48 protein-coding genes and 2 pseudogenes (1 of these 50 only partly in view) are annotated in these 57,671 nt (G+C 71.0%); 28 read left to right on the top strand and 22 right to left on the bottom strand.

From position 1 onward, the window contains the following. The first annotated feature begins 288 nt into the window (after positions 1-288). Positions 289-2,427 carry a tetratricopeptide repeat protein gene (locus ACFVWW_RS05285; RefSeq protein ID WP_386876033.1) on the top strand — a complete coding sequence of 713 codons (2,139 nt, stop codon included), beginning with the start codon at positions 289-291 and terminating at the stop codon, positions 2,425-2,427. On the opposite strand, the gene ACFVWW_RS05280 is transcribed toward ACFVWW_RS05285, so the two are convergent. From ACFVWW_RS05280 to ACFVWW_RS05270, 3 genes are all read right to left on the bottom strand, one after another. Beyond that, positions 2,402-4,189: a hypothetical protein gene (locus tag ACFVWW_RS05280; protein ID WP_386876031.1), complete on the bottom strand. Its 1,788-nt coding sequence runs from the start codon at positions 4,187-4,189 to the stop codon at positions 2,402-2,404. The two genes, ACFVWW_RS05285 and ACFVWW_RS05280, sit on opposite strands and share 26 nt — an antisense overlap. A 106-nt stretch (positions 4,190-4,295) precedes the next feature. Then, positions 4,296-5,378, bottom strand: a complete 1,083-nt coding sequence (locus ACFVWW_RS05275) for a hypothetical protein (RefSeq protein WP_386876029.1) — start codon at positions 5,376-5,378, stop codon at positions 4,296-4,298. 275 nt (positions 5,379-5,653) lie between these two features. Next, a complete protein-coding gene (locus tag ACFVWW_RS05270; protein WP_384333360.1) occupies positions 5,654-6,250 on the bottom strand; it encodes a TetR/AcrR family transcriptional regulator in 597 nt (198 codons plus the stop codon). Between the two features lie 223 nt (positions 6,251-6,473). Between ACFVWW_RS05270 and ACFVWW_RS05265 the strand changes: the two are divergent. The 4 genes and pseudogenes from ACFVWW_RS05265 to ACFVWW_RS05250 all read left to right on the top strand — a co-directional run. Continuing rightward, positions 6,474-7,385, top strand: a pseudogene (locus ACFVWW_RS05265) (DMT family transporter); the annotation flags it as partial. A 384-nt stretch (positions 7,386-7,769) separates the two neighbouring features. Further along, on the top strand, positions 7,770-8,798 hold the full coding sequence (gene tdh, locus ACFVWW_RS05260; protein ID WP_384186518.1) for an L-threonine 3-dehydrogenase: 1,029 nt from the start codon (positions 7,770-7,772) through the stop codon (positions 8,796-8,798). A 74-nt stretch (positions 8,799-8,872) separates the two neighbouring features. Beyond that, positions 8,873-10,072 (top strand): glycine C-acetyltransferase, encoded by a 1,200-nt coding sequence (locus tag ACFVWW_RS05255; protein ID WP_384186521.1) that lies wholly within the window; start codon positions 8,873-8,875, stop codon positions 10,070-10,072. 99 nt (positions 10,073-10,171) lie between these two features. Then, a complete protein-coding gene (locus tag ACFVWW_RS05250) occupies positions 10,172-11,086 on the top strand; it encodes a LysR family transcriptional regulator (protein ID WP_384186524.1) in 915 nt (304 codons plus the stop codon). Positions 11,087-11,171: 85 nt separating this feature from the next. On the opposite strand, the gene xylB is transcribed toward ACFVWW_RS05250, so the two are convergent. Continuing rightward, a complete protein-coding gene (gene xylB, locus ACFVWW_RS05245; protein ID WP_384333403.1) occupies positions 11,172-12,647 on the bottom strand; it encodes a xylulokinase in 1,476 nt (491 codons plus the stop codon). Between the two features lie 306 nt (positions 12,648-12,953). Between xylB and xylA the strand changes: the two genes are divergently transcribed. Continuing rightward, on the top strand, positions 12,954-14,123 hold the full coding sequence (xylA, locus tag ACFVWW_RS05240; protein WP_384186527.1) for a xylose isomerase: 1,170 nt from the start codon (positions 12,954-12,956) through the stop codon (positions 14,121-14,123). A 37-nt stretch (positions 14,124-14,160) separates the two neighbouring features. Here the strand turns inward: xylA and ACFVWW_RS05235 are convergent, their stop codons facing one another. Continuing rightward, complete coding sequence (locus ACFVWW_RS05235) at positions 14,161-15,399, bottom strand: ROK family protein (RefSeq protein ID WP_384186529.1); 1,239 nt, start codon at positions 15,397-15,399, stop codon at positions 14,161-14,163. A gap of 224 nt (positions 15,400-15,623) precedes the next feature. Here ACFVWW_RS05235 and ACFVWW_RS05230 point away from each other — a divergent pair, with 224 nt between their 5' ends. The 12 genes from ACFVWW_RS05230 (at position 15,624) to ACFVWW_RS05175 (ending at position 29,456) form a co-directional block, all read left to right on the top strand. Further along, complete coding sequence (locus ACFVWW_RS05230) at positions 15,624-17,738, top strand: glycoside hydrolase family 27 protein (protein ID WP_386876025.1); 2,115 nt, start codon at positions 15,624-15,626, stop codon at positions 17,736-17,738. Between the two features lie 164 nt (positions 17,739-17,902). Continuing rightward, entirely contained in the window at positions 17,903-19,189 is a 1,287-nt protein-coding gene (locus ACFVWW_RS05225; protein ID WP_386876023.1) for an ABC transporter substrate-binding protein, read from the top strand. 1 nt (position 19,190) lies between these two features. Then, positions 19,191-20,108, top strand: coding sequence for a carbohydrate ABC transporter permease (locus ACFVWW_RS05220; RefSeq protein ID WP_384186537.1), 918 nt, complete (start codon positions 19,191-19,193; stop codon positions 20,106-20,108). Continuing rightward, entirely contained in the window at positions 20,108-21,013 is a 906-nt protein-coding gene (locus ACFVWW_RS05215) for a carbohydrate ABC transporter permease (RefSeq protein ID WP_384333348.1), read from the top strand. The genes ACFVWW_RS05220 and ACFVWW_RS05215 overlap by 1 nt, the downstream gene beginning before the upstream one ends. Then, the gene (locus ACFVWW_RS05210) at positions 21,010-23,112 is read left to right on the top strand and encodes an alpha-galactosidase (RefSeq protein WP_386876021.1); all 2,103 of its coding nucleotides are present in this window, start codon (positions 21,010-21,012) and stop codon (positions 23,110-23,112) included. Before ACFVWW_RS05215 ends, ACFVWW_RS05210 begins: the two co-directional genes overlap by 4 nt. Before the next feature lie 96 nt (positions 23,113-23,208). Continuing rightward, complete coding sequence (locus ACFVWW_RS05205) at positions 23,209-23,967, top strand: SDR family NAD(P)-dependent oxidoreductase (RefSeq protein ID WP_384186544.1); 759 nt, start codon at positions 23,209-23,211, stop codon at positions 23,965-23,967. An 89-nt stretch (positions 23,968-24,056) separates the two neighbouring features. Then, positions 24,057-24,794: a FadR/GntR family transcriptional regulator gene (locus tag ACFVWW_RS05200; RefSeq protein ID WP_386876018.1), complete on the top strand. Its 738-nt coding sequence runs from the start codon at positions 24,057-24,059 to the stop codon at positions 24,792-24,794. Next, a complete protein-coding gene (gene dgoD / locus ACFVWW_RS05195; RefSeq protein WP_386876016.1) occupies positions 24,791-25,936 on the top strand; it encodes a galactonate dehydratase in 1,146 nt (381 codons plus the stop codon). Before ACFVWW_RS05200 ends, dgoD begins: the two co-directional genes overlap by 4 nt. Positions 25,937-25,944: 8 nt before the next feature. After that, entirely contained in the window at positions 25,945-26,787 is an 843-nt protein-coding gene (locus ACFVWW_RS05190; protein WP_386876014.1) for a hypothetical protein, read from the top strand. A gap of 61 nt (positions 26,788-26,848) precedes the next feature. Continuing rightward, positions 26,849-27,490, top strand: a complete 642-nt coding sequence (locus tag ACFVWW_RS05185) for a bifunctional 4-hydroxy-2-oxoglutarate aldolase/2-dehydro-3-deoxy-phosphogluconate aldolase (protein ID WP_386876013.1) — start codon at positions 26,849-26,851, stop codon at positions 27,488-27,490. Then, entirely contained in the window at positions 27,487-28,476 is a 990-nt protein-coding gene (locus ACFVWW_RS05180) for an SMP-30/gluconolactonase/LRE family protein (protein WP_386876011.1), read from the top strand. The genes ACFVWW_RS05185 and ACFVWW_RS05180 overlap by 4 nt, the downstream gene beginning before the upstream one ends. Then, complete coding sequence (locus tag ACFVWW_RS05175) at positions 28,473-29,456, top strand: sugar kinase (protein ID WP_386876010.1); 984 nt, start codon at positions 28,473-28,475, stop codon at positions 29,454-29,456. Before ACFVWW_RS05180 ends, ACFVWW_RS05175 begins: the two co-directional genes overlap by 4 nt. Positions 29,457-29,632: 176 nt before the next feature. Here ACFVWW_RS05175 and ACFVWW_RS05170 read toward each other — a convergent pair. Both ACFVWW_RS05170 and ACFVWW_RS05165 read right to left on the bottom strand, forming a co-directional pair. Beyond that, positions 29,633-30,028 (bottom strand): annotated as a pseudogene (locus ACFVWW_RS05170) (hypothetical protein); the annotation flags it as partial. Continuing rightward, positions 30,022-30,483 (bottom strand): ATP-binding protein, encoded by a 462-nt coding sequence (locus ACFVWW_RS05165; protein WP_384333330.1) that lies wholly within the window; start codon positions 30,481-30,483, stop codon positions 30,022-30,024. The gene ACFVWW_RS05165 and the pseudogene ACFVWW_RS05170, both read right to left, overlap by 7 nt. Before the next feature lie 208 nt (positions 30,484-30,691). Between ACFVWW_RS05165 and ACFVWW_RS05160 the strand changes: the two genes are divergently transcribed. The 3 genes from ACFVWW_RS05160 (at position 30,692) to ACFVWW_RS05150 (ending at position 32,734) form a co-directional block, all read left to right on the top strand. Next, positions 30,692-31,555, top strand: coding sequence for a helix-turn-helix domain-containing protein (locus ACFVWW_RS05160; protein WP_384333327.1), 864 nt, complete (start codon positions 30,692-30,694; stop codon positions 31,553-31,555). Further along, a complete protein-coding gene (locus ACFVWW_RS05155; protein WP_384186569.1) occupies positions 31,556-31,792 on the top strand; it encodes a DUF397 domain-containing protein in 237 nt (78 codons plus the stop codon). Between the two features lie 141 nt (positions 31,793-31,933). Further along, a complete protein-coding gene (locus ACFVWW_RS05150; RefSeq protein WP_386876008.1) occupies positions 31,934-32,734 on the top strand; it encodes an SAM-dependent methyltransferase in 801 nt (266 codons plus the stop codon). 74 nt (positions 32,735-32,808) lie between these two features. Here the strand turns inward: ACFVWW_RS05150 and mmsB are convergent, their stop codons facing one another. The 6 genes from mmsB to ACFVWW_RS05120 form a co-directional block, all read right to left on the bottom strand. Beyond that, positions 32,809-34,059 carry a multiple monosaccharide ABC transporter permease gene (mmsB, locus tag ACFVWW_RS05145; protein ID WP_384186573.1) on the bottom strand — a complete coding sequence of 417 codons (1,251 nt, stop codon included), beginning with the start codon at positions 34,057-34,059 and terminating at the stop codon, positions 32,809-32,811. Between the two features lie 5 nt (positions 34,060-34,064). Beyond that, positions 34,065-35,606 (bottom strand): multiple monosaccharide ABC transporter ATP-binding protein, encoded by a 1,542-nt coding sequence (gene mmsA / locus ACFVWW_RS05140; protein WP_384333319.1) that lies wholly within the window; start codon positions 35,604-35,606, stop codon positions 34,065-34,067. Further along, positions 35,603-36,709, bottom strand: coding sequence for a multiple monosaccharide ABC transporter substrate-binding protein (gene chvE / locus ACFVWW_RS05135; protein WP_384186579.1), 1,107 nt, complete (start codon positions 36,707-36,709; stop codon positions 35,603-35,605). The genes mmsA and chvE overlap by 4 nt, the downstream gene beginning before the upstream one ends. Positions 36,710-36,715: 6 nt before the next feature. Then, on the bottom strand, positions 36,716-37,693 hold the full coding sequence (locus ACFVWW_RS05130; RefSeq protein WP_386876005.1) for a hypothetical protein: 978 nt from the start codon (positions 37,691-37,693) through the stop codon (positions 36,716-36,718). Between the two features lie 103 nt (positions 37,694-37,796). Continuing rightward, a complete protein-coding gene (locus ACFVWW_RS05125) occupies positions 37,797-38,810 on the bottom strand; it encodes a zinc-binding dehydrogenase (protein ID WP_386876003.1) in 1,014 nt (337 codons plus the stop codon). Beyond that, positions 38,807-39,970 carry a mandelate racemase/muconate lactonizing enzyme family protein gene (locus ACFVWW_RS05120; RefSeq protein WP_386876002.1) on the bottom strand — a complete coding sequence of 388 codons (1,164 nt, stop codon included), beginning with the start codon at positions 39,968-39,970 and terminating at the stop codon, positions 38,807-38,809. Before ACFVWW_RS05120 ends, ACFVWW_RS05125 begins: the two co-directional genes overlap by 4 nt. Before the next feature lie 165 nt (positions 39,971-40,135). Here ACFVWW_RS05120 and ACFVWW_RS05115 point away from each other — a divergent pair, with 165 nt between their 5' ends. Further along, complete coding sequence (locus tag ACFVWW_RS05115) at positions 40,136-40,906, top strand: IclR family transcriptional regulator (RefSeq protein WP_384186589.1); 771 nt, start codon at positions 40,136-40,138, stop codon at positions 40,904-40,906. Next, a complete protein-coding gene (locus tag ACFVWW_RS05110) occupies positions 40,903-41,745 on the top strand; it encodes an SMP-30/gluconolactonase/LRE family protein (protein WP_386876000.1) in 843 nt (280 codons plus the stop codon). The genes ACFVWW_RS05115 and ACFVWW_RS05110 overlap by 4 nt, the downstream gene beginning before the upstream one ends. Before the next feature lie 42 nt (positions 41,746-41,787). Here ACFVWW_RS05110 and ACFVWW_RS05105 read toward each other — a convergent pair whose 3' ends face one another. Continuing rightward, positions 41,788-42,204 (bottom strand): cupin domain-containing protein, encoded by a 417-nt coding sequence (locus ACFVWW_RS05105; RefSeq protein WP_386875998.1) that lies wholly within the window; start codon positions 42,202-42,204, stop codon positions 41,788-41,790. Positions 42,205-42,252: 48 nt separating this feature from the next. Here ACFVWW_RS05105 and ACFVWW_RS05100 point away from each other — a divergent pair, with 48 nt between their 5' ends. Next, positions 42,253-42,696: a YchJ family protein gene (locus ACFVWW_RS05100; protein ID WP_386875996.1), complete on the top strand. Its 444-nt coding sequence runs from the start codon at positions 42,253-42,255 to the stop codon at positions 42,694-42,696. A gap of 46 nt (positions 42,697-42,742) precedes the next feature. Here the strand turns inward: ACFVWW_RS05100 and ACFVWW_RS05095 are convergent, their stop codons facing one another. Beyond that, the gene (locus tag ACFVWW_RS05095) at positions 42,743-43,813 is read right to left on the bottom strand and encodes an ATP-dependent DNA ligase (protein WP_384333302.1); all 1,071 of its coding nucleotides are present in this window, start codon (positions 43,811-43,813) and stop codon (positions 42,743-42,745) included. Between the two features lie 74 nt (positions 43,814-43,887). Here ACFVWW_RS05095 and ligD point away from each other — a divergent pair, with 74 nt between their 5' ends. Further along, the gene (gene ligD, locus ACFVWW_RS05090) at positions 43,888-44,901 is read left to right on the top strand and encodes a non-homologous end-joining DNA ligase (protein ID WP_384333300.1); all 1,014 of its coding nucleotides are present in this window, start codon (positions 43,888-43,890) and stop codon (positions 44,899-44,901) included. A 70-nt stretch (positions 44,902-44,971) separates the two neighbouring features. On the opposite strand, the gene ACFVWW_RS05085 is transcribed toward ligD, so the two are convergent. Next, a complete protein-coding gene (locus ACFVWW_RS05085; protein WP_386876753.1) occupies positions 44,972-47,134 on the bottom strand; it encodes an OmpL47-type beta-barrel domain-containing protein in 2,163 nt (720 codons plus the stop codon). A 47-nt stretch (positions 47,135-47,181) separates the two neighbouring features. Then, on the bottom strand, positions 47,182-49,662 hold the full coding sequence (locus ACFVWW_RS05080; protein ID WP_384186682.1) for a ThuA domain-containing protein: 2,481 nt from the start codon (positions 49,660-49,662) through the stop codon (positions 47,182-47,184). A gap of 204 nt (positions 49,663-49,866) precedes the next feature. Between ACFVWW_RS05080 and ACFVWW_RS05075 the strand changes: the two genes are divergently transcribed. Next, positions 49,867-50,916, top strand: a complete 1,050-nt coding sequence (locus ACFVWW_RS05075) for a multicopper oxidase domain-containing protein (protein WP_386876750.1) — start codon at positions 49,867-49,869, stop codon at positions 50,914-50,916. Positions 50,917-51,000: 84 nt separating this feature from the next. Here the strand turns inward: ACFVWW_RS05075 and ACFVWW_RS05070 are convergent, their stop codons facing one another. Then, positions 51,001-53,193 (bottom strand): DEAD/DEAH box helicase, encoded by a 2,193-nt coding sequence (locus tag ACFVWW_RS05070; RefSeq protein WP_386875994.1) that lies wholly within the window; start codon positions 53,191-53,193, stop codon positions 51,001-51,003. 217 nt (positions 53,194-53,410) lie between these two features. Here ACFVWW_RS05070 and ACFVWW_RS05065 point away from each other — a divergent pair, with 217 nt between their 5' ends. Together ACFVWW_RS05065 and ACFVWW_RS05060 are read left to right on the top strand one after the other, a co-directional pair. After that, positions 53,411-54,208: a VOC family protein gene (locus ACFVWW_RS05065; protein WP_386876748.1), complete on the top strand. Its 798-nt coding sequence runs from the start codon at positions 53,411-53,413 to the stop codon at positions 54,206-54,208. Between the two features lie 114 nt (positions 54,209-54,322). After that, a complete protein-coding gene (locus tag ACFVWW_RS05060) occupies positions 54,323-54,595 on the top strand; it encodes a WhiB family transcriptional regulator (protein ID WP_384186610.1) in 273 nt (90 codons plus the stop codon). Positions 54,596-54,637: 42 nt separating this feature from the next. On the opposite strand, the gene ACFVWW_RS05055 is transcribed toward ACFVWW_RS05060, so the two are convergent. The 4 genes from ACFVWW_RS05055 to ACFVWW_RS05040 form a co-directional block, all read right to left on the bottom strand. Then, positions 54,638-55,558, bottom strand: coding sequence for a chitosanase (locus tag ACFVWW_RS05055; protein ID WP_386875992.1), 921 nt, complete (start codon positions 55,556-55,558; stop codon positions 54,638-54,640). Between the two features lie 115 nt (positions 55,559-55,673). After that, positions 55,674-56,648 (bottom strand): acyl-ACP desaturase, encoded by a 975-nt coding sequence (locus ACFVWW_RS05050; RefSeq protein ID WP_384186615.1) that lies wholly within the window; start codon positions 56,646-56,648, stop codon positions 55,674-55,676. A gap of 140 nt (positions 56,649-56,788) precedes the next feature. Continuing rightward, entirely contained in the window at positions 56,789-57,565 is a 777-nt protein-coding gene (gene ddaH / locus ACFVWW_RS05045) for a dimethylargininase (RefSeq protein ID WP_384333294.1), read from the bottom strand. A gap of 73 nt (positions 57,566-57,638) precedes the next feature. Continuing rightward, positions 57,639-57,671, bottom strand: the 3' end of a protein-coding gene (locus tag ACFVWW_RS05040) for an ABC-F family ATP-binding cassette domain-containing protein (RefSeq protein WP_386875989.1). Its footprint extends 1,611 nt past the window's final position; 33 of the gene's 1,644 nt are visible here — the last part of the coding sequence; its start codon lies beyond the right edge, outside the window; its stop codon occupies positions 57,639-57,641.

Raw genomic sequence — 57,671 nt, 5'->3', positions numbered from 1 at the left:
AGTCAGTATCAGCGCGTACGGCGACCACCGCTTGGTGCTGCTTGTCCAGGGAAAGAGGCGGGCTCTCCCGCCCCGCCCTCCACACTGCCGCCGCCGGGGCCACGGCGGGAACCGGCAAGCACGGCCGGAACCGGCAGCACGGGCGGCTCCCCCCGCGCGACGGGGCTCCTGCCCAGGTGAACACCGCTTTCGGCACGGGACATTGCGAGTCGACGCCAACCACACCCCTCCCGCCGTGATCCGGATTAACGTTGATCCCCACAGGTCGGGGAGCGGGGGGAGCGGGGCATGCTGGATCCCATTTCATTGACGGCGATCACCGCGGTGCTGGGCGCCGTAGGGACGGGGATGGCCAACGAGGCCGGGAAGTGGGCCTGGGAATCGGCCGGCGGCCTGGTGCGGCGCATCGTGGGGCAGGAGGTGACCGCGCCGGCCGGGCGGGCCCAGCTGGAGGCAGTGGCGGAGCGGGTCCACGAGGCCGTGCGGACCGATCCGGCGCTCGCCCGTGCCTGGGCGGCGTTCGCCCGCACCGCGCCCGGCCCCGCGAGGGCGGACGGCATACCGGCTCTGCCCCCCTCCATACGGTTCTTCACGGACCGTCAGGGACCGATGAGGCTGCTGGAGAAGGAGGCCCTGCGCAAGGCGGACGGACGGCCCAGGGTCGCGCTGGTCCATGGGCCCGAGGGCATCGGCACCAGCGCCCTCGCCGTGCACTGGGGGTGCCGCGAAGCGGCTCGCTTCCCGGAGGGGCAGGTGTACGTCGATCTGCGGGGTGCCTCGGCGGGGACCGCCCTCGACACCGCCACTGTGTTGCGGAGTCTCCTTGTCCAGCTGGGGATGCGGCAGGACGAGATACCGCAGAGCGCGGCGGAGCGGCGCGAAGACTTCCGGCGCTGTGTCATGGACCGGCGGCTCCTCGTCGTGCTCGACCACGCCCACTCGTCCGCGCAGGTCCAGCCGCTGCTCACCGCCGCACCCGGGGTGTTCACCGTCGTGGTCGCCCGGCGTCCGCTGCCCGGTCTGGACGCCGTACCGGTCCCGGTCGGACCGCTGTCCGACAAGGACGCGCGACGGCTGCTCACCGACCTCGCGGGGCGGCCGGTCCTGGACGCGGCCCGTGCCGTACTGCCGCGCGTCCTGGAGCGGTGCGCCGGATCGCCGTACGCCCTGCGGGCCGCCGCGCCGCGACTGTCCGAGCCGCACCGGCTGGAGGAGGCACCCACCGTGTCCGGGAGCGACCCCGTCCGTACCGCCGCCGAGGGCGTGTACCGAGAGCTGGAGCCGGCCGTCGCCCGGGTCTACCGGCTGATGTCGCTGCGCGAGTGGCCCGCCTTCGGTGCCGCGGTCGTCGCGCACACCGCGCGCATACCGGAGGCCGAGGCCGTCCGCTCGCTCGGCGAACTCGCCGACCGGCAGCTGCTGGAGCGCACGGACACCGACCGCTACCGCTACCGTCCCGCGGTCCGCGGCCACGCCGAGGAGGCCGCCTTCCGCGAGGACGGCATCGCGGCCTGCGCGGCGGCCACGACCGGCACGGTGCGGTGGTACCTGCGCTTCGCGGTCCTGGCGCGGCTCGCCGCCCTCCCGCAGAGCTGGGGGATCGGCCCGCTCTACGACGAGTTGGCGCAGAGCCCCGGCCCGTTCGGGAACGCGGGCGAGGCGCTGGCCGCCCTGCGGGCCGAGCTGGGCAACCTGGTCCAAGCGGTGTACGCGGCAGAGGAGTTCGGCCAGCCGGACTCCGTCTATCAGCTGTGCCAGGCCCTGTGGCCGCTCCAGCTCAAGGCGGGGCATCACGACGAACTCCTCCCGGCCCTCCGGGCGGGCACACGCGTCGCCGACGCCCACCACCCGGGATCCAGGATGGCCGGCCGGATGCACTCACTGCTGGCTCTGGACCTGATCGAGCTGCGCCGGTGGGAGGAAGCCGAGTCCGAACTGACCGCCGCCGCACGGGCCGAGGAGCTGTCCGAGCATCTGCGCGGCCATGCCTCGGCCGTCGAGTCGCTCGGCCTGCTGCGGCTGCGGCAGTGGCGCTTCCAGGAGGCGTACGAGTGCTTCGACCGGGCATTCGCCATCCTCGGCGGGATCGGCCCGGGGGACGAGGGCGAGCGTGATCTGCCCCGCGCCCATGCCCTGCTGGAACGGCACCGGGGGCGGGCGCTGCGCGGCCTCGGCCGCTTCCCCGAGGCCCGGGAGCGGCTGGAGACCGCGCTGCGGTTCTTCCGCGCCAGTGCGGAGTCGTACAACACGGCCAGGACGCTCACCGACCTCGCGGAAACGCGTCTCGACGCGGGGGACACGGGCGGTGCGCTGCCGCTGATCGACGAGGCGACGGCCGCGCTCGACCAGGAGAAAGCCGCGTATCACCTCGCTCATCTGCGGGGCCTGCGCGAGCGCTGCCTCAGCGCGTCGGGGGGACCGGAGTGACCGACACCCGGTGTGCGCAGGCGCCGGTCCGTACGGTCATCCCGGCCGCTGACAGATCCTCCGGGGCCTTGCCCGCGGCCAGCCAGGCGTGCAGGGCGGAGGCGTACGCGGCGGGGTCGGCCGGGTCGGCGGCCGCGGGATCGCCGGCGAGCCGCAGGAGCGCGCCGTTCCTGGTGCGTACGGTGCAGCTGCCGGCACCCGTGACATGGGCGGCGAGGGCACAGTGCGGATGGCGGGCCAGCACCTCGGCCGTCCACTGCTCCGGGGTGCCGAACCGGACGTCGTCCGCTGGGCCGTCCCGGTGGATCACATCGGCCAGGGCGAGCCGGCCCGGGTCCAAGGTGTCCTCGTGGACGGCCATATGCGCGTCCCCGTCTCCCGCCGGCTCGGACCGCGGGTCCGCGTAACGGCTCAGCTCGATCTCGCCGTTCCCCAGCAGCCGGGTCACCACCCGCATCGGGGCTGTCCGTGACACCGGTCCATGGGGAGGGAGCGGCAGCGGGTCCAGCAGGGCGGGTTCCGCCGGCTCGGGGATACCGATCAGCTGGTAGAAGTGGCGGCGCAGCAGCGCCGCCGCCGCGCCCGGAGCCGACGAGACCAGCTCCGCCGGATCCGGCAGTGGGCGGTGCCCGGCCAGGAGCGTGTCCAGTTGGGCCCGGAGCGGGACGTACGGCGAGAGCCGCGGCGCCTGCCGTACGAACGCGGCGACCGGCGACCCCGCGTCGAGGCCGTCCGACGGCGCCGTCCCCATCAGTACGGGGGTACCGAGCGCGGCCGCGTAGTAGCTGACCGATCCGCCGTCCCCGATGACCACATCGGCCGCGATGAGCGCCTGGCGCCATCCCTCCAGCGGATCCACCAGGGTCAGGCCGCCCCGCCGGGCCCGGTCCAGCCAGGCGCGGATCTGTCCGGGGCCGTGACCGTGCCAGATATTGGGGTGCAGGACGGCCGCCGGCCGGTATTCGTCCGCGGGCAGCTCAGCGGTGAGCTGCGGCAGCAGCGACGGAAGTACGTCCTCTCCGCCACCGTCCCCGAAGAGGGAATCCGGGTTCCAGGTGGAATTCAGCAGGACGAGCCGCTGCCCGCGCCGCACGTCGAGGGCGCGGCGGAAGCGTGCGCGGTACGGCAGGGCCGCCAGCATCCGGTCGAAACAGGGGTCACCGGCGAGGACGGCGGTGGGGGCGGCTTCCGGGCACGCGGCGCGCAGCCGTTCCAACTGTTCCGGGTGGGAAAGGACCAGCGCGTCCGCGACGGGGGAGCCGTCCGCGAGGAGCCACTCGCGGGAGAGCCCGAAGACGGGCGGTGGTGCGGCGCCGGGCGAAAGGCGACCGGTGTCCGGTGTCCGGTGTCCGGTGTCCGGTGTCCGGTGTCCGGTGTCCGGTGTTGCTAGCCTCTTATTGTATCCGGTGCCGTGGGAGAGAACGGTCAACCTGCCGGAAATTCGGTGAAGTTGACCGCCGAAGCTGGCCGAGATCGCCAGATCCACCGGGAGGCCGACCGCCTGCTCCCACGGCAGGACCGGCACCCCGGTCTCCGCCAGCAGCTCGGCCACCCCCGACCGGAAGGGCGAAGAACCGGTGCAGGTGGCGAGGAGCTGCACGCGCAGGTCGTCACGGAACAGCGGCAGCACATCCAGCAGCCGGGTCGCCGAGGTCACGTTGTGCACGACGAACAGCACCCGCCGGCACCGCCCCCGGGTCGCCCACCGCGTCGCGTCGGCCCCCACCGGCACGCGTATGTACCCGCCGTGGCCCCCGTCCACTGTTCGCCCGCCCCCGCTTCACCGCGCCGCCGCCACCTGTGACGGCCACGATAACCACACCGCTGTACGGCGGTGTGAGCGGACCTGAGGGCGGTCCGCCGTGGGGTCAGGGAGCCGACTCCAGCTGGTCCCACCACCACGAGATCGTGGGGATCGGAAGCGGCTCCAGGCTGTCGTCGGCCGGATGGTGCTTCCACCACCCGCCGGGCGCCGCCTCCGGCCCCGACGGTACGGAGTAGCGGGGGCAGACCGACGCCCAGTCGAGATGGCCCCGGACGAAGTGGCTCAGCCCCTCGACGTACTGGCGCAGACCGTCGTCCGCCTCCTTCAGCACCTGCGCGGCGAGCCGGTCGAAGAGCACCATGACGCGGTCCCGCATCGCCACGGCCTGCACGAGGGCGTGGTGCGGATCGCAGCCCTGTTCCTGGCACAGGACGTCGATCAGATTGAGGTTGTCATCGGCCCGCAGCAGTTCCTTGTCCCGGGAGTAGAGGTCGTTGTCCCAGCTGACGAGGGTCCAGGTGATCTCGGTGAGGGCGCGTACCCGGGGATCGTGCAGATCCTCGTCCGCCACGGAGAAGCCGCCGACCACCTCGATCAACGCGATGCACGGCGCCATCCCTATGGACCGCATCCACAGCGTGACGTAGTCGTCGAGCGAGGGCAGCGTGGGGTTGCGGCGCCAGGACGCCTCCCACACCAGCCCCGAGGTGTAGACGCGCATCCCGTCCGTCAGACGGTGCAGCTGGCGCGGCGAGGCGAATCGTTCCAGCTCCAGGCGGAACCCGCGCAGCGCGGCCGTGTGGGGTGAGTCGCCGGAGGGGTCCGAGGTCGGGGCCTCGATGGCGCGCATGAGACGCGAGGTCTCCTGGGCCAGCAGATCCGCCGTGGCCCCCGACTCGTCGCACACTCCGTCGTCGAGCGAGAAGAGCACGGCGAGGAACTTGGTCATCAGGGTGAGCGGTTCGAGCTGTCCGTACGGCATCGCCGAGGCGGCGAGGCCGCCGAAGTCGCAGAGGGTGAGACGTTCGAGCTGGTGCTCGTCGGTGTCGAGCCGCTGGGCGAGCATCCATCGCACGGCCTGGTCGTTCAGGAGGTCGGCGGACGGATGTCTGGCGGGTGGTACGGGGCAGTAGAACGGCACAGCCGGAAGCCGGCGGACCAAGCTCTGTTCCGAGACACAGGTCATGATCGGCCTCCAGGCGCGACAAGGTGCGGTTCCGTTTGGAGCGTATATGCCGGTGACGGTTCGTCAACAACTATGCAAATGGACAATGCCTGGCCGAAATTGACTGATTTTGATCAGAGTTGGTCACCGTACGGGGGCGTGCCGACCTGAGGGCTCCGGCATGCCGGTGGGCCCCTCCCGAAGGAGAGGCCCACCGGCCGGGAAGTGCGCCGCCCCCGTCCCCACGGTGCGGCGCGGACGGGCCGTCGTCATCCGCTCGGACGACGGCCCGCCGGTCATGAGGGCGAGGTGACTCGCAGACCGAGTGCGGGGAAGACCGCGGCCTCCAGGAAGCGGGTGAGGTACGCCTCGTCCGCGTACCGCCCCTCCATCATCGGCCGGGCGCGCATGACGCCGATCAGCTGGGCGGCCACGAACTCCGCGGCGGGATGGCCGGCCGCGAGCTCGCCACGGGCCACGGCGCGGCTGACCATGGCGTCGATGGCCATGATGCCCGGTTCGATGAGGGCCTCGCGCAGCGCCCGCAGCAGCTCCGGATTCTGCAGGGCCGCATGGCCGAGCGCGTGCATCAGTGTGGTGTCGCGCCCCGATTCCGCCGCGGTCGAACAGGCCGCCGCCCGCAGATCCCCGACGAGGGTGCCGGTGTCGACGTCCGCGAGCGTGGCGCACCGGGTGCCGCGGAGCGCGGCCGCGACGAGCTGCGGTTTCGTACCCCACTGACGGTAGAGCGTGGACTTGCCGCAGCGGGTGCGGGCAGCCACGCCCTCCATGGTCAGCGCGTCGTAGCCGACTTCCCGGAGCAGATCCAACGCGGCCTCGTAGAACTCCAGCTCCCGTTCCGGCGTGATCTTGGAGCGGCGCTGCGGCGTCATCGTCTCTCCCTCTCGGTTCCGATACGGCAGTGTACCGATACGCCACTGTACCGATACGGATCCGTATCGGTACAGTGGCGTATCGATAGGGCGTGGTTCCGGCCGCGCCGCCACACCAGCCACGCCGTCGCACCGCGCCGCGTCGTCCATGCAAGGGGGGTCGGGTGACAGACACCCGCGAAGTGCTCCGCATACCGGCGGCCGCCCCGCCAGGGGCTGCCCGGTGAACGGCGCGACAGCGGTGGCCGTCGCGCTGTCGCTGGTCTCGGCCGTCGCGTACGCCTCCGCGGCCGTGGCGCAGGAGCGGCTCGCCGCCCGTACGGGAGCCACGGCCGGGCTGCTCGCGCTGCTGGGCCACGGCGCCTGGTGGTGGGCGGTCGGGCTGAACGCGGCCGGGGCGCTGCTGCATGTGGTGGCGCTGACGTACGGGCCGCTCACCCTGGTCCAGCCGCTGGGCGCGCTCACTCTGGTCGCGGCCGTACCGCTGGGCGCGCGTCGCGCCGGGCGGCAGGTCAGCCGGGGCGAGTGGCGCGGCACGGCGTTCACGCTCGCCGGCCTCGCGGTCATCCTGCTGACGGCCGCGGGTACGGCTCCGAGCGACACGCTCACGCTGCCTCAGGCACTGGGCGTGGCGGGGGTGGCGCTGGCGCTGGTGGCTCTGCTGACCCGGCCGGGGGCCCGTCCCGGCCTCCGGCACGCGGCGGCCTCCGGGATCACGTCGGGGGTTGCCTCGGCCCTCACCCAGACCGTGACGGTCGCCGCGACGGAGCGCGGCGCGGGCGCACGGCCGCTGTGGCAGGTGGCGGCCGTGGCCCTGCTGGTCGCGGCCTTGGCGTCGGCCGGGCTGCTGCTGTCCCAGAGGGCGTATCAGGGCGGCCTGGGGGCGCCTCTCGCGGTCCTGACCCTGGCCAATCCGGTCGCGGCGGCGGCGATAGGACTGACGCTCCTGGGTGAACGCCTCCAGGGAGGGACGGCGGGTATCGCGGCGGCGCTCGTCGGCGCGGTGGTGGCGGCGCGAGGGGTGGTGCTGCTGACGAGGACCTCGGCGACGCCGGAACCGGCCGTACAGCCCACGGTGGCTCTGGCAGCCTTGGTTCCCGTACCCGTACCTGCTCCGCCCTCACACGATGACCCCGCCCTGGGGATGGCGGCCTCCGCCGCGTCCGTCACGTCTGTCGCGTCCGTCACGTCGATCACCTCGGCCACCTCGGCCGTCGCCGTCCCCGTCGCCTCCGTCGCCCGGTTGGCCGTGTCCCGGGTCGCCGTCTGGGGCGTGCCGATTCCGGTGCTGCTTCTGCCCGGCGCGTTCGCCCCGCAGGTGCCCGGTGCCAGGGAATCTCCCGGGCACGCGCCGCGCCACCGGCGGCGCAGGAGGCGGTGCGGCGCCCGGGTGTGAAGCTGCGCTGTTGGGCCGCTTAAGAAATCCTCGATGGACTGAGCGGCCGGCGCTCGGCAGATTGGTGCCTGACCAAAGATCACCGATCACCGATCAGCACCAGCACCCCGGGAGCACACGCCCATGAAGGCACTTGTGAAGCAGAAGGCCGAGCCGGGGCTGTGGCTCATGGACGTGCCGGTACCGGAGGCCGGGGCCGGTGACGTACTGATCAAGGTGCTCCGTACCGGCATCTGCGGTACCGATCTGCATATCCGCGCGTGGGACGGCTGGGCCCAGCAGGCGGTCACGACGCCCCGTGTCCTCGGCCACGAGTTCGTGGGCGAGGTCGTGGACCTCGGCGCCGGCGTCCAGGACATCGCCGTGGGCGATCTCGTCAGCGGCGAGGGCCATCTCGTCTGCGGCAAGTGCCGTAACTGTCTCGCCGGCCGCCGGCACCTCTGCCGCAGCACCGTCGGCCTCGGCGTCGGCCGTGACGGCGCGTTCGCCGAGTACGTCGTCCTGCCCGCCTCGAACGTCTGGGTGCACCGCGCCGAGGTGAACCTCGACGTCGCCGCGATCTTCGACCCCTTCGGCAACGCCGTACACACCGCGCTCTCCTTCCCGCTCGTCGGCGAGGACGTACTGATCACCGGCGCGGGCCCCATCGGGATCATGGCCGCGGCCGTCGCCCGGCACGCGGGCGCGCGCAATGTCGTGATCACCGACGTCAGCCCGCACCGCCTCGAACTCGCCCGCAAGGTCGGCGCCACGCTGGCTCTCGATGTGTCCGGCGCCACCATCGCCGACGCGCAGAGGCAGCTCGGCCTGAAGGAGGGCTTCGACATCGGCCTGGAGATGTCGGGGCGCCCCGAGGCCATGCGCGACATGGTCGACAACATGACGCACGGCGGCCGGATCGCCATGCTCGGCCTGCCCGCCGAGGAGTTCGCCGTCGACTGGTCGAAGATCGTCACCTCCATGATCACGATCAAGGGCATCTACGGCCGCGAGATGTTCGAGACCTGGTACGCGATGACCGTCCTGCTCGAAGGCGGGCTCGACCTCACCCCGGTGATCACCGGCAGCTACGGCCACCAGGACTTCGACGCCGCGTTCGACGAGGCGTCCACGGCCCGCAGCGGCAAGATCATCCTCGACTGGACCCGTTGATCAGTCCGCCTGATCAGTCCGCTTGATCGGTCCGCCTGATCAGCCCTCGGTCCGAAAAATTCAAGGAGCCCCACATGTACGCGTCCGTCCGGGACGACCTGTCCGCCACCCTCGACGAGATCCGCGACGCCGGTCTCTTCAAGCCCGAGCGCGTGATCTCCACCCCGCAGAGCGCCTCCGTCGCCGTCACCGCCGGTGGCGCCCCCGGTGACGTCCTCAACTTCTGCGCCAACAACTACCTCGGCCTGGCCGACCACCCCGAGGTCGTCGCCGCCGCCAAGGACGCGCTCGACCGCTGGGGCTACGGCATGGCCTCCGTACGCTTCATCTGCGGCACCCAGGAGATCCACAAGGAGCTGGAGCAGCGCCTGTCCGCGTTCCTCGGCCAGGAGGACACGGTCCTCTACTCCTCCTGCTTCGACGCCAACGGCGGCGTCTTCGAGACGATCCTCGGCCCCGAGGACGCGGTCATCTCCGACGCCCTCAACCACGCCAGCATCATCGACGGCATCCGGCTGTCCAAGGCCCGCCGCCTGCGGTACGCCAACCGCGACCTCGCCGACCTGGAGACCCGGCTCAAGGAGTCGCAGGACGCCCGCCGCCGGCTGATCGTCACGGACGGCGTCTTCTCCATGGACGGGTACGTCGCCCCGCTCGCGGAGATCTGTGATCTCGCCGACCGCTACGACGCGATGGTCATGGTCGACGACTCGCACGCCGTCGGCTTCGTCGGCGCCGGTGGCCGTGGCACCCCGGAACTGCACGGTGTCATGGACCGCGTCGACATCATCACCGGCACTCTGGGCAAGGCGCTCGGCGGCGCCTCGGGCGGTTATGTCGCGGCCCGCGCGGAGATCGTCGCGCTGCTGCGCCAGCGCTCCCGTCCGTACCTCTTCTCCAACTCCCTCGCCCCGGTGATCGCCGCCGCGTCGATCAAGGTCCTCGACCTGCTGGAGAGCGCGGGCGAGCTGCGGGACCGGCTGAGGGCCAACACCGCGCTCTTCCGTACGAAGATGGCCGAGGCGGGCTTCGAGATCCTGCCCGGCGATCACGCCATCGCGCCGGTGATGATCGGTGACGCCGCCGAAGCGGGCCGGATGGCGGAACTGCTGCTGGAGCGCGGCGTGTACGTGATCGGCTTCTCGTACCCCGTCGTCCCGATGGGCCAGGCGCGGATCAGGGTCCAGCTGTCCGCCGCGCACTCCACGGCGGACGTGGAGCGGGCGGTGGCGGCGTTCATCGACGCCCGCGAGGCGATGAAGCGGGAGAGCTGACGCGCGCGGCCGCCCGGCCTCCGACCCGCCCGGCCCCAGACCCGCCCGCGCACCGGCCGGCCCGCCGCGGTCCGCGTCGCGACCTGGCAAAATGGCAGGGTGATCGACCCTCGGCGGCTGCGGATTCTGCGGGCCGTGGCGGACCACCGTACGGTGACCGCCGCGGCCGCCGCGCTGTATCTCACCCCCTCGGCCGTCTCCCAGCAGCTCGCCGTCCTGGAGCAGGAGACCGGCCACACCCTGCTGACCCGCAGTGGCCGCGGGGTACGGCTGACAGCGGCCGGCGAGATCCTGCTCTCCCACGCGCACGCCGTCCTCGCCCAGCTGGAACGGGCCGAGGCGGAGCTCGCCGCGTACGCGGGCGGCGCGGCCGGGGAGGTCACGGTCGCCGCCTTCGCCACGGGCATCGCGGAGGTACTGGCCCCGGCCCTCCAGCTGCTTTCCGGACCCCATCCCGGCATCCGGGTGCGGGTCCGGGACGCCGAGGGCGACGAGAGCCTGCCGATGGTGCTCGACGGACAGGCGGATCTGGCGGTGGCCGTCGAGTACCGGGGCGCTCCGCGCGAGGACGACCTGCGGCTGTCCCGGGTGGCCCTGTACGCGGAGCCGTTCGACGCGGTCCTGCCGGCCGCGCACCCCCTCGGCCTCGGCGCGGAGGTCGCGCTCGCCGAGCTGGCCGACAGTGACTGGATCGGTCCCTATCCGGGCAATCCCTGCCATGACGTGATGCAGCTCGCCTGCGAACTGGCCGGCTTCCAGCCGCGCCTGGTGCACTCCTCGGACGACTTCCGCGCGGTCGTCGCCCTCGCGGGCGCCGGCGCCGGGGTCGCTCTGGTCCCGCGCTCCGCGCTGCGTGCCATGGAGCTGAAGGGCACTGTCGTACGCCCGGTCGCCGGCCCGGCCGCGACGCGCAGGGTCTTCGCTGCGGTACGCCGGGGCGCGGAGGACCATCCACTGATCCGTCCGGTCCTGGACGCCCTCGTGCGGGCGGCGGCCGGCCTGCCGACGGGCTGAGAGCCTGTCGGAGGACGGGCTCTGAGCCGGACCGGCCGGGCCGAGTCCGGCTTCCCCGGCCGGCCGCAGGACCCTGACCCCGCGCTCAGGTCAGCAGGCTGGGCGCAGCCCTGTCCAGCACCGAGTTCACTCGCTCCCAGGTCTCCATGTCCCGCTCCACCGGGGGCAGTTCCGGCCCGTGGCCCGCCTTCCAGGAGGTCGCCACCGCCACCGGGTCCTCGCCGGTGGCCGCGCCCGCCGCCAGGGCCGCCGCGCCGAGTGCGACCAGTTCGCCGCTCTCGGGGACGATCAACTGGCGCCCGGAGAGCCGCCGTACGGTCTCCACCCACATACGGCCCTGAGCGCCGCCGCCCACCAGCCGCAGCGGCCGGGAGGCGACCTCCGGGTCCGTGGGGTCGAGACCGCAGGCGCGCAGCACCTCGTCCAGCGCCCGCAGCACCGTGACGGCCGCGCCCTCGTAGGCCGCGCCCAGCAGCTGCTGCGGCGTGGTGTCGTGGCGCAGCCCGGTCAGCAGGCCCGAGGCGGTCGGCAGATCCGGGGTGCGTTCGCCGTCGAGGTAGGGCAGCAGGACGGCTTCGCCGCCGGGCACCGCGTCCTCGCGGTCCAGCCGGAGCAGCTCCGCCACCTTGTCGACGGCGAGCGTGCAGTTCAGGGTGCAGCCGAGCGGCAGATACGTACCGTCGGCCGCGGCGAACCCGGAGAGCGCGGCGGAGCCGGGACGCGTGCGGGTCGCGGCGAACACCGTGCCCGAGGTGCCGAGACTGAGCACCGGGTGGTCGAGCAGCCCCGCGCCCCCGAGGCCCAGGCCGACGGCGGCGCTCATGTTGTCACCGGTGCCCGCCGCGACGGCGATGCCCGCCGGGAGGCCGAGCTCCGCCGCCGAGCCCGCGGTGAGCGAGCCGACCCGGGTGGCGCCGGTCGGGGCGACGGCCGGCAGCAGAGCGGCGTCCAGGCCGAGGAGCGCGAGCAGTTCGGGGTCGTACGCACCGGTGGCGGTCGAGTACCAGCAGGTGCCGGAGGCGTCACCGGGGTCGGTGGCGGCGGTGCCCGCGAGCCGTTCGGTGAGAAAGTCGTGGGGGAGCCTGACGGCCGCGGCGGCCTCGGCGATGGCGGGATCGTTCTCCCGCAGCCACTGCCACTTCGAAGCCGTCATCGACGCCACCGGTACGGAGCCGGTCCGCGCCGTCCAGGCGTCCGGGCCGCCGAGCGCCTCCGTGAGCGCGGCGGCCTGCGGGGCGGAGCGGGTGTCGTTCCACAGCAGCGCCGGGCGCAGCGGCCGGCCCGTGCGGTCCAGCACCACCAGTCCGTGCTGCTGACCGGCCACCGCGATACCGGTCACCGCCGAGGGGTCGACGCCGGACTCCTTCAGCCCGGCGGCGACGGCCTCGCGCAGGGCGTTCCACCACACCTCCGGGTCCGTCTCGCGCGCGCCGCCCTCGCCGGTCACCCGGTGCGGGGCGCGGCCCACGGCGAGCAGCCGGCCGGTGGCGGCATCCGTGAAGGCCGCCTTGGTGGACTGGGTGGAGCTGTCCACGCCGATGACGACCGGGTTCTGCGACATGGGCGTGGACATGGCGTACCTCTTTCCCTGACTGACTTCGACTGACATCGCTTGCCGGCTGATGTCACTGGCTTCTGCGGCAGTTTGGACGTCGCGCAAACAAATTACGCGATGGCGCGGCGCACGGGAACCGTCACTACCGATCATCGTCCGTGTGCGGGCGTGCTCACACATGTTCGGTGAGCCGGACACAGATGAGCGCACGCGGGGGGTTTTGCGCACCCACGTGGACGTGCATTATTAGTCATGTCAGGAAACAAAAAGGTCGGCACGTGCCGGACCTGAGGTATCGAAGGCGGCCAGAGAATGACGGAACGCTTCACACCCACCCCCGAGGACAAGTTCAGCTTCGGTCTGTGGACGGTGGGCTGGCAGGGCAGGGATCCGTTCGGGGAAGCGACCCGCCCGGCCCTGGACCCCGTCGAGTCCGTACAGCGCCTCGCCGAGCTCGGCGCCTGGGGCGTGACCTTCCATGACGACGACCTCATCCCGTTCGGCTCGTCCGACGCGGAGCGCGAGGCGCACATCAAGCGGTTCAGGCAGGCGACCGAGGCGAACGGCGTCGTCGTGGAGATGGTCACCACCAACCTCTTCACGCACCCCGTCTTCAAGGACGGCGGCTTCACCGCGAACGACCGCGACGTCCGTCGCTACGCGCTGCGCAAGACCCTCCGCAACATCGACCTCGCCGCTGAGCTCGGCGCCAAGACCTTCGTCGCCTGGGGCGGCAGGGAAGGCGCGGAGTCGGGTGGTGCCAAGGACGTGCGCCTCGCTCTCGACCGGATGAAGGAGGGCTTCGATCTGCTCGGCGAGTATGTCGTCGAGAAGGGCTACGACATCAAGTTCGCCATCGAGCCCAAGCCGAACGAGCCGCGCGGCGACATCCTGCTGCCCACCGTCGGCCACGCCCTGGCGTTCATCGACCGCCTGGAGCGCCCCGAGCTGTACGGCGTCAACCCGGAGGTCGGCCACGAGCAGATGGCCGGGCTGAACTTCCCGCACTCCATCGCCCAGGCGCTCTGGTCGGGCAAGCTCTACCACATCGACCTCAACGGGCAGAACGGCATCAAGTACGACCAGGACCTGCGCTTCGGCGCCGGTGATCTGCGGGCCGCCTTCTGGCTCGTCGACCTGCTGGAGACCGCGGGCTGGGACGGCGCCCGCCACTTCGACTTCAAGCCGCCGCGCACCGAGGACTTCGACGGTGTGTGGGCCTCCGCCGCCGGCTGCATGCGCAACTATCTGATCCTCAAGGAGCGGGCGGCCGCCTTCCGCGCCGACCCGCAGGTCCAGGAGGCGCTGCGTGCCGCGCGCCTGGACGAACTGGCCCTGCCGACCGCCGCGGACGGGGTGGCCGCGCTGCTGGCCGACCGCAGCGCCTACGAGGATTTCGACGTCGACGCGGCCGCCGAGCGCGGCATGGCGTTCGAGCACCTCGACCAGCTCGCCATGGACCATCTCCTCGGCGCCCGCTGACCGTACGGCCTCTCGACAGCGCGGGGCGGGCTGCCCGTCAGTCCGTCTCGCGCTGTACGTACGCCACCGGATCGGCCAGCACCGCCCGTACGACCAGCGCCGCCGCGCCGCGTGCCGCGTCCCCCGCCGAGGAGGACGCGCGTAGCCGGCCGCTGTCGCGCGGCCACAGGCCCGAGACCACGCGGGCCGTCAGCTCCCGGTCGGCCGACGGGGACAGCCAGGGCATCAGCTCCCGGTAGATCCCGCCCAGCACGACCGCGTCGGGATCGAAGAGGTTCACCGCGCCCGACAGCACCCGGCCCAGCATCAGCCCGGCCTGGTCGACGGCCGCCACGGCCTGCGCGTCGCCGGCGCGCGCCCGGCGCGCCAGCTCGGCGACGCCGGGCACCCCGGCGTTCTCGTCGATCCCGGCCGCCCGCAGCAGCGCGGACTGGCCCGCGTACTGCTCCAGACAGCCCCGGGAACCGCAACGGCACAGCGGGCCCGCCGAGTCGACGACCACATGGCCGATCTCGCCGGCGAAGCCGTGCGCCCCGCGCAGCAGTTCGCCGTCCAGCACCAGGGCGCCGCCGACGCCGATCTCGCCGGTCAGATAGAGGAAGGTACGGAGCGGGCCGAGGCCCCCGAACCACAGCTCGGCCAGCGCCGCGAGATTGGCCTCGTTCTCCGAACTCACCGGCAGCGGCGGCACATCGGGCTGCAGCTCCGCCATGGCCTGGGCGAACAGCTCCTCGGCCGGGACGCGGTTCCAGCCGAGGTTCGGCGCCTGCCGGACCGTACCCCCCGACACCAGCCCCGGCAGGGCCAGTTGCACCCCGACCGGCAGCAGGCCCTGTTCTCCGGCCGAATCCAGCGTGCGCGCGGCGATCCGGGCGCCCCGGGCCAGGACTTCGGCGGGCTGGGCGCCGCGGTTGTCGATGTGCTCGGTCAGCCGGACCCGGTCGGTGCCGGACAGATCGACCACACACACCGAGACGTAGTCGATATTGATCTCGACGCCGATGCCGGCGGGGCCGGACCGTGTCACCTTCAGTACGGTGCCGGGGCGCCCGGCCTGCCCGCTGAACGTCTTGCCGGACTCGGAGAGAAAGCCGCTGTCCAGCAACTGTTCGACCAGGGACGACACGGCCGCCCGGGTCAGGCCCACGCGCGCCGCCACACCGGCCCGGGTGGCGTCGCCCTCGTCCCGTACCGCCCTCAGCACAAGGCTCAGATTGTGCCGGCGCACCGTCTCTTTGTCGGCCTTGGGGCCGAGGGATGTGTGGTTGCTGTTCATGTCGCGGCCGAGCCTATGTGATCGGCCCGGGGTGTAGGGGGCGTGGCGGCAAGCCGATCGTCGTACCGTGCGACTTGTTTAAGTTAATTAGTAATTTTCGTTGACAGTGTACGGACACGCAGCCACAGTCTTCGTCGTGGCGCCGCCGCCGTGAGCACGGCTCGGCGGGGGTGCCCCCGAACCCCAACTCTCGGGAGACATCAGTGACTTCGCATCGTGCAGGGATGGTGCGTGCCCGGCGCGCCGCGGCGGCTCTCGGGGCCGCCGCGCTGGTCGGGGTGGCGGCAGTGCCCTCGGCACACGCCGCCGACGACCAGGGCGCACCGCGGTACTACGACAGCGGGCTCGCCCCCACGCCGTACATGGGATGGAACACCTACTACGGCCTCGGCGCCCCGACGGAGGACCAGGTCAGGGGCGTCGCCGACCATCTGGTCAGCAGCGGGCTCAGGGACAGCGGCTACGACATCGTCTGGCTGGACGGCGGCTGGCAGGCCGACACCCCGCGCGACGGCCGGGGACGGCTGACCGCGCACCCCGGCCGGTTCCCCTCCGGTATCCCCGCCCTGGTGGACTACCTCCACCGGCGCGGGCTGAAGGCCGGGATCTACACCGACGCGGGCACCTACGACGGCGGCAAGAGCTGTGGCCTCGGCAGCCGCGGCCACTACGAGGAGGACGCAAAGCAGTTCGCGGGCTGGAAGGTCGACGCCATCAAGGTCGACTTCCTGTGCGGGATCTCCGAAAAGCTCGACCCAGGACCGGCGTTCAAGGAATTCAGTGACGCGGTCGCCACCTCGGGCCGGCGGATGCTGCTCAACCTCTGCAATCCGCTCACCGACGACTGGGGTCTGCCGCACACCCCGGCGCAGGACGCGCACAACGCGTACGTCTACGGGCCGACGTCGGCCGACTCCTGGCGTACCGGCACCGATATCGCCTGGGGCACCCCCACCGCCGGCCAGTGGCCCAACGTCCTGCGCAACATGGACGCCAACGCCTGGCACCCGGAGGCCCAGGGGCCGGGGCGCTACAACGATCCCGACTACCTCATCCCGATGCGGAAGCTGGCGGACGGCTCGTACGAACTGTCCGAGGAGGAGTCCACCACCCAGCTGGTGATGTGGGCGGAGATGGGCTCCCCGCTGGTCATCGGCTCCGACCCGCGCACGCTGCCCCAGTCGATGATCGACACGCTGCGCAACCCCGAGATCATCGCCGTCGACCAGGACCCGCTGGCCATCCAGGGCGTACGGGTCGCCACCGACGCGACGGGTGATGTCTACAGCAAGGTGCTCCAGGGCTCCGGCGAGCGCGCGGTCGTGCTCCTCAACCGCTCGGACCGGGCGGCCGAGCGGACGGTGGACTTCGCGGACGCGGGACTGGGCGGCGAGGTCGCCGTCCGTGACCTGCGGGCCAGGAAGGACGCGGGTGCGCACACCGGCTCGTACACGGTCACGGTCCCCGCGCACGGCACGGCCTTCCTCAAGCTGTCGGGCACGGACGCCGCCCCGGGTGTCCCACTCGGCACGCGCTCCACGGCGAGTCCCGCGCTCGTCAGGGACGGTGACCGGCTGACCGCGTTCCTTCGCGGTACGGACGGATCGCTGCGGCAGCGGACCGGACGCGACGGACACTGGTCCTCCGGCACCACCGCGCTCGGCGGTCCGACCCAGGGCCGGATCCTCGGCCAGCCCGCCGCCTACGCCTCGCCGAACGGCCGCATCGATGTCTTCGTGCGCGGCACGGACGACGCGGCGTACCGGCGGGCCTTCCTCGACGGGCGCTGGGGCCCCTGGCAGAAGCTGGGCGGGACGCTCACCGACGCGCCGGGCGTCGCCTTCGAAGGCCCGGACAGCTGGACGATCTTCGCCCGGGGCGAGGACGGCGCCATCGAGTCGCGCGGGCCCCGGACCGGCTGGACCTCGCTGGGCGCCCCGGAGGACCGTCCGGTGTACGGGCGCCCGTCGGCGGTCATCGATACGGCGGGCCGTGTCCATGTCGCCGTACGCACCGCCGACGACGCGGTGTGGACCCGGGTGCGCGACGCCTCCGGCGGCTGGTCCCCGTGGTCCTCGCTGGGCGGGACGGTCAGCGGCAGCCCGACGCTCGTCGCGTCGGGAAATACCGTGCATCTCTTCGCGCGGGCCGGTGACTACACCCTCTGGCAGCGTTCGTACGGGGTCGGCGGCGCGGACGGCTGGGGCGGCTGGGCCCCGCGTACGGAGTTCGTGAGCGGGGTCTTCGACGGCGCGCTCGGGGCGACGGCCGGCCCGGACGGCACGGTGCTGACGTTGTTCCGCGGGGTGGACGGCCGCGTCCACCAGAGCCGGCTCTGAGCGGGTTCCGGGCGGTTCGGCGACGCGCCGTCCATCCCGTTCGGAAATAAATTAGTAATTAATCTTGACGCTGCTCCACCGCCGCGTCAGTCTGTTCCCGCCGAACGAGAGCCCGGCCGTCAGGGGGCCGGGCTCCGTTCCGTGGGCGTATAGGGAGTTCTTCCATGATCACCTCAGAACCCAGCCGCCGCCGGTTCCTCGCGGGCGCGGGCGCCGTCGGCGCCGCCGCGCTGATGAGCGGCTGTGTCACCTCGACCTCGACCGGCAAGACCACGTCGGGCGGCGCGGTCACCCTGCAGTCCAACCTCTCCTCACCGCAGGCCGAGGCGGCCACCCAGAACGTCGTCGCGGCGTTCAACAAGCGCGGCGGTGCGAAGGCCCAGCTCAACACCGTCGCCTCCGAGACCTTCCGCACCCAGCTCCCGAGGTACCTCACCTCCGCCATCCCGCCGGACCTCTACACCTGGTACCCCGGATCCGTCGCGGACTCGTACGCCAGGAAGGACCTGCTGCTCGACGTCAGCGACATCTGGACCAAGCCGGAACTGGCGGGCTACACCGACGCGTTGAGCAAGCTCTGCACCTCGTCGGCCGGCGCGAAGGTGTTCGTCCCCACTTCCTACTACTGGTGGGGCGTCTTCTACCGGAAGTCGAACTTCGCCAAGTGGGGCGTCAAGGAGCCCAAGACCTGGGACGAGTTCCTCGGCCTGTGCGACACGCTCAAGTCCAAGGGCGTCGCACCGATCGGGATCGGCGCCGGTGGCAACACCGCCTGGGTGGCCTCCTCCTGGTTCGACTACCTCAACATCCGCGTCAACGGTGCGACCTACCACCGCGACCTGCTCGCCGGCAAGCGCCGCTTCGACGACCCGGAGGTCCGCAAGGTCTTCGACCGGTGGAACGAGGCCCTGCCGTACTTCGACCCCAATGGCACGGCCCTCCCCTTCCAGGAGGCCACCACCGCCCTCCTCCAGGGCCGTACCGGCATGATGCTGATCGGTACCTTCTTCGCGGACTCCGCCCCGAAGGGCGCGCTGGACGACATCGACTTCTTCCGCTTCCCGGTCATCGACCCGAAGATCCCGATGGCCGAAGAAGCGCCCACCGACGGCTTCTTCGCCAGCGCCCGCACCAGCCGCAAGGACGAGGTCAAGGAGTTCATGCGCTACCTCGCCACCGCCGAGGCGCAGGAGATATACATCCAGGCCTCCTCCGGCACCGCGCTGCCCACCCACCCCGACGCCAAGGACAGCGGAACCCCGCTGGTCAAGAAGGGCCGCGCGCTGGTCGAGAGCGCCGAGGAGGTCACCCAGTTCTTCAACCGGGACTCCAGCGACGCCCTGCAGCCCGCCGCGGACACCGCGCTCACCCGGTATCTCGCCAGGCCCAAGGAGATCGGCTCGATCCTCACGACCTGGCAGCGGGACGCGCAGAAGATCTGGAGTCAGTGAGATGGCGGTGCTCACCGCGACCCGGCGGCGGCCGGGGGCGAGCCGGAAAAAGGGAGCGACCCGGGTTCCGCCCGTGGTGCTCGCCTTCGTCCTCGTACCGCTGCTGGCCGAGGCGTTCTGGGTGTTCTGGCCGGCCGTCCAGGGCTTCTACCTTTCCCTCACGAAGTGGGACGGTATCTCGGCCCCGCAGTTCATCGGGCTCGGCAACTTCCGCGAACTGCTGGGCGACAGCGTCTTCCGTACGGCCGTCATCGACACCGTGCTGTGGCTGGTCCTCTTCGGCGGGCTCTCCGCGATCCTCGGCCTCGGCGCCGCCCTGCTGCTCCAGCAGGAGCGGCGCGGGGTCGGCTTCTACCGGGCCGCGCTCTTCCTCCCGGTCGTCTTCTCGCTGGTCGCCACGGCGCTGGTGTGGCAGGCGATGTACCAGCCGGACGGTCTGATCAACCAGATACTCGAAGGCATCGGGCTCGGCAGCCTCACCCACGCCTGGCTCGCCGACCAGGACACCGCGCTCTACGCCGTGATCGTGCCCGCCCTGTGGCGCCAGATCGGGTATGTGATGGTGCTCTATCTCGCCGGGCTCAAGGGCATCGACCCGGTGCTCTACGAGGCGGCGAAGGTCGACGGCGCCTCCCGCCGGCAGCAGTTCCGTCACATCACGATGCCGCAGCTGCGCAGCGTCAACGCCGTCGTCCTGTCGGTCATCGTCATCGACTCGCTGCGTTCGTTCGATGTCGTCTGGGCGCTCACCCGCGGCGGCCCCTACCACTCCTCCGAACTGCTCAGTACGTACATGTACTCCACCGCGTTCCAGTCGCTGCGGCTGGGATACGGCTCCGCCCTCGCGGTCGTGATCTTCGTGCTGGCCTTCGGGGTCATCGCCTCCTATCTCGTCCGCGCCTTCCGGGAGGCCGACTGATGACCGTCACCCACGCCTCCGCGCCGGCCGTCGAGCAGCGGGAGCCGGCCCCCGGGCCGCGGCCGCGCGCCGGCCGTCCCGCCCGCCGCCGGCTGGCCACCGCGGGATTCCACCTCAGCGCCGGCCTCCTGTCGCTGCTCTGGCTGGTGCCGATCGCTCTCGTGCTCGTCACCAGCACCCGGTCCTTCGACGACATCGCCGCCAACGGCCTGGGCAGCCTGCCGCACTCCTTCACCCTGGACGGCTTCCGCCAGGCCTGGGTGGACGGCGGCCAGCAGCGCGCACTGATCAACAGCCTGCTGGTCACCGTCCCCGCCGTGCTGCTGTCGCTCGCCCTCGCCTCGATGGCCGCGTTCGGACTCAGCCGCTACGACCTGCCGGGCCGCCGTACGCTGCTGCTCCTGATGCTCGGCGGCAATCTGCTGCCCCCGCAGATCCTGCTGATCCCGGTCTCCAAGCTCAGCGAGATGCTGGGGATCTACGATTCGCTGTACGCGCTCATCGGCGTCCAGGTCGGCTTCGGCGTCGGTTTCTACGTCTTCGTCCTGCACGGTTTCATGCGGTCCATCCCGCCCGAGATCCAGCAGGCCGCGGTCATCGACGGCGCGAGCCCCTGGCAGATCTACCGGCGCATCATCATGCCGCTGGCCACGCCCGCCCTCGCCGCGCTGAGCGCCCTCTCCTTCACCTGGATCTTCAACGATCTGCTGTGGGCGATCACCGTGCTGCGGACGGACAGTCAGATGCCCATCACCGCTTCCCTCATCGGACTCCAGGGCCAGTACGTCTCCATGTGGAACGTCATCGCGGCCGGCTCGGTCATCGCCGCGGCCCCGACCGTTCTCGTCTTCCTCCGGTTCCAGCGCCATTTCGTGGCCGGACTCAATCTGGGAGCAGTCAAGTGACCTCGCACGACCGGTGGATCCTGCGCACCGAGAACACCACCTACGCGGTCGCGCTCGCCGGAGACGGACGGTGGGCCGAGCTGATCGCCTGGGGCCCGCACGGAGTGGAGACCGGTCCCTCGCCGCTCGACTGGTCACGCCGTACGCACTTCATCACCCCGGCCGACGCCGCGCCCGCCGAGTACATCCCGTACGGGCTGCGGCCGTTCACCGGCGCCGACCTGGTCGCCCAGCGCCCCGGCGAGGAGCGCGGCGTGTGGTGGCGGTTCACCGGAGCCACGCATGAGGACGACCGCGCGCTGCGGCTGGTCTTCACCGACGAGACGCTCGGACTGGCGGCGGCGCTCTGCTACGAGAGCGTCCCCGGCACCGATGTGATCCTCCGCTGGACCGAGCTGACCTGCACCGGCGACGACGAACTGCGCCTGGAGCGCTTCGACTCCGCCGCCGTGAACATCCCCGCCGGCGGCGGCGCCCGGCTCACGTATCTCACCGGCCAGTGGTCCCAGGAGTTCCAGCGCACCCAGCTCGAACTGACCCGCGGCCGGTTCGAGATGGCCGCCACCCAGGCCGTCCCCGGCCACGCGTACGCGCCCTGGCTCGCCGTCCAGGACGCCGCGAACCCCGACGGAGCTGCCACGCCCACCTACGGCGTCGCCCTGGAGTGGTCGGGCAGCTGGCACATCACCACCGACGCCGAGCCAGGAGGAGCGGTCCGCGTCCGCGCGGGCCGGCTGCCCCACGAAGGCGCCGTACGGCTCGCGCCGGGCGCCACCCTCACCACCCCCCGGCTCGCCTGCGCCTTCAGCCCGGAAGGACTCGACGGTCTCGCCCGGGTCTGGCACCGCTACGAGCGACGCCTCACCGGCGACCGTATGAACCGCCCACGCAAGGTCCTCTACAACTCGTGGGAGGCCACCGGCTTCGACGTCGAGGCGGCGAGCCAGCTGGAGCTGGCGCGGATCGCCGCAGGACTGGGCGCCGAACTCTTCGTCGTCGACGACGGCTGGTTCCCCGGCAGGGCCGACGACACCGGCGGCCTCGGCGACTGGTACCCGGACCCGGCGTCCTTCCCCGAGGGCTTCGACCACTTCATCGCCCAGGTCCGCGATCTGGGCATGGACTTCGGCCTCTGGGTCGAGCCGGAGGCCATCAGCCCCGCCTCCGCCCTGTACGCGGAACACCCGGAGTGGGTCTACCGCGTCGAGGGCCGCCCCGCCACGCTCGTACGCAACCAGCTGCTGCTCGACCTCGGCCGCGAGGACGTGCAGGACTTCGTCCTCGCCACCCTCGACCGGCTCCTCGGCGACCACGCCATCAGCTATCTCAAGTGGGACATGAACCGCCCGCCGACCGAACGCGGCCGCCCGGGCGGCGGCCCCGTCGAGGAGCAGGACCTCGACGCCGCGCACGTCGCCGGCTATCTGCGGGTCCTCGACCATCTGCGGACCCACCACCCGCGGGTCACCGTGGAGGGCTGCGCGGGCGGCGGCGCCCGGATCGAGCACGCCACGATCGCCCGTACGGATGTGGTGTGGCCCAGCGACAACACGGCGCCGCTCGACCGGCTCTCCATCCAGTACGGCTATCTGCACGCCCACGCCCCGCACACCATGAGTTCCTGGGTCACCGACGCCCCCGGAATCTTCGACCCGCGGCCGCGCTCGCTCGGCTTCCGTTTCGTCAACGCGATGGCCGGAGTGCTCGGTATCGGCGCCGACATCCGTACCTGGTCGCCCGAACAGCGCACCGAGGCGGCGCGGTGGATCGCCCGCTACAAGGAGATCCGCGAGGTCGTCCACCAGGGAGAGGCGCGGCTGCTCAACACCCCGGCGGACGCGACCTGCGGAGTCCAGTACGAGGAGCCGGGCGGCGGCCGGGTCGTGGTCACCGCCCTGAACACCGGCCGCCTCGACGGCGCACCGCTCGTGCCGGGCCGGCCGGCCCGACTGCGCCTGCGGGGGCTGAATCTGACGGGTCGTTATCTGGACACGGCGTCCGGCACCGTCTACAGCGGGGCCCATCTGGTCCATTACGGACTCCCGTTCGCCTGGACCGAGCGGTACGACGCGGAACTGGTCGTCCTGGAAAGGCAGTAGCCCGTCCACGGCTCGCGCGGTCACCGGCCTGCGCAGTCATTAAAGTCGCCAGGACGCCGCGAGGCGCCCTCGAACCCCAAGGAGTCGACCCGCCGCATGAACGGAACCGCCCGCTTCACCGGCCACGTCGCCGTGGTCACCGGAGCCGCCTCGGGCATCGGCGCCGCCACCGCCGGGCGCCTCGCCGCCGAAGGCGCCGCAGTCGTCCTCGCCGATGTCGCCACGGAGCGCGGGGAAGCCGTCGCCGCGCGCGTCCGCGAGGACGGCGGCAGCGCCGTATTCGTCCCGGCGGACGTCGCCGACCAGGGTGACTGGGAGCGGATCGTCGCCGCGGCACACCGCTTCGGACCCGTCGGCGTGCTCGTCAGCAACGCCTACACCGTGGAGGTCGCCGCCGCCCACGAGATGTCCTTGGCCTCCTGGGAGCGGCAGCTCGCCGTCAATCTCACCGGCGGATTCCTCGGCTTCAAGGCCGTCCTGCCCGATCTGCGCGAGCAGCGCGGCGCGGTGGTGCTGACCTCCTCCGTCCACGCGCACAAGGGCATCCCTGGCCACCCCGCCTACGCCGCCTCCAAGGGCGCGCTGCTCTCGCTCTGCGGACAGCTTGCCGTCGAGTACGGCCCCGAGGTACGGGTCAACGCCGTACTGCCGGGGCCGATCCTCACCGCCGCCTGGGACCGGGTGCCCGAGGAGGACCGGGAACGCAGCGTCGCCGAGACCGCGGCACGCCGCTTCGGACGGCCCGAGGAGGTCGCCGCCGCCATCGCCTTCCTCGCGGCCGGGGAAGCCTCGTACATCACCGGATCGAGCCTGCTCGTGGACGGCGGCTGGAGCGTCGTGAAGGCCTCGGCCTGACCGCCGCGCGCCGGCGGACCGCGCACCCGTCCGACCACCGGCCCGTCCGACCGCCGTACCGAACCCGACCAGCAGAAAGGCAGAACGACATGACGCCATACGCGCGCCGCGGAGTGCACGGCCAGACCGTGGAGACTCTTGCGCGCCGGGTGCTCAGCGGGGAGATTCCCGAGGGGGCGACACTCGATCTCGTGGCGTTGCAGAGTGAGTTGGACGTCAGTCTGACCGCGCTGCGCGAATCGCTGAAGGTGCTCGCGGCCAAGGGGATGGTCGACGCACGGCAGAAGCGCGGCACGTTCGTCAGAGCCCGCGCCGACTGGAACCTCCTGGACGCGGACGTGCTGCGCTGGCAGTTCGCCGGCGGCTCCAGCGCCGACGCCGACCTCGGGCTGCTGCGCAACCTCGGCGAGGTCCGCGGGATCATCGAGCCGGCCGCCGTGCGGCTGGCCGCCGAGCGCCGTACCGACGCCGACCTGGCGGAGCTGGAAGCGGCGCTGACGGCGATGGGGGAGGGGGACGGCGGAGCCGCCCACGCCGTCGAGGCCGACCTCGCCTTCCACCGCGCGCTCCTCGCCGCCACCCACAACGAACTGCTGGAACGCATGGAGATGGTCATCGAGTCGGGACTCGCCCACCGCGACCAGATCGTGCACAGCTCTCCGCACGGCGAGGATCCCGTGCCCAGCCACCGGGCCGTCCTGGACGCCGTACGGGCGAGGGACCAGGACGCGGCGGAACAGGCCATGCGCGCCCTGCTCGACCAGGCGGTACGCGACCTCGACAAGGTCCATGGCACCCCCCACACGAAAGGCTCCGAGGCGAAGTGAAGATCGTCCGCGTCGAAACGTTCCTCGTTCCGCCCCGCTGGCTGTTCTGCCGGGTGGAGACCGATGAGGGCCTGGTCGGCTGGGGCGAGCCGGTGGTCGAGGGGCGGGCCGAGGTGGTACGCGCGGCGGTCGACGTCCTCGCCGAGTATCTCGTCGGCCAGGACCCCCTGCGGATCCAGGACCACTGGCAGGTACTGAGCAAGGGTGGCTTCTACCGGGGCGGACCCGTGCTGTCCAGCGCCGTCGCCGGGATCGACCAGGCGCTGTGGGACATCGCGGGCAAGGCGTACGGCGCGCCCGTGCACGCCCTGTTCGGCGGGCCCGTACGGGACTCGGTCCGTGTGTACGCGTGGGTCGGCGGCGACGAACCCGACCGGCTCACGGAGGAGATCGCCGCACAGGTCGAGGCGGGTTTCACCGCGGTCAAGATGAACGCGGCGGGGCGCACCTCACCGATCACCACGCCCGCCGAGACAGCGGCCGTGGTGGACCGGGTGGCCGCCGCGCGTGAGGCCCTCGGGCCGCACCGGGACGTGGCCGTCGACTTCCACGGCCGGTTCAGCCCGGCCAGTGCCCGCAGGGTGCTGCACGAAATAGCCCCGCTCCACCCGCTGTTCGCGGAGGAGCCGCTCCTGCCTGAGCAGGGGCATCTGCTACCCGCACTGGTGGCGGCGAGCCCCGTGCCCATCGCGACGGGCGAACGGCTCTACGGGCGGGCCGAGTTCCTGCCCGCCTTGGCCGCGGGCATCGCCGTCGCCCAGCCGGACATCTCGCACGCCGGAGGTATCTCGGAGGTCCACCGGATCGCCTCGCTCGCCGAGACGTACGGGGCGCAGCTCGCCCCGCACTGCCCGCTCGGGCCGATCGCCCTCGCGGCCAGCCTCCAACTGGCCTTCTGCACGCCGAACTTCCTCATCCAGGAGCAGAGCCGCGGCATCCACTACAACAAGGAGGCCGACCTGCTCTCCTACCTCATGGACACCGAGCCGTTCCGCTTCACCGACGGGCAGGCCCGCCGGAGCGATCTGCCGGGGCTCGGCATCACCATCGACGAGCAGGCGGTCCGCGCCGCCGACCGTACGGGCCACGCCTGGCGCAATCCGGTGTGGCGGCACGCGGACGGCTCGTTCGCGGAATGGTGAGGGAGACCGTGTCCGGAGCGACGATCGTCACTGACCCGGCGCACGGCGGGCGCTGGACCTCACTGACCGCGGGTGACGGCGGCTGCCGGGAGTGGCTGTGGCACCGCGACGAGCCGCGCAGGGCGGGCGTCCGGCCCGGAGACGCTTTCGCCGACGCGGGCGGTCTGGAGGAGTGCGTTCCGACCGTGCGCGGGACACCCGACCACGGGGACGCCTGGGCGCGGCCCTGGATCCGGTCCGGCGGGCGGTCCGGAGGGCGGGACGGCGAACGGCCGGGGCGGCCGGCCCGCGGTGAGGAGTCCGTCGACTGCCCGGACTTCCGCCTCACCCGGCGTATCCGTACGGACGTGCCGGACCGGACGGTGGTCGACTACCGGCTCTCCGCCGCGCCCGGCTACCGCTTCCTCTGGGCCGCGCACGCGTTGCTGGACGTCTCGGATCAGGGACGGCTCCAGCTGACGGAGGGGGCGGCCGTCCGGCTGTACCCCGACGGCGGTTCACGTTGGATCCCGGGAACCTGGCCGCTGGTCGACGGTGTGCCGCTCGACCGGCTGGGCCCGGACGACGGTACGGCCGTGGGCGCGGTGGTCGACGTCGCGGAGGCGTCCGTACAGGACGGGGCGGATGTGCTCCATCTGGCGGTCGAGGCCGAGGGACAGCCCGTCTCCGTCGCCCTGTGGCGCAACCTCGGCGGCTTCCCCGAGGACGCGCCGTACCGCTCCATCGGCGTCGAGCCGATGCTCGGCCGGGTCTTCGACCTGGCCGCGGCCGGTGCGGGCGATGCCGCGTGCGTCCCGGCGTCCGGCGAGGTCCGCTGGCGGCTCACCGTGACGGCGACGCGGCGCTCGTAAGTCCACGCGCCGCTCCTATGTACCAAGCCGCCTATGTACCAACAGGAAAGGAACCCCTCCCGTGGATCTGCTGGCCGCCCTGCGCTCCCACCGTCTCGTCGCCATCGTGCGCGGCGACGACCCCGACGCGGCGCTGAAGACCGTACTGACCCTGGTCGAGGAGGGGATCGCCCTGGTCGAGGTCTCCCTCAGCGGCCGGGCCGCGCTGGAGGTGATCGCCCGGGCCAGGGCCGCCCTCGGTCCGGACGCGCCGCTCGGCGCGGGCACCGTCCTCGGCGCCGACGACGCGCGTGCCGCCCACCGGGCCGGCGCGGACTTCATCGTCACGCCGGCGGTCAGCGACGGCATCACGGCGGCCCGTGAGCTAGGACTTCCGGTCCTCGCGGGGGTGATGACCCCGACGGAGATCCTGTCGGCGATCCGGCTGGGCGCCGAGGCACTCAAGATCTTCCCGGCCGCGCAGGCGGGCGGCCCCGGGTATCTGCGCGCGCTGCGGGGACCGTTCCCCGGCCTGCCGTTCGTTCCCGTCGGGGGAGTGGACGCGGCGGCCGGGCGGGAGTATCTGGCCCACGGGGCGGTGGCGGTGGGGGTCGGCTCGCCGCTGATCGGCGACGCGGCCGACGGCGGACGTCTGGACGAACTGCGCACGCGGGCACGTGAGTTCCTCGATGTCGTACGCGAGACGGGGGAGGACGGCCGATGAACGACACCGCACCCGCACCGGTCTCCTGCTGGTCCGACCGGCTGGAACTGGGCGAGGGCATTCGCTGGACCGACGGCAGGATCGTCCTCGTCGACATCCTGGCCGGACGGCTGCTGTCCGCCCCGGCCGGCGACGACGGGGCGCATGGGGCTTCCGCGCCGGCTTCGCTGGACGTCCTCGCCGAACTGGCCGTACCGCTGGGCGCGGTGGCCCCGGTCGCGGGCCGCCCCGGCCATTGGATCGCCGCGGCGGGCACCGGCATCTGCCTGATCGGCCCGGACGGCACGACCGAGTGGCTGGCGCGTCCGGAGGATTCCGCGTCCGTGCCCACGCGGATGAACGACGGGACCGCCGATCCGCTCGGCCGGTTCTGGGCGGGCAGCATGGCGTACGACGCCGTCGACGGGGCGGGGTCGCTGTACCGGGTCGACCGCGACGGGGCGGTGACCCGGGTGCTGGACGGCATCACCGTGCCGAACGGTCCGGCGTTCTCCGCCGACGGCACGACCCTGTTCCTCGCGGACAGCGCCCGCGGGATCATCCGCAGGTATCCGGTCGAGCCGGTGACGGGGGAGCTGGGTGAGCCGTCGCTGTTCGCGACGCTCGGCTCCGGCAGTCCCGACGGTATGGCCGTCGATGCGGAGGGCGGCCTGTGGACCGCCGTCTGGGGCAAGGGCGCCGTCCACCGCTACCGGGCGGACGGCACGCTCGACCGGGTGGTGCCGGTGCCCGCCGAGCAGCCGGCCGGGGTCTGTCTCGGCGGCGAGGACGGCCGCACCCTGTACATCACCAGCGCGCGGACGGGCCTGTCCCGGCCGGGCCCGCTCGACGGCGCGGTCTTCCGTGTACGGGTCGGGGTGCCGGGCCTGCCGACGGCGCCGTACCGCCCGGAAACCGGGCCGGAGCTCGGGCCGGGGCACGGATCGGAACCCGGGCCGGGACAAGGACCTGCATCCGGCTCCGGGCCGCTGGCGGACGCGTCATGAGTGCGGCCCGGCCGACGCGGCCGGGGCCGGTCGTCTGTGTCGGCGAGACGATGGCGGCCCTGGCGCCCGACCCGACCGCCCCGCTCGACACCGCGGATCTGCTCCGCCTCGACATCGCGGGCGCCGAGTCGAACGTCGCGATGTATCTGGCCGACCACGGTGTGCCCGCGCGCTGGGTGTCCGCGCTCGGCGACGATCCGTTCGGGCGGCGGGTACGGGAGCGGGTCGCCGCCTTCGGCGTCGATGTCGCCGGTGTACGGACCGATCCCACCCGCCCGACGGGCCTGCTGATCAAGGACCCCGGTCCGGACGGCACCCGTGTCCTCTACTACCGGCGGGGCTCCGCCGCCTCCGCCCTCACGCCGGAGCTGCTGCACGGAGAAGCCGTACGGGGCGCCGGACTTGTCCATCTCACCGGCATCACCCCGGCCCTGTCGGCGTCCTGCCGCGCCCTGGTGGAGGAGGCGCTGTCGCCGGGCCGGCCGTACCCCGTCAGCTTCGACGTGAACCACCGCCCGGCACTCTGGCGGGACGGGTCGGCGGCCGAGGTACTGCTCTCTCTCGCCGGCCGCGCCGACATCGTCTTCGTCGGTCTCGACGAGGCCCAGGCGCTGTGGGGCGACTGCCTGACGGATGCCGCGGCGGTCCGCGGGCTGCTGCCCGGCCCGGGGACGCTGGTGGTCAAGGACGGCTCCCGCGCGGCCACGGCCTTCGTAGGCCCGACGCCGTACACGGTCCCCGCCCTGGCGGTCGACGTGGTCGAACCGGTGGGCGCGGGGGACGCCTTCGCCGCGGGCTTCCTGGCGGCCTCGCGGCAGTCCGACGACCCGGTACGAGCCCTGCGCCTCGGCCATCTGACGGCGGCGTCGGCACTGCGCGTCACCGCGGACCACGGGCCGTTGCCGCCACCGGCGCGGATGAAGGAGCTACTGGCAGCGGACGAGGCGACCTGGTCGGCGGGTGGCGCGGCCGGTGGCTGAGCCGAGGAAGACACCCTCGGCTCAGACGGGCTAGGACAAGCGACAAGCTCGGACGGCGGCTCGCGGCCCGGCTCAGATCACTCGGACCGCGCGACCCTGCGCGCGTCCTCCCTCTCGACAGCACCGCGCCCCTTCGGCCCGCTCGGCAGTCCCTTCAGCACGGGGACCGTCCCCGCGCCGTCCTGGGTCCAGGCCGGCGCCGTACCGGCGAGCTGGCAGACCATGAGGTAGAACGGGATCGGCGGGGTGTACGGCGTCGGGGCGTCGGGCCAGTGGATCAGCTTCGGATGCACCGCGGGCACGCTCGTCCCGGCGACATAGCGCGCCGGTGACGGCCAGGTCAGATCGAGGTCGGAGCCCGCGGGGACGATCCACCACCACCACTCGGCGTCCGCGAAGACGCAGCCCGTCCTCGGCAGCCGTGCCATGAGCCGGAAGCCGTGCCGGGCCGGGACGCCCACCGCGTCACAGCCCAGCGACGCCGGGAGGGTGGGCGGCAGGGGCAGTTCGACATGGCCGGGGTAATCGCCGCGCAGGCCGCGCGTGATGCGGTGCAGCGCGGTCCTCAGCACGGCTGCCCCGCTCCGTGCGGCAGCTCGGCCCAGACGACGCGGCCGGGGCCGTATCCCGATGTGTCGTGGGCTCCCCAGCCGCTGCACATGGAATCTATGAGGAACAGACCGCGGCCGCCCTCGCCCTCGGAGGTGCGGCGCATCTGCGGCCCCGTCGGACCGTATCCCTGGTCCTCCACGGCGATCCGCAGATGACCCTTGCCTTCGCGTATCTCGCAGACGACATGGTCGCCCGCCGCGTGCACGATCGCGTTGGTGACGAGTTCGGAGACGACCAGCACCACGGTTTCGCAGGCCTCGTCGTCTATGCCCCACCGGGCGAGCCGGTCGTACGCGAGCTTTCTGGCTCGGCCGACCGATTCCGCCCGTGCCGGTAGTTCGAATCCGTAGCGGCGTACGACGTTCTCCGGGCACAGGGTGATGAGCTTTGAGGTGAGCGCGTTACCAGGTGCCACGACCGATCCTAACGGTGGGGGGAGCAGCGGTGATGCGCAATACCTCTCTCTGGGCAGAGCGCGGGAACCGCGTGAACTGGTTCACCGATCCACTCTCCACCCGCCGAGGACACTTGGCAAGTAGCACTCTGAAAAATTCAGAGTGGCGTGTTCTTCGTCGTGGAGGCATGGCAGACTGCTGAACAAACGCGCGTGGGGAGGTCCCAAAGTGAGTGAACCGCGGTCCGCCCCGACCGTGGGTCAGGTCGTACTCGGCAGACGCCTGCAAGATCTGCGTGAGCGGTGCGGCCTGAAACGCGAGGAGGCCGCCAAGCTCCTCCGCGTGGCTCCCGCCACGATACGACGGATGGAGACGGCGGAGGTCGCCCTCAAGATTCCCTATGTACAGGTGCTGCTCAAGGCCTACGGGATTCCTGAGGACGAGGCCGCGGCCTTCGTCGAACTCACCGAGGAGGCCAACAAGCCCGGCTGGTGGCAGCGCTTTCACGACATCCTGCCGGACTGGTTCAGCATGTACGTCAGCCTGGAGGGCGCTGCCGCCCTGCTGAGGACGTACGAGCCGCATTTCGTCCCCGGACTCCTCCAGACCGAGGAGTACGCACGTTCCGTCATGAACGCCGGCGCCGTGGGGCAGGCCCGGCCGGAGGACATCGAACGCCATGTGGCGCTCCGTATGGAGCGTCAGTCCCTCCTCACCCGTACCGACGCGCCCAAATTCTGGGTGATCATGGATGAGACCGTGCTGCGCCGCCCCGTGGGGAGCAGCCCGGACGTCATGCGGGAGCAGATCGACCGGCTCATCGACGCCTCCACCCTGTCCAATGTGACCCTGCAGATCGCGGAATTCTCGAGCGGACACCATCCCGGTACCTACGGGCCGTTCGTGATCTTCCGCTTCGCCGTACCGGAACTGCCGGACATGGTTTACAGCGAGTACCTGACCGGTGCCGTCTATCTCGACGCGCGTCCCGAGGTGGCCACTCATCTGGAGGTCATGGACCGGATGGCGGCCCAGGCCGCAACTGCACAACGCACGAAGGAGATCCTCAAGGATGTCCGCAAGGAGCTGTGAATGGATCCCATATACAACGGCATGCCCGCCGCCGATCTCGGCACCGAAGGCTGGCACAAGCCGTGGAGCGGCGGCAATGGCGGCAACTGCATCGAGGCCATGAAGCTGGCCGACGGCAGAGTCGCCGTACGCCAGTCCGCCGACCCTGACGGCCCCGCACTGATCTACACCACCAGCGAGATCGCCGCCTTCATCCAGGGAGCCAAATCGGGTCAGGCGGATTTCCTCCTCACCTGATCCGGATCCTCACCCGGTCCGGACCCCGATCCGGCTCCGGATCCGGCTGCCGCCGGATCCGCACCAGCTGCGCAGCGCATGGTCCGACACGCTTCATCTGTTCCACAGAGCTTGCTCACCGACCCTGAGACTGGAGCGCACATGGCCGGATATGACCGTATCGACACCACTAAGCCGCACCCGGCCCGGGTGTACGACTGGCTCCTGGGTGGCAAGGACAACTACCCGGTGGACGAGGAAATGGCGCAGCAGCTTCTCGCGCTGGATGCCAGGGGTCCTGACATGGCCCGGGTCAACCGCGCGTTCATGCACCGCGCCACCCGCTGGCTGGGCACCGAGGGCGGTGTGCGCCAGTACCTGGACATCGGTACGGGCATCCCGACCGAGCCCAATCTCCACCAGATCGCCCAGCAGGTGGCCCCGGACTCCCGGATCGTCTACACCGACAACGACCCGATAGTCCTGCGGCACGCCGAGGCCCTGTTACGCAGTACCCCGGAGGGCCTCACGGAGTACGTCCAGGCCGACGCGCGCGAGCCGGAGACCATCATCGAGGCAGCGGGAAAGATCCTGGATCTCAGCCGCCCGGTGGCGCTCTCCCTCGTCGCGCTGCTCCACTTCATCTCGGACGCGGACGGCGCGCATGAACTGGTGCGCCGGCTGCTGGATCCGCTGCCGTCCGGCAGCTATCTGGTCCTCTCCCATGTCACCGGGGACTTCGACCCGCTGAGCGCGGACCAGGCCACGGAGCTGTACGAGCGGCGGGGTCTCACCCTGGCCCCGCGGTCACGCGACGAGTTCGCCGCGTTCTTCAAGGGCCTGGATCTGATCGAGCCGGGTGTCTCACTGGCCGCCGACTGGCGTCCCGAGCTGGGTGAGGTCGTGCCGGTCCCCGGTGACGAGCCGATCCCCGGGTACGCGGGCGTGGCACGCAAGCCGTAGTGGCGCAGGGGCGCGCGGCGTCGCAGCACTTTCAGGTGTGCTGCGGCGCCGCGCGCGGTTCCGCCGGGGCCGGGTCAGGCCCCCACCCTGCGTTTGTTCCACACGTCGAAGCCCACCGCGGCCAGCAGCACCAGCCCCTTGATGACCTGCTGGTAGTCGGTGCCGATGCCGACCAGCGACATGCCGTTGTTGAGCACGCCCAGGACCAGCCCGCCGATGATCGCGCCGAATACCGTGCCGACACCGCCGCTCATGGACGCGCCGCCGATGAACGCCGCCGCGATGGCCTCCAGCTCGAAGTTGATCCCGGCCTGCGGTACGCCCGCGTTGAGCCGGGCCGCGTAGACGATTCCGGCGAGGGCGGCGAGCACGCCCATGTTGACGAAGACCAGGAACGTGACGCGCTTGTCCTTGACCCCGGAGAGCTTCGCCGCGGCCCGGTTGCCGCCCAGTGCGTAGACATGACGGCCGACGACGGCGTTGCGCATGACGTAGCCGAAGCCGATGAGCAGCGCCGCGAGCAGCAGCAGGACGATCGGCACCCCGCGGTAGCTGGCCAGCGTCATCGTGAAGGCGAGGACGGCCGCGGCCAGCGCCGCGCACTTGAGGAGGAAGAGATTGCGGGGGAGGACTTCCAGGTCGTACGCCTGCTGCCGGCGCCGGTCCCTGACCTCCTGGAACAGCGCGAAGGCCAGCAGCGCGAGACCCAGCAGCAGCGTCAGATTGTGGTAGTTGGTGGCCGGGCCGAGCTCGGGGAGATAGCCGGTCGAGATCTTCTGGAAGCCCTCGGGGAACGGGCCGAGCGAGCGTGAGCCGAGGAAGATCTGTGTGCCGCCGCGGAAGAGCAGCATTCCGGCGAGCGTGACGATGAACGACGGGATGCCGACGTACGCGATCCAGAATCCCTGCCAGGCCCCGGCGACCGCGCCGATGAGCAGCCCCAGGACCAGGGCGAGCACCCAGGGGATCTTGTGCTCGACCATCATCACCGCGCAGGCGGCGGAGACGAACGCGGCCAGCGAGCCGACGGAGAGATCGATGTGGCCCGCGATGATGACGATCATCATGCCGATGGCGAGGACCAGGATGTAGCCGTTCTGCAGCACCAGATTGGTGACGTTGTTCGGCTTGAGGAGCACGCCGTCGGTCCATATCTGGAACAGCACGACGATCAGCCCGAGCGCGATGAGCATGCCGTACTGCCGCATATTGCGGCGCGCGGCCTCCAGCAGCAGCGCCCCCGTGGCGGCGCGTGAGGACGCGGGCGCCCGTGGGGCGTCCTTGGGTGTGTCGCCCTTCGGTGTGTCGGTGGTGACCGGACCCATGTCGACTACCTCGTGTTCTTGGTCATGTGGCGCATCAGGACTTCCTGGGTCGCCTCCGCCCGGGGGATCTCACCGGTGAGCCGGCCGGCCGCCATCGTGTAGATGCGGTCGCACATACCGAGCAGCTCGGGGAGTTCGGAGGAGATGAAGACAACGGCCTTGCCCTGCGCGGCGAGCTGGTCGATGACGGTGTAGATCTCGTACTTCGCGCCGACGTCGATACCGCGGGTGGGCTCGTCGAGGATCAGCACATCGGGGCCCGCGAAGATCCATTTGCTCAGGACGACCTTCTGCTGATTGCCGCCGGAGAGCCGGCCGACCTGCTCGAAGACGGTCGGCGCCTTGATGTTCATGCTCTTCCGGTACGACTCGGCGACCCGGGTCTCCTCGTGCTCGTCGACCACCCCGCGCCGGGCCACCTTGGACAGGGCGCCCAGCGTGATGTTCCGGCCGATGGTGTCGATGAGATTGAGTCCGTACTGCTTGCGGTCCTCGGTGACGTACGCGATGCCGTGTCCGACCGCCTCCGGCACCGTTCTCGTCCGGATCTCCCGGCCGTCCTTGCGGACGGTCCCGCTGATGTTGCGGCCGTACGCGCGCCCGAAGACGCTCATCGCCAGCTCTGTACGGCCCGCGCCCATCAGCCCCGCGATACCGACGATCTCGCCCCTGCGGACATGGACCGAGACGCCGTCGACGACCTTGCGCTGCTGGTCGATGGGGTGGTGCACGGTCCAGTCGCGCACGTCGAGCGCGGGCTGTGCGCCGGGATCGCCCTCGTAGGGGGTGCGTTCGGGAAAACGGTGGTCGAGGTCACGGCCGACCATGCCCCGGATGATCCGGTCCTCGGTGGTCGTCCCGGCCTTCACATCGAGGGTCTCGATGGTCCTGCCGTCCCGCAGGACCGTCACGGAGTCGGCCACCTCGGCGATCTCGTTCAGCTTGTGCGAGATGATGATCGAGGTGATGCCCTGCGCCTTCAACTCCAGGATCAGGCGCAGCAGCTGAGCGCTGTCGCCGTCGTTCAGTGCGGCTGTCGGCTCGTCCAGGATCAGCAGTTTCACCTTCTTGGCGAGGGCCTTCGCGATCTCCACGAGCTGCTGTTTGCCGACACCGATGTCCGCGACCCGGGTCTGCGGACGCTCGTCCAGACCCACCCGCTTGAGCAGCGCCGCGGCGTGCTTGAGCGTCTCGTTCCAGCTGATGATTCCCCGGGTGGCGTGCTCGTTGCCGAGGAAGATGTTCTCGGCGATCGACAAGTAGGGGATGAGGGCAAGTTCCTGATGGATGATCACAATGCCCTGTGACTCGCTGGCCCTGATGTCCTTGAAGGCACAGGGGGAGCCCTCGAAGAGGATCTCGCCCCCGTAACTCCCGTGCGGATGCACCCCGCTGAGCACCTTCATCAGGGTGGACTTGCCCGCGCCGTTCTCCCCGCAGATGGCATGCACCTCGCCGGGGGCGACCGTGAGGCTGACATCGGAGAGCGCTCTGACCCCGGGGAAGGTCTTCACGATGGAGCGCATCTCCAGGACGGGAGCGCTCACTTCAGGTCACTCGCCTTGATGTATCCCGAGTCCACCAGCACCGCCTGGTAGTTGGACTTGTCGACGCTGACCGGGTCCAGCAGATAGGCCGGGACGACCTTCACCTCGTTGTCGTAGGTCTTCTCGTCATTGACCTGGGGCTTCTTGTCGTTCAGCACGGCGTCCGCCATCTGCACGGCCTGCTTGGCGAGCGCCCGGGTGTCCTTGTAGACGGTCTGCGTCTGCTGGCCGGCGACGATCGACTTGACCGAGGCGACCTCGGCGTCCTGCCCGGTGACCAGCGGGTACGGCTGGGCGGACGTCCCGTATCCGTCGGACTTGAGCGCCGAGAGAATGCCGAGGGAGATGCCGTCGTACGGTGAGAGCACCGCGTCCACGTCCTGCGAGCCGTACGCCTTGGTGAGCAGGTCGTCCATCCGCTTCTGCGCCGTACCGCCGTCCCAGCGCAGGGTGGTGATCTGGTCCAGGTCGGTCTGGCCGCTCCTGACGACGATCTGCTTCGAGTCGATGTACGGCTTCAGGGTCTTCCACGCGCCGTCAAAGAAGTAGCGGGTGTTGTTGTCGTCCGGGGAGCCGGCGAACAGCTCGATGTTGAACGGGCCCTTCTCGCCGCCGTCCTTCAGCCCGAGCTTGTCGAGGAGATACGTGGCCTGGAGGACACCGACCTTCTCGTTGTCGAAGGACGCGTAGTAGTCGACATTCTCGGTGCCGAGGATCAGCCGGTCGTAGGAGATCACCTTGATGTCCTTGTCGGCCGCCTGCTGGAGGACGTCGCTGAGCGCCCGGCCGTCGATGGCCGCGATCACCAGCACATCGACACCCTTGGTGATCATGTTCTCGATCTGGGAGACCTGCTGGGCAACGTTGTCCTCGCCGTACTGGAGGTCGGTCTTGTAGCCGAGCTTCTTGAACTGGGTGACCATGTTGGCGCCGTCGGCTATCCAGCGCTCCGAGGACTTGGTCGGCATCGCGATACCGACGGTGGATCCCGCACCGCCCTTCTTCTCCTCCTTGCTGCCGCCCTCGCTGCTCTGTCCGCAGGCGGCGAGGGAGAGGACCAGGGATACGGCGGTGACGGTGAGTGCGGCTCGGCGGGTACGCATGGGGCATCAGTCCTTGTCGTCGGTGAGGGGGAAGCGGCTGAGGGGGCCCGGCAGCCGGGAGCCGAGCGGCGACATACCGCCGTCGGCGCCGTGCCGGATGAGCAGATCGAGGACGAGCCGTCCGCGGCGGACCCGTTCGCGGGCGCTGCTGAGGGCGAGGTCGCGGAGCTGGGCGCCGTACGGATAGATGCCGGGGGACCTGGACAGGCCGAACTTCAGATAGAGCGGGGCGCCGCGCCGGATCAGCTCCGCCGTCTCGTACATCCGGACATAGCCCCCGAGGTCGTCGGGGGCCTCGATATAGAGATCCATGGGGGCGCGGCTGGTCCGGCGGATCTCGGTGAGATGGGCGAGGGTGAGATCCGAGGGGACATTGATCGAATCGGCCCCGAGGTGCTCGAACACCGCGTACGACGCCGGATTGACCGGACCGACCAGCGCCGAGACCTTGAACGTCGTGCCGGCGGGCAGCACACCGCGGGCGCGCAGCCGGTGCAGTGACCACAGGACGCCCTCGTCGGCGACGAGCAAGCACCGCACGCCGAGTTCCGTCGCGCGCAGCGCGTCCTCGACGCAGCCGGCCACGGCGTCATGTCCGCGGGCGCGCAGTCCCGCGCCGCCGGAGTCGGTACGGGCCGAGGCGCCGGTGTCCCAGGTGCCGCGCGGTCCTGTGAACAGGCACAGCTCGATGTCGCGGGCCGCGCAGGCGTCCACCATCTCGGTGATGTCGGCGTCGGAGAGCATCCAGACGCCGCTGCCCTGGCTGACGCGGTGGACCGGCACATCGAGACGGGCGGACTCCTCGAGGACCTCGGCGAGGGTCTCGGGCCCTTCGACGGACGGGATCTCGGTGCGCCAGCGGCCGCCGTCGGGGAACGTGTGGGGGGAGGCGTCCGCGGGGTCGTGGTCGGGCGCGGCCAGGCCGAGCACGGCGAGCGCCTGCTCGCCGGGGCGGCGGGGGCCGGGGGCTGATGCGTCGGTCACGGACGAGTCCTTCTGTTCGATCCTGCGGGTCGGGCGTGTTCGGTGGGTCGAACGTGGTTCGGAGTGGCCGGCATGCGCCGGTACGCCGGCGGGCGCGGCCCGGTCAGGGGCGCAGCAGCACCTTTCCGGTGCCGGGATCACCCCCGCCGACCAGCGCCACGGCCTCGGCGTACCGCTCCAGCGGGAATTCGTGCGTGACCAGCGGCGCGGGGTCGAGCAGTCCGGTGGTGAACGCCCGTACGGCGAAGGACCAGGCGGCGGAGGACGCCCCGAAGACGGTCCGTACCGTCAGCTGGCTCAGTGACAGATGCACCGGATCGATACCGGTCGCGCCCGGTGCGAACATCCCGGTGAGCACCACCCGGCCGCCGCGCCGCGCCAGCAGACACGAGGAGGCGGCCGTGGTCGGCGCCCCGGCCGTCTCCACGACCAGGTCGTAGCGCCCGTGCGAGGTCTCGGCCTCCTCGGGGGCGCAGGCCACGGTTGCCCCGAACGCCCGTGCAAGCCGCGTCCGTTCGGTACGCGGGTCGATCACCGCCAGCTCACCGGGGGAGGAGGCGGCGAGCAGCTGCACGGCGAGCAGCCCCAGTGTCCCGGCCCCCACCACCGCGATCCGCTCGCCCGGCTCCGGGCGGCTGGACCGTACGGCCGCGGCCACCACCGCGGCGGGCTCCAGCAGGGCGGCGGCCCGCAGATCGGCGTCATCGGCGAGCGGATGCAACAGCCGTGCGGGCACGACGACATGGTCGGCGAAGGCACCCGGGCGGGTGAAGCCGGTCTCGTCGTAGCCGGCAGTACAAAGCGACGTGTCGCCGCCTCGGCACCGGGCGCACCTCCCGCAGGCGCGGAACCCCTCGGCGACGGTCCTGCGGCCGATCAGCTCCGGTGCCACGCCCTCGCCGACGGCCTCGACGGTCCCCGACCACTCGTGCCCCGGCGTCACCGGGTAGCGGACATAGGCCGCGTCGCGACGGCCGTCGTACACCTCGCGGTCGCTCATACAGATACCGGCGGCCGCGACTCGCACCCGCACGTCGCCGGGGCCCGGCTCGGGCTCGGCGCCGCTCACCAGCCGATGGACGCCGGGACGGTCGACGACGACCGCCCTGCTGGTCATCGGGGCGCCTTCGGGTCACGCTTCTCCCAGCCCTCGGCCCACAGGTCGAACCGCGCCCGCTGCTGCGGGAATTCGGCGGCGGCCTCCACGTCGAACTCGACCCCGAGACCCGGCGCGTGCGAGATCTCGAAACAGCCGGTGGCGGGATCGACCCGCGGAGCGCCGCGGACCACCTTCTTGATCTCCGCGTCCGCGAAGTCGTTGAAGTGCTCAAGGATCTTGAAGTTCGGTGTGCAGGCGGCCAGTTGAAGACTGGCCGCGGTCAGGACGGACCCGCCGACATTGTGCGGCGCGATGAGCGTGTAGTGCGTCTCGGCGGTCGCGGCCAGCTTCCGGGTCTCCAGAATGCCGCCGATGTGCCCCAGGTCCGGCTGGATGATGTCGGCGGCCTGCGACTCGAACAGCTCACGGAACTCGATCCGGTCATGGATCCGTTCGCCGGTCGCGATCGGCAGGTCTACCTTCTCGGCGACCTTGCTCAGCGCCTTGAGATTCTCCGGCGGGACCGGCTCCTCCAGCCAGGCCGGGGCGTACGGCGCCATCTCGCGCGCCAGCCGGACCGCCGTCGCCGGACTGAACCGCCCGTGCATCTCCAGCATCAGTTCGGTGTCGGGCCCGATCGCGTCCCGTACCGCCTCGATCAGCGCCACCGCGTCGTTGGTCGCCGCCCGGTCCAGCTCCAGGTGCCCGGTGCCGAACGGGTCGATCTTCAGGGCCCGGTAGCCGCGCTCGACGACCGCCTCCGCCGCCTTGTGGTACGCCTCCGGGGTGCGCTCGGTGGTGTACCAGCCGTTGGCGTACGCCTTGACCCGGTCGGTGACCTTGCCGCCCAGCAGCTGCCAGACCGGTACGCCGAGCGCCTTGCCCTTGATGTCCCAACAGGCCATCTCCACCACGGCGATGCCCGACATCACGATCTCGCCGGCACGCCCGAAGTCGCCGTATTTCATCCGGCGTACGAGATCCTCGGCCGCGAACGGATCGGACCCGGCGATGTGGTTGGCCTCCGCCTCGTGCAGATAGCCGAGCAGCGCGTCGGTCCTGCCGAGCATCCGCGTCTCACCGACACCGGTGAGCCCCTCGTCGGTGTGGACGAGAACGTAGGTGAGGTTACGCCAGGGCGTACCGACGACATGTGTGCTGATTCCCGTAATGCGCAAGGCGGCTGTCCCTAGGGTGTGTTCGATATTTCGTCACACGTTCGAAATCGTGGCGTGACCGTATTCAGGCAGTCCGAGGGGTGTCAATGGGTTGCGCGCCGGTTAGCCTGTGTTCGTCATTCCGGCCAGTGGCCGAAGTACCGAACAGGATGGGGGTGGTCGGCCATGGGACGGCTGGTCCCCGCGGTGACGCGGGCCCTGGACATACTCGAACTGTTCCTGGAGGGCGACGGCACGCTCTCCGCGCCCGATGTCATCCGCAGGCTTCAACTGCCGCGCACCACCGTGCACGAACTGCTCACCACCCTCGCCGCCCGTTCCTACGTGGTGCCCGTCCCCGGACAGCCCGGCCGCTACCGGCTCGGCGTACGCACCTACCAGCTCGGCAGCCGGTACGCGGAACAGCTCGACCTCGCCGCCGAGGGCGAACAGGTCGCCCGCGAGGTCGCCGAGACCTGCGACGAGACCGTCCATGTCGCCATCCTCGAGGACACCGACGTCATCTACATCGCGAAGGTGGACTCCACCCACGCGGTCAGGATGGTCTCCGCCGCCGGACGCCGGCTGCCCGCCCACTGCACCTCGGTCGGCAAGATGCTGCTCGCCTCACTGCCCGAGACCGAGCTGGAAGTCCGCATCGCCGACCACGAGTTCACCGCGATGACGCCCAACAGCGTGACCGATCCGGATGTGCTGCGCGCCGAGCTGGCGGACATCAGGGAGCGCGGCACGGCCGCGGAGCACCGCGAGTCCAACCCCGATGTGAGCTGTGTGGCCGCGCCGGTACGGGACAGCTCGGGCCGGGTCGTCGCCGCCCTGTCCATCTCCGTGCCGATGAGCCGCTGGAGCGACGAGCGCGAGGCCGAACTCGCCCAACTCGCCGCGAAGGGCGCGGACGCGCTCTCCGTACGGCTGGGCCACCGGGGCCGGCCGTGAGGGCCGAGGTCGCCGTACGGGCCGAGGCCCGCCTCGGCGAGGGCCCCACCTGGTGCGCCGCGGCCGGCCGGCTGATCTGGGTCGACATACTCTCCTCGCGCGTCCACACCTACGATCCGGCCGGCGGCCGCCGTACGGTCCTGGCCACCGGACAGCACGTCGGCGCGGCCGCGCCACGCGCCGGCGGCGGTCTGGTGGTCAACCTCCGGGACGGCATCGGCCTGTACGGCCCTGACGGGACGACGTTCTCCTGGCTGGTCCACGACCCGGTGCCCGGCCGCCGCGGCAATGACGCGGCCGTCGCCCCCGACGGATCGCTCTGGGCCGGGAGCATGCGCGACGACGAGGCGGCCGGCGGCGGCGCCCTGATCCGGGTGGCGCCCGACGGCGCGGTCACCGAAGCGCTGACCGTCGCCGTCGGCAACGGCACGGGCTGGAGCCCCGACGGCCGGACCATGTACTACATCGACAGCCCCACCCGCCGTATCGACCGCTTCCGCGCGGACGGCGAACGCCTGGCGGACCGGTCCACGCTGGCCACCGTCGAGCGCGGAGCGGGCTACCCCGACGGGCTCACCGTCGACGCCGACGGCTGTGTCTGGGTCGCCCTCTGGGACGGCGGGCAGATCCGTCGCTACACCCCGCGCGGTGAGCTGGACCGTACCGTCGTGCTGCCCGTACGCCGCCCCACCTCCTGCGCCTTCGGCGGTCCCGGGCTGCGGGATCTCTACATCACCTCGGCCCGTACGGGCATCGAGCGCCCGCACCCGCTCTCCGGCTCGCTGCTGGTCCTGCCGGACGCGGGGCAGGGCCTGCCCGGCACGCCCTTCGCCGGCTGAGGCTCAGAGGTCATCCGACAGGCTCTCAGGACCCGGCCCCGGTCAGAGGGCATGTCCCGTCGTCGCGTCGACATGGCCGGGCACCTCGTCGTGCCGGTCCCCGACGGTCAGGGTGCCGCTCGGCTCGAACAGCAGCAGTGCCGCGCCCTGCGCCGACGACGGCTTGTGCCAGACGCCGCGCGGCACGACGAACACCGAGCCGCGGGGGAGGGTGACGGTCCGCTCGCCGCCGTCCTCGCGCAGCGCGATCAGCAGCTCCCCTTCGAGGACCTGGAAGAATTCGTCCGTGTCGTCGTGGACGTGCCAGACATGGTCGCCGGCGACCTTGGCGACCCGTACGTCGTAGTCGTTGACGCGGGTCACGATGCGCGGGCTCCACAGCGCGTCGAACGAGCCGAGGGCCTGGCTCAGAGCGACGGGTTCGGTGGACGCGGCGGGTTCGGAGGGTTCGGTGCTCATGGAACGATCATCGCCGGACCGCACGCCCGCCGCGGGCAGAATGAGGACATGGCCCGACGCACCGCACGCCCCAGCCGCCCCGCTCGATCCGACCAGCCGGCCGTCACCGCCGCCTCGCCCTGCCCCTGCGGGCTGCCGGCCATGTATGGCGCGTGCTGCGGGCGGTTCCACGCGGGAACCGCCACTCCGCCCACCGCCGAGCTGCTGATGCGGTCCCGCTACAGCGCCTTCGCCGTGCGCGACGAGCCGTATCTGCTGAGGACCTGGGATCCCGCCACCCGCCCCTCGGGCGCGGCGCCCGACCCCGTGATGCGATGGACCGGGCTGGAGATCCTGGACGCCACCGACGGCAGCCCGTTCCACACCACCGGCACCGTCACCTTCCGCGCCCGCTTCACCCAGCGGGGCGAGCGGGGCGCCCTGCACGAGCGGAGCCGCTTCGCCCGGCACGAGGGTGCCTGGGTATATGTGGACGGCGATTTCCTGGAGTGATCAGCCCGATATCCGGGCCGCTTCCGGCCACACGGGCCGGCCCCGTTCAATGACCGGGAACCCCCAGCACCTTCGCCAGGTCGTACCGCACGGGCTCCTCCAGCTGCTCGTAGGTGCAGCTCGCCGGCGTACGGTCGGGGCGCCAGCGGCGGAACTGCGCGGTGTGCCGGAACCGGTCGCCCTCCATATGGTCGTACGCCACCTCGCACACCAGCTCCGGCCGCAGCGGCAGCCACGACAGATCCTTCGTACCGGACCAGCGGCTCGGCCCGCCGGGCAGCCGGGCGCCCTCGTGCGCGGACTCGTCCCCCCACGCGGCCCACGGATGGCCCTGCGCCGACTCCATCCGCAGCGGCGCCAGTTCCTCGACCAGCTCCGCGCGGCGTTTCATGGAGAACGCGGCGCAGACGCCGACGTGCTGCAGGACGCCCCGCGCGTCGTACAGCCCGAGGAGCAGCGACCCCACCACCGCACCGCTCTTGTGGAGGCGGTACCCGGCGACGACCACATCCGCCGTCCGCTCGTGCTTGATCTTGTACATCGACCGGGTGTCGGGCCGGTACGGCAGATCGAGCGGCTTGGCGATCACTCCGTCGAGCCCGGCGCCCTCGTATTGCTCGAACCACTCACGGGCCAGCCCGATATCGGTGGTGGCGGGCGCGAGATGGAGCGGCGGACCGGTGCCGATGAGCGCGGCCTCCAGCGCCTCTCTGCGCTGCGCCTGGGGGACGGCGAGCAGACCGGCGTCCCCGAGGGCCAGCAGATCGAACGCGACAAAGCTCGCCGGGGTCCGCTCGGCGAGCGTGTCCACCCGCGATTTCGCCGGATGGATGCGCTCGGTGAGCCGGTCGAAGTCCAGCCGCCCCTCATGGACGATCACGATCTCGCCGTCCATGACGCAGCGCTGGGGCAGCTGGGCGAGCAGGGCCGTGACCAGCTCGGGGAAGTAGCGGGTGAGGGACTTCCCGGTCCTGCTGCCGATTACCACCTCGTCACCGTCGCGGTGGACGATCGCCCGGAAGCCGTCCCATTTCGCCTCGTACTGCATCCCGGGCGGGATGTTCGCCACGGACTTGGCGAGCATGGGTTTCACGGGAGGCATCACCGGCAGATCCATGCCCCGATTGTGCGGGGGAATGACCGGCCCCGCCCGATATGCGCTCCGGGTGCGCCGGGCCTACCGTGGCCCCCATGGGTGCAGCGGTGGAGCTTGAGGCGGGTGGCCGGAGCGTACGGCTGTCCAGCCCGGACAAGATCTATTTCCCCGAGCGCGGCTTCACCAAGCTGGATGTCGCTCGCTATTACCTGGCCGTGGGGCCGGGGATGCTCCGCGCCCTGCGCGACCGGCCGACCACACTGGAACGCTTCCCCGAGGGCGTCGAGGGGGAGTCCTTCTTCCAGAAGCGGGCGCCCAAGAACCTGCCCGACTGGATCCCCACCGCGCGGATCGACTTCCCCAGCGGCCGTTCGGCCGACGAGATCTGCCCGACGGAGGTCGCCGCCGTGCTCTGGGCGGCGAACCTCGGCTGTCTCACCTTCCACCCCTGGCCGGTACGCAGGGGCCGCACCGACCACCCCGACGAGCTGCGCATCGACCTGGACCCGCAGCCGGGCACGGACTTCAACGACGCGGTCAGAGCCGCCCACGAGCTGCACGCCTTCCTCGACGAACAGGGGCTGAACGGCTGGCCCAAGACCTCCGGCGGCCGCGGGCTCCATGTGTTCGTGCCGATCGAACCGCGCTGGACGTTCACCGAGGTGCGCCGGTGCGCCATCACCGTCGGCCATGAGCTGGAGCGGCGGATGCCGGGCCGCGTGACCACGGCCTGGTGGAAGGAGGAGCGCGGCGAGCGGATCTTCGTCGACTACAACCAGACCGCCCGCGACCGCACCATCGCCTCCGCCTACTCCGTACGCCCCCTGCCGCACGCGCCGGTCTCCGCGCCGCTGCGCTGGACGGAGCTCGACGATGTCGCGCCGCGCGATTTCGACCTCGCGACCATGCCGGTGCGCTTCACCGAACTCGGCGACGTACACGCGGAGATGGTGGACGAGGCCCACAGCCTGGAAGGGCTGCTGGAGCTGGCCGACCGGTACGAACGCGACCACGGCCTCGGGGACATGCCGTATCCGCCCGACTATCCGAAGATGCCGGGGGAACCCAAGCGGGTCCAGCCCAGCCGGGCCAGGCAAGAGGGCGTCTGACCACGGAAGTGCCCCCTCTACGGCGAGAGGGGGCACTTCGTGCTTCACCGGTGCGTCGGCACCGCTCCGGCTACAGCTCCTTCACGCGGATGTCGCGGTACGAGATCACATCCGTCGTGCCGTGGACCTGGAGCCCGACATAACCGGTGGCGTACCGCCGGCCGTCCGTGCCCGGGTCACCGGCGCGCGCGGGGGTGAACTCCTGGCCGCCCACGTTGTCGAACTCATTGATCACGACACCGTTGCGCAGGATGGTGAAGTGCTGGTCGACCACGCGGATCTCGTAGTCGTTCCAGGTGCCCTTCGGGGTGACCCCCGCGCCGCCCAGACCCACCCGGTCGAAGCCGTAGACCGAGCCGGTCTTGTACATGTCGCCGTCCGGCTTGTCGAGAATCTGGATCTCGTGGCCGTAGTTGATGGCGACCCACTCGGGGCGGGACTCCTCCGGGTGCTCATGGACGTTCGGGAAGCGGACGAAGACACCGCCGTTGGCGTTGCCCGCGCCCGGGGCGTCGTCGCGGAACTGGAGCTTCAGCGAGAAGTCGCCGTACTTGCGCTCCGGGAACCACAGCATGCCCATGCCCTCGACCGTGGTGCTGCTGGTGATGGCACCGTCGTCGGAGAGCGCGAACTTACCGCCGCCGACCTGCTCCCACTTGGCGAGGGACGCCGCCGTGCCGTCGAAGAGGGAGCGGTAGCCCTCGGTCTGGCCCGGCTTGCCGATCTTGGACTGCTTGGCAGCCTTGGTGATCTTGTTGAACTCGCGCTGGTCGATGACATTGTCGGTCAGCAGCTTGTCCAGCACACCGTCGACGTGCTTGAGGAAGAGGGCCTGGGAGGTCCACTCCCGCTCGTCCTCGATCAGCTCGTTGATGGTGCACCGGTTACGGGTGAGCCGGTTCGGCACGCCCGTGTCGACCGTGCCGACGATGACCGTCAGCCTCTCGTCGAACTCGGGGCAGTTGGGCGCGGGAACGCCGCCGCCCTGCGCGATGGTGAACGACACCTGCTTGGCCTGCGAGGTGTTGCCCGCCTTGTCGGTCGCACGGTGCGCGAGCGTGTGGTAGCCGACCCGGTCCACGATGACGGGCGTGGTGTACGCGAGGTACGGCCCGCCGTCGAGGGAGTACTCGGTCTTGTCCACACCCGAGTCGGCGTCGGTCGCGGTGAGCGTCACCTTGGCGCTGGTGATGAAGGCGCCGTTGGCGTTCTTCTCACCGGTCACGGCCGCCGAGGTCACCGGCGCGGTCGTGTCCTGCGCCGGCGGCTCGACGACGGTGAAGCCGACGGACTTCTCGGCCGCCGCGTTGCCCGCCTTGTCGGCCGCGCGATAGCGGACCGTGTGGGTGCCGGTCTCATGGACCATCACCGGAGCGGTGTACGGCTGCCAGGCGCCGTCGGCCCCGAGCGCGTACTCGATGGTGTTGACGCCCGAGCCGGTGTCCGAGGCGGTGACGGTGACCGTGGCCATCGTCAGATAGTTGCCCGCCTCGTCCTTCTCGCCGCTGACGGTCGCCGAGGTCTCCGGCGCGGTCGTGTCATCGGTCGGCGGGGCCACGACGGTGAAGTCGACGGACTTCTCGGCCGCCGCGTTGCCCGCCTTGTCGGTGGCCCGGTACCTGATCGTGTGGTCGCCGACCTGGTCGACCACCACCGGCGCGGTGTAGGCCTGCCACGGCCCGTCCGCCCCGACCGCGTACTCGGTCGTCTGGACGCCGGAGCCGTCGTCGGTCGCCGTCACCGTGACCGTCGCGGAACCGACGTACGCGCCGTCGCCGTTCTGCTGGCCCTCGACCTTGGCCGCGGTCTCGGGAGCAGTGGTGTCGTCGCCACCGCCGCCCTCGGTCACGGTCAGGATGCCGGTCATCTGGCCATGACCCGGGATCGAGCAGTGGAAGCGGTACCGGCCCGGGGTCAGATTGACCTCGGCGGTGTACTTGCCGCCGTTGGCGTCACTGGGATTGGCCAGGATGTTCAGCGGAACATCGTTGTTGTACTCGGGATCGGACACATCGAAGGTCAACGTGTGCGGCATTCCCGTGGTGTTGCCGGTGGCCGCGCTGTTCTCGAAGACGATCGTGGTCGCCCCGGCCACCGCGGTGGTCGGGAAACTGAGGTAGCGGTCGATGGGGTCGCCGGCCGTCCAGGTGAGCACCTGGGCGGCCGCCTCGCGGTTGTCCGTACGGTCGTCGGAACGTCCGTACGCCGCTGTCGAGGTCAGCCCCAGCACCATGAGCAACGCGCCCACCAGGGCCGTCCACAGGCGTAGAGGTCGGTGTCTCACTGCGCCGCCTTCCTGGCCAGATCGTTGGCGGCCGGTGTCGGCTCGCCGCCCTTGTACGTCACGCGCCACAGCGCGGACTGGTTGTCGGAGGTGAAGAAGCCGCGTCCGTAGTCCAGGACATAGAGCGAGCCGTCCGGGGCGAACTTCCAGTCCATCAGGTTGCGGATACCGCCCTGGCCGACCGGGATGATCTTCTTCAGCGACTCGGCGTGCACGGGCAGGCCGCCCTTGCCGAGCGTCTTGGGGTCGGTCAGCACCGCGTGGCGCGGACTGTCCGCCGCGTCGTAGAAGTCACCGACGAACCACTTGCCGTCCCAGTACTCCGGCCACTTCTCGGTGGAGGCGCTCTGCGCGTCGTACCGGTAGACAGGACCGTCCATCGTCGCCTGGCCGCCGCCCTTGAGCCACGGCAGCAGGAACTTCGCCTCTTCGGCCTTGTAGCTGGGGACGCCGTTCGCGTCACGCGGATAGTCCGGGGCACCGCCCTGCGGCGAGTACCAGATGGTGTTGCCCGTGATGGGGGGCAGATTCACCAGACCGTTGTTGTTGGGGGACTCGTTCTTCGGGGCGTCGCAGTTGTACCAGCCCAGCGGCTTGGTCGGGTCCGGCAGATTGCGGTCCCGGTAGGGCTGCTTGTTGCCCATGCAGTACGGCCAGCCGTGGTTGCCGGCCTTGGTGATCGCGGAGAACGTGTCGTACTTCGCAGGACCCCAGGTGGTGCTCGGGGCGCCGGCGTCCGGGCCGACCCAGCCCGCGTACAGCACGTCGGTCTTCTTGTCGATGGTGATACGTGCCGGATTGCGCACGCCCATCACATAGATCTCGCCGCGGGTCTTGTCGCCGCCCTCGTCCGGCTCCTCGCCCGTGAAGAGGTTCCCCGCGGGCAGGGTGTACGTCCCGTCGTCCTCCGGGTGGATCCGCAGGATCTTGCCGTTGAGGTTGTTCGTGTTGCCCGCGGTCCTGCGGGCGTCCGCGAAGGACAGGCCCTTGTAGTTGGGCTGCGGGTTGTTGCCCGAGTAACCGTCGCTGAATCCCGACGAGTTGTTGTCGCCGGTCGCGATGTAGAGGTTGCCCTTCGAGTCGAAGGCCATACCGCCGCCGGCGTGGCAGCAGCTGTGGACCTGTACGGGCCACTTCAGCAGAACCTTCTCGGAGGCGAGGTCCAGCTTGTTGGTCGTCAGGTTCAGCGTGAAGCGGGAGACGCGCCGTTCGGCGGTCTGCTTGTCACGGTCGAGCTGGGAGTGCGGGGTGTAGTGCAGATACACCCAGCCGTTGGTCTCGAAGGCGGGGTCCAGCTCGATGCCGAGCAGCCCCTCCTCGACCTTGACCAGCTCGTCGCCGCCGCCCTTGTTGCCGAAGACCGTCAGCGCGCCCGCGAGCGTCACCTTCTTGGTCTTCGGGTCGTAGACATGGATCTGGCCCACGCCCTTGCCGACGTTCGGGTCGTTCCAGTCGGTGACGACGGGGGCGCTGTTGTCGCCACCGCCGCGGCCGATGTACAGCACCCGCTCGTCGGGCGCGACGACCAGGCCGTGCGGCTCGCCGATCTGGTCCTGCTGGCCCGGCTGGTTCGCCTGGGTGACGCGCTCCGCCTTGTAGTTGGCGTCGATCGTCGCCTTGCAGTCGGCGCGGGAGAGCCGCGTCGTCCACTCGAGGGCGCCGCGCAGATGGTCGCGGAAGTCCGTCTCCGCGTACGAGTCGGCCGTACCGCCCATGCCGGTGTAGAAGGACCGGCCGCCGTCGTAGTCACGGCACCAGGAGACCGGGTGGTCGGCGCCGTTGGCGCCGGTACCGGGCTGGTAGCTGGCCTCCCTGACCCGGGCGACGGTGTGCACCGAACCGGCGGGGTTGGTGGCCCAGTTGATCCACTTGTCCGGCCGCTTCCACTCCAGCGGCAGGTTCTTGGTGGCCGGGTTGACGCGGTCGCCCACCTCGACGGTGGCGCGCTGGACGGTGGTGGGACTCGAAGCGGCCGGCCGGGCTCCGATCAGCCCGGTGAACCAGTCGGAGTACGGCTCCGTACGGGCCGCGTCATGGATGCCGAGGAAGCCGCCACCGGCCTCCACATAAGCCTCCAGGCCCGCCTCCTGCGCGGGGTCCAGCACATCGCCGCCGCCCGTGAGGAACACGACCGCGTTGTACGTGCCGAGCTTGGCCTTGGTGAAGACCGAACCGTCGTCCGTGGCCTCGGTCTTGAAGCGCTGCGCGGTCGGTCCCGAGCGACCGATCGCCTCGATGGCCTCGATACCGGCGTTGACGACCGGTGACTCCTCGGTGGCCGAGGCGTGGAAGACGAGGACCTTGACGTTATTACCGCCGGGAGGCGACGGAAGGGACAACGTTGTCGACGACGGCTCCGGGAACGGCTTGGCCGTGGCGGCCGTGCCGCCGAGCAGAGACGCCGCCATCGTTCCGGCCACCAGGGCCGCGGCCATTCCGCGCCTGGATCTTGACCGGTGATGTGGTGCGCGCTGCATGTGTTCACCCAACCCCTCTTTGGTCACAGCAACAGCGCCTGAAGCTAGACCTCTTTCGGTGACTCGCCAATAGGTATGACCGTAATCACTCCAACTTTGTCCTGAGTGTGGATAAACGAAGATCACTGGTCTACCGTGTGGCCGTCCCCGGGGCCTCATGTGCCCCGTGAATATCCGTACGGCACTGGGGAGTTCGGTATGGCCATGGACAGACGGAGCTTCAACCGGCGCCTGTTGGTGGGCGGCGCGGTCGCCGCGACAGGGGTGACATCGTTGTCGGTCGCCTCCGCCCCTTCGGCGACTTCGGCGGAACCACCGCCCAGGACCGCCCCCGCGGGCGGCCAGGTGCGCCATCTCAAACTCTACGCCGAGACATTGCCCAACGGCCAGATGGGCTACGGCTTCGAGAAGGGCAAGGCGACCGTCCCTGGCCCGCTGATCGAACTGGTCGAGGGCGACACCGTCCATATCGAGTTCGAGAACACGACGGATGTGGCGGCCAGCCTCCATGTCCACGGCGTGGACTACGACATCGCCAGCGACGGCACCAGGATGAACAAGAGCCATGTCGAACCCGGCGGCACCCGGACCTACACCTGGCGCACCCATGCCCCCGGCAAGCGCAAGGACGGCACCTGGCAGGCGGGCAGCGCGGGTTACTGGCACTACCACGACCATGTCGTCGGTACGGACCACGGCACGGGCGGTATCCGCAAGGGCCTCTACGGCCCGGTGATCGTCCGCAGGAAGGGCGACATCCTGCCGGACAAGCAGTTCACGATCGTCTTCAACGACATGACGATCAACAACAAGTCCGGCGCCGACACCCCCAACTTCGAGGCCACGGTGGGCGACCGGGTCGAGATCGTCATGATCACGCACGGCGAGTTCTACCACACGTTCCATATCCACGGTCATCGCTGGGCGGACAACAGAACGGGCCTGCTCACCGGGCCCGACGACCCCAGCCGGGTGGTCGACAACAAGATCACGGGGCCGGCGGACTCGTTCGGCCTGCAGATCATCGCGGGTGAGAACGTGGGCGCGGGGGCGTGGATGTACCACTGCCATGTCCAGAGCCACTCCGACATGGGCATGGCCGGCCTGCTGCTGGTGGCCAAACCGGACGGCACGATCCCTGGCTACGAGCCGCACCATCCGACGGGCGCGTCCGACGCCAAGGGCGCGAAGGACGCTGCGGGAGCGAAGGGAGCTGCGGGAGCGAAGGGAGTGGCGGAGCACTCCGGGCACTAGCCGCCTTAGCTGCTTGCGGCCGGACGGGCCGTCGTCTCGGCGGAGGCGGCGGTCCTGTCCGGCTGCCGGGCCACCGTCGCGGTCTCACTCCGCCAGGCGCAGCTGTTCCTCCTCGACGATCCGGCGGGCGATGTCGCGGTCCGAGACGTCGATCGCGTCGGGCGTGGCCTCGGCCATGTCGCTGCGACGGGCGTACGCGTCGAACAGCCGGTCCTTGTCGGCCAGGATGTCCAGCAGGCGCTGGTCCACGCTGTCGACTGCGAGCAGCCGGTGGACCTGGACCGGGCGGACCTGGCCCATGCGATGGGCCCGGGCCACCGCCTGGTGTTCCAGGGTGGGTTTGACCTGCGGCTCACAGAGGATGACGACGGACGCGGCCTGCATATTGAGCCCGATGCCGCCCGCCTGGATCTGGCTCAGCAGGACGGCATGGCCGGGGACGGCGGCGAAGGCGTCGACGATCCGCTGGCGGCGGGCGGCCGGCACCTCGCCGGAGAGCGGTCCGAACACCTCCTCGCCGAGGGCCTCGCGCACCGTGGTGAGGACATCACGGAAGTACGAGAACACCACGACCTTCAGTTCGTTCGCCGCGGCCTCGGCGACCAGTTCCCGCAGGCGCCCGAGCTTCGCGGAGGTCTCGGGGCGGGCGTACGCGGCCCGGCGCATGCGCATGAAGTGGGCGGTCGACACCGCCTCCCGGTAGGCCGCCAGATCACCGGCGCTGAGTTCCTCCCACTCGTCGACCTGTACCAGCGCGGGCAGTTCGGCCAGCACGTCCTGCTGGTTACGGCGCAGATAGGCGGGGGCGACGGCGCGGCGGAAGGCATGGGAGCCCGCGACCGCGTCGATGCCCTGGACACCGGGGGCCAGTTCGGGCTGGAGACGGCGGATCAGACTGCGGAACTCCCCGACCCGGTTCTCCATCGGCGTCCCCGTCAGAAACAGGACATGCCCGGCCCGTTCCGTCCATCCGGACACGGCGCGCGACCGGCGGGTGTCCGGGTTCTTCACATAGTGGGCCTCGTCCACGACGAGCATCTGCGGCTCCGACCCGGCCGGCTCGCCGTCCCGGGGGAGCGGCAGCGTATGCAGGGAGTCGAAGGTGGTGACGGCGACTCCGCCGCGCTCGCTCCACTCGGTGAACGCCTCCTGGCGCTCGGGGCCGTGTACGGGAATGGCACGCAGGATGCTCCGGGAGCCGATCTCCCGTGTCCAGTTGATCAGGACACTGGCCGGGCACACCACCATGAAGTGCGTGCCGCCCAGCGCCGCGAGATGCGCGAGCGCGGCGATGGCCTGGACGGTCTTGCCGAGCCCCATCTCATCACCGATGATCACGCGGCGCTGGGCCAGCGCGAAGCGCGCGCCGAACGACTGGTAGCCGCGCAGCGACACCCGCAACCGGGTGTCGTCGAGCTGCTGGGCCCGTACCCGCCCGGCGATGTCCGACGGCATGAAGCCCTCGGACGCGGCGAGATCAGGGCTGCTGCCCGCCGTCTCGGCGAGCAGGCTGTAGTACTCCGCGGAGCGCAGCTCGAAATCGACCCAGCTCTCGATCTCCGACGCCGGCTCCCGCAGCAGGTCCACCGAGACCTGCGCGAGCATCAGCGGCACGTCCTGTTCCGCCGCCTCGTCGAGCAGCCGCCCGATCCGGCCCACCGCGCCCAGGGCCCTGGTCCGCCGGTCCCGTCCGGCGAGAGCCATCCGCAGCCGCCGCCTGGCGGGCGCCGCCTCCGGCAGCAGCGTGCGCAGCTCAGCGGCGAGCCGCTCGGCGGTGTCGTGCGCGCGCCGCAGCCCGGGGCCCGCCCCGACCAGCCGGTGCAGGGCGGTCACCAGCGCGGTGGTGCGCGGTTCCGGGTGGTCGACATCGATGCGTACGGAGACGGTCTCCCCGACGGCCTCGGCGATCCGGGCGGCCGCGGCCACCGCCTGGTCGGCGGTGTGGGCCCCGACTCCGGGCAGTTGGCGCAGGGCGTGCCGGCCCGCCTCGTGCACTCCGCGTACGGAGGTGAATCCGGCCTGTTCGAGGGCGCCGAGCCGCAGCCGGCCCTCGGTGACATCCTTCAGCCGGGAGACCGGGATCGCGCCCAGCTCCGTACCGACCAGCTCCTCCTGGAGCGGGCGGAAGGCGTCCCGTATGGCGGTGACCGCGCGGGCGTGGTCGTCCAGCAGCCGCCGCGCGCTCTCCAGCAGGTGCGCCGCCGCGTCGATGAGGGACGCGGCTCTTCTGCCCGCGGGGACCGGAACGCGTTCCGGTCCGACACCCGCACCCGCCATGACGCCGCTCCGCTCGACCGAACCGCCTCAACCGGCTCATATGCTCCCACGCCCGGCAGCGGGCGATGCCGACCGCCGTCCGCCCTACGCCATCCGCCCCGACGTGTTTGCCCGGGTGCGCCGCCGCTCTCCTCCCGGCCCGGGAGTACATGCGGCCTCGCGGCATCTGGAGGAGACTCGAAAGGGAGAGCAACGGGATCCCATGAAGGAGCGCACCATGCTCACCACCCCGTTCGTCACCGGCTCCCCGAACTGGGCCGATCTCGGCACCCCCGACATCGAGGGGGCGACCGCCTTCTACCACGGCCTGTTCGGCTGGGACTTCATGTCGGCGGGGCTCGAGGCCGGCGGCTACGGCATGTTCCAGCTGAGCGGCGGAACCGCGGCGGGGGTCATGCCCGTCCCGCCCGACCAGGGGCCGCCCTCCTGGTCGCTGTACTTCCAGACACCCGATGCCGAGTCCACGGCGAAAGCCGTCGAGCAGGCCGGCGGCTCTGTGGCGTTCCAGCCGATGGACGTCATGGACCTCGGCAGAATGGCGGTCTTCACCGATCAGGCCGGGGCCGGCTTCTCGGCCTGGCAGCCCGGCAGGAACAAGGGCCTGGGGGTCGTCAACGCGCCGGGCAGCCTCTGCTGGGCCGAGCTGTACACACCCGATGAGGACGCCGCGTACGCCTTCTACCACACGGTCTTCGGCTGGGAGGCCCTCAGCATGCCGATGCCGGACGGCGCCGGCACGTACCGGATGGTGAACCCGGCTGGTCAGGGCCCGGACACCATGTTCGGCGGGTTCGTACCGCTCGGCGCCGATCCGGTCGAAGCCGACAGCGGGCCGCACTGGCAGCTGTATTTCGCGGTCACGGACTGCGACGCGGCGGCGGTCACTGCCCAGCAGCTGGGCGGTATGATCCGGATGGAGCCGACCGATATCGAAGGCGTCGGCCGGTTCGCGAAGCTCGCCGATCCCTACGGGGCGCTCTTCGCGGTCATGCAGGGGGTGGCGGGGGACGGCTGACGGACCTGGCACCCACCGTGCATCCTGGTTGCCCCGTGCACGTGGAGCCCCGCCGCCGCGGCCGTTGACCTTTCGTCAAGCGACTGTTTATCGCGACGGGGCAGCCTGTCCGGCATGCCGATCAACACCATGACCAGCACCACCGCCACGACCGACCGCGCGGAGCATGAACTCTCCTGGCAGGAGAGCGCGTTGTGCGCCCAGACCGGGCCGGAATTCTTCTTCCCCGCCCCTGGCTCCTCCACCCGGGAGGCGAAGCGGCTGTGCGGCGCCTGCGAAGGCCGCGTCGCCTGCCTGCAGTACGCGCTCGCCCACGACGAACGATTCGGCGTATGGGGCGGGCTCTCCGAGAAGGAACGGCAGCGGCTCCGGCGCGACGGCAGCTGAGCCTGCCTCAGGGGGGCGGCGCCTCTCAGCGTGCGGCGATCCTCAGGGTGCGGCGATCCGGAACGGCTCCCCGTACATCCGCCAGGCCAACGGCGGATCGAGGTCCATATTGCCGTCCCGCAGAAACACCCGCTGAGCGGTGTCGATCCGTGACGAGTCGCGCTGCTCCGTGATGAGTTTCGCCTTCATCACGGACCGGCCGCCGTCCAGGAAGGCGTGCAGATACGTCTTCTCGTCGCCGCCCTCGGCCGCCGTCTTCGCCTCCTTCATCGCCGCGTGGCGGATGCCGTAGAAGCCCTCGGCGTCGAGCCCGGGGCCGTGCAGCACCATCGCGTCGTAGTAGATGAACTGCCCGAGCGTCCCGAGCCCGTCCATCTTGGCCAGCCGGACGGCCGGTTCGAAGTAGAGCGTGTCGCGGGTCCTGTCCTGCGCCGTGCGGAAAGCGGCGGACTCGGCGGCCCGGGCCCAGGCGTCCCGGAAGCCGGGGTCGAGCCCCTCGTGCGAGTCGGTGCCGTCCACCGCGCGCAGCGCCGGAAGATACCGGGCGAGCGGATTGTCCGGATGGTCCTTGGTGTACGACTCGACCAGTTGCAGCATGTCGTTCGTGCCGGAGCAGAAGCCGATGATCCCGGCCGTGTAGCCGTTGCCGTCGCCGATGTCCTCGATGACGCCGTACTGACTGCGCCAGTCGAGAGTGGAGTTCTCCGCGCTGGCCACGAGCTCGGCGGCGATCTCCTTCTTCCCGGGAGCCGCGAGTCCGGGCGGCATCTTGTCGATCCGCTGCGCCAGCTCCTCCTTGTCGTCCGTGTCCCCGGACGCCAGCGGATTGGGAGCGCCGCTCTGCCCGGGATAGGACGGCGGGTGATCGGCGAGCACACCCGAATCGTCGCCGCCGCCGAAGACGACGGCGACAGCGACGATTAACGGGGCGCCTATGAGGAAGAGACGCGTGACAGGCTTCATCCGGCACAGCGTACGACGCGCCGGCGCGCGTCCCTGGGCGACCTCCCCGTCAACGGGGATGGCCGCCGCCGTGAAGGTCTCGTGAATGTCCCGTCAGGTGTCCGCGGCCGCCGGATCAGCCGGCGGCGCGCGCGGCCATCCGCGCCTTGCGGGCGGCGAGCTTCTCGTCGAACTTGCTCGCCTCGCTGTCCAGGCCGCCCATGTACAGGCCGAGCTCTTCCTGCGCCTTGAGACCCTCCGGGCCGAGCCCGTCTATGTCCAGGACCTTCAGATAGCGCAGCACCGGCTGGAGCACGTCGTCGTGGTGGATCCGCATGTTGTAGATCTCGCCGATGGCCATCTGCGCGGCGGCGCGCTCGAAGCCGGGCATGCCGTGGCCGGGCATCCGGAAGTGCACGACGACATCACGGACGGACTGCATGGTCAGATCGGGGGCGAGCTCGAAGGCGGCGCCCAGCAGATTCCGGTAGAAGACCATGTGCAGATTCTCGTCGGTGGAGATCCGCGCCAGCATCCGGTCGCAGACCGGGTCGCCCGACTGGTGCCCGGTGTTGCGGTGCGAGACGCGCGTTGCCAGCTCCTGGAAGGCGACATACGCGACGGAGTGCAGCATCGAGTGGCGGTTGTCGGACTCGAAGCCCTCCGCCATGTGCGCCATCCGGAACTGCTCCAGCTTGTCCGGGTCGACGGCGCGCGAGGTGAGCAGATAGTCACGCATCACGATGCCGTGCCTGCCCTCTTCGGCGGTCCAGCGGTGCACCCAGGTGCCCCAGGCTCCGTCGCGGCCGAAGAGGCTGGCGATCTCGTGGTGGTAGCTGGGGAGGTTGTCCTCGGTCAGCAGATTGACCACCAGCGCGATCTTGCCGAGATCGGTGACCTTGGACTGAGCGGGATCCCAGGCCTCGCCGTTCTCGAAGATGCCGGGGAAGTTGCGGCCGTCGGACCAGGGCACGTACTCGTGCGGCATCCAGTCCTTGGCGACCTTGAGATGGCGGTTGAGTTCCTTCTCCACCACCTCTTCCAGCGCGTACAGCAGTCGGGCGTCGGTCCACGCTTCCGAACTGCCTAGGTGGGGAGAGGTGATCGTCACGGGTGCTCCTGGGGACGGGAGTTTTTTACCTACGGGTTCGTAGGTTACGACACCGTAGGTTAAAGCCGCGGTAAGCCGGAGGCCAAGCCCGGTACGGCGAGGGACCGTGACGCTCCGCTATCTGTGTCCTTTACGCACGACTATGTGTGGAGCTCGCGCAGGCGTACAGAGAGGCAGGTCACGCACCCTTCGAGCTTCTCGAACTCGCTGATGTCGACCGGCACCGGTTCGTAGCCGAGAGCCATGAAAAGCTCCGCGGTCCTGGGCGCGCTCGCGGCCATCAGCAGCTTCCCGCCGCCCAGGAGCACCACATGCGCGCCCGATTCCTCCGGCACGGCCAGGAAGCGCGGGAAGAGAGAAGGCTCGTCCACCAGCGGCGCGTAGCCGATGACTGTGGAGTCCGGCAGCGCCGTCACCGCGGACTTGAGATGCAGTACCTTGCTCACGGGTACGGCGACGACCCGCGCCCCGAGCGGCTCGAAGGCCGTCCGCAGCTGCCGCAGCCCCGCCGCGTTCGTCCGGCCCCCCTGCCCCACATAGACCGTGTCGCCGGTCTTCAGGACATCGCCGCCGTCGAGCGTGCCCGGTTCCCGCACCCGGTCCACCGAACAGCCGAGCCGGCCGAGCGCCTCCTCCACCGCGGCCGGCTCGGGGCGGCGTGAGGGGGCGCCGGACCGGGCGACGAGGGCGGCGTTCCGGAACATCACGACGGTGTCCTCGACGAACACCCCGTCCGGGCAGTCGTCGGCCGGCGCCACCTCGACGGTCTCCCAGCCGTGCTCGCGCAGCGTCCCGGCATACCGCTCCCACTGCCGGAGCGCGAGCCCGGCATCGACAGGGACACGCTCGACATGGGTGACCAGACCCTCGGTGAGGCGCGGGCCCGGACGTCGGATCAGAGCTTTCCTGCCGGGCACGGGCGGTCTCCGTTCGCTGCGGGGTCAGGTCGCGCCCATCATGACCCGCCGTACCCCGGCTGCGGAACGGCCCCTACGAAGGCCGCGGTTCCGCTTCCCTCACCTG

This window comes from Streptomyces sp. NPDC058198 (genome assembly GCF_042882605.1).
GTDB lineage: Bacteria > Actinomycetota > Actinomycetes > Streptomycetales > Streptomycetaceae > Streptomyces.
The sequence above is the reverse complement of the archived record's forward strand: the minus strand, read 5'-3'. Positions and strand labels throughout refer to the sequence as shown.

Coding starts and splice junctions, on each gene's coding strand:
- ACFVWW_RS05285 (WP_386876033.1), top strand. CDS start 289: ATGCTGGATCCCATTTCATTGACGGCGATCACCGCGGTGCTGGGCGCC.
- ACFVWW_RS05275 (WP_386876029.1), bottom strand. CDS start 5,378: ATGACCTGTGTCTCGGAACAGAGCTTGGTCCGCCGGCTTCCGGCTGTG.
- ACFVWW_RS05270 (WP_384333360.1), bottom strand. CDS start 6,250: ATGACGCCGCAGCGCCGCTCCAAGATCACGCCGGAACGGGAGCTGGAG.
- tdh (WP_384186518.1), top strand. CDS start 7,770: ATGAAGGCACTTGTGAAGCAGAAGGCCGAGCCGGGGCTGTGGCTCATG.
- ACFVWW_RS05255 (WP_384186521.1), top strand. CDS start 8,873: ATGTACGCGTCCGTCCGGGACGACCTGTCCGCCACCCTCGACGAGATC.
- xylB (WP_384333403.1), bottom strand. CDS start 12,647: ATGTCGCAGAACCCGGTCGTCATCGGCGTGGACAGCTCCACCCAGTCC.
- xylA (WP_384186527.1), top strand. CDS start 12,954: ATGACGGAACGCTTCACACCCACCCCCGAGGACAAGTTCAGCTTCGGT.
- ACFVWW_RS05235 (WP_384186529.1), bottom strand. CDS start 15,399: ATGAACAGCAACCACACATCCCTCGGCCCCAAGGCCGACAAAGAGACG.
- ACFVWW_RS05230 (WP_386876025.1), top strand. CDS start 15,624: ATGGTGCGTGCCCGGCGCGCCGCGGCGGCTCTCGGGGCCGCCGCGCTG.
- ACFVWW_RS05225 (WP_386876023.1), top strand. CDS start 17,903: ATGATCACCTCAGAACCCAGCCGCCGCCGGTTCCTCGCGGGCGCGGGC.
- ACFVWW_RS05220 (WP_384186537.1), top strand. CDS start 19,191: ATGGCGGTGCTCACCGCGACCCGGCGGCGGCCGGGGGCGAGCCGGAAA.
- ACFVWW_RS05215 (WP_384333348.1), top strand. CDS start 20,108: ATGACCGTCACCCACGCCTCCGCGCCGGCCGTCGAGCAGCGGGAGCCG.
- ACFVWW_RS05205 (WP_384186544.1), top strand. CDS start 23,209: ATGAACGGAACCGCCCGCTTCACCGGCCACGTCGCCGTGGTCACCGGA.
- ACFVWW_RS05200 (WP_386876018.1), top strand. CDS start 24,057: ATGACGCCATACGCGCGCCGCGGAGTGCACGGCCAGACCGTGGAGACT.
- ACFVWW_RS05180 (WP_386876011.1), top strand. CDS start 27,487: ATGAACGACACCGCACCCGCACCGGTCTCCTGCTGGTCCGACCGGCTG.
- ACFVWW_RS05175 (WP_386876010.1), top strand. CDS start 28,473: ATGAGTGCGGCCCGGCCGACGCGGCCGGGGCCGGTCGTCTGTGTCGGC.
- ACFVWW_RS05155 (WP_384186569.1), top strand. CDS start 31,556: ATGGATCCCATATACAACGGCATGCCCGCCGCCGATCTCGGCACCGAA.
- ACFVWW_RS05150 (WP_386876008.1), top strand. CDS start 31,934: ATGGCCGGATATGACCGTATCGACACCACTAAGCCGCACCCGGCCCGG.
- mmsB (WP_384186573.1), bottom strand. CDS start 34,059: ATGGGTCCGGTCACCACCGACACACCGAAGGGCGACACACCCAAGGAC.
- chvE (WP_384186579.1), bottom strand. CDS start 36,709: ATGCGTACCCGCCGAGCCGCACTCACCGTCACCGCCGTATCCCTGGTC.
- ACFVWW_RS05125 (WP_386876003.1), bottom strand. CDS start 38,810: ATGACCAGCAGGGCGGTCGTCGTCGACCGTCCCGGCGTCCATCGGCTG.
- ACFVWW_RS05115 (WP_384186589.1), top strand. CDS start 40,136: ATGGGACGGCTGGTCCCCGCGGTGACGCGGGCCCTGGACATACTCGAA.
- ACFVWW_RS05105 (WP_386875998.1), bottom strand. CDS start 42,204: ATGAGCACCGAACCCTCCGAACCCGCCGCGTCCACCGAACCCGTCGCT.
- ACFVWW_RS05100 (WP_386875996.1), top strand. CDS start 42,253: ATGGCCCGACGCACCGCACGCCCCAGCCGCCCCGCTCGATCCGACCAG.
- ACFVWW_RS05095 (WP_384333302.1), bottom strand. CDS start 43,813: ATGGATCTGCCGGTGATGCCTCCCGTGAAACCCATGCTCGCCAAGTCC.
- ligD (WP_384333300.1), top strand. CDS start 43,888: ATGGGTGCAGCGGTGGAGCTTGAGGCGGGTGGCCGGAGCGTACGGCTG.
- ACFVWW_RS05085 (WP_386876753.1), bottom strand. CDS start 47,134: ATGGTGCTGGGGCTGACCTCGACAGCGGCGTACGGACGTTCCGACGAC.
- ACFVWW_RS05080 (WP_384186682.1), bottom strand. CDS start 49,662: ATGCAGCGCGCACCACATCACCGGTCAAGATCCAGGCGCGGAATGGCC.
- ACFVWW_RS05075 (WP_386876750.1), top strand. CDS start 49,867: ATGGACAGACGGAGCTTCAACCGGCGCCTGTTGGTGGGCGGCGCGGTC.
- ACFVWW_RS05070 (WP_386875994.1), bottom strand. CDS start 53,193: ATGGCGGGTGCGGGTGTCGGACCGGAACGCGTTCCGGTCCCCGCGGGC.
- ACFVWW_RS05065 (WP_386876748.1), top strand. CDS start 53,411: ATGCTCACCACCCCGTTCGTCACCGGCTCCCCGAACTGGGCCGATCTC.
- ACFVWW_RS05060 (WP_384186610.1), top strand. CDS start 54,323: ATGCCGATCAACACCATGACCAGCACCACCGCCACGACCGACCGCGCG.
- ACFVWW_RS05055 (WP_386875992.1), bottom strand. CDS start 55,558: ATGAAGCCTGTCACGCGTCTCTTCCTCATAGGCGCCCCGTTAATCGTC.